Consider the following 55,757-nt stretch of genomic DNA (forward strand, 5'->3'; position numbering starts at 1 on the left):
TCCCGCCGGCCTGGATCGTCGGCACCGCCGGTCTGTCGGTGGCCAAGATCCTGGAGAACATGGAGATCGGCCACAACATCCTGCACGGCCAGTACGACTTCATGCGCGACCCGAAGATCCACTCCACCACGTGGGAGTGGGACATGGCGACGCCGGCCGAGCAGTGGCAGCACTCGCACAACGAGATCCACCACAAGTACACCAACGTGGTCGGCAAGGACAACGACCTCGGCTACGGCATCATGCGGGTCGACGAGAACCAGCGCTGGCACCCGTTCTACCTGGCCCAGCCGCTGTGGAACTTCATCAACGCGCTCTTCTTCGAGTACGGCATCGCCGCGTACGACCTGGAGCTGGGCCGCAACCTGAAGACCAAGAAGCGGCGCAGCAACCCGATCTTCCGGAAGAACCTCAAGGCGGTCGGCCGCAAGATCGGCAAGCAGGCGCTCAAGGACTACGTGATCCACCCGGCGCTGTCCGGCCCGTCGTTCCTGCACACGATGGCCGCGAACTTCACCGCCAACGTGGTCCGCAACGTGTGGAGCCACTCGGTGATCATGTGCGGGCACTTCCCGAACGGCGTGTCCACCTTCGAGCGGACCTCGATCAAGGGCGAGACCCGCGGCGAGTGGTATCTGCGGCAGATGCTCGGCTCGGCCAACATCTCCGGCAGCAAGCTGATGCACATCATGACCGGCAACCTGTCCCACCAGATCGAGCACCACCTCTTCCCGGACCTGCCGGCCAGCCGCTACGCCGAGGTCGCGGTCAAGGTGCGGGCGCTGTTCGAGAAGTACGACCTGCCCTACGTCACCGGCCCGCTGCCCAAGCAGGTCGCCTCGGCCTGGGCCAAGGTGATCCGCCTGTCGCTGCCGAACCGCAAGCCGACCCCGGACCCGGACCCGATGATCCCGCCGCGGCGCCCGGTCGCCGAGCCGGTCACGGCCTGACGTCAGTCACTCGGGGCGCGGTCCGTCGGGCCGCGCCTCCGCCGTGCGCAGGATCAGCAGCGAGAACAGCCACATCGGTAGATAACCGAGCAGCACCGCCACCGCGTAGGGGAAGTCGGAACAGGCGAAGACGGCCACGAACATCAGGGTGAGCAGCGCGCCGAGCAGGTAGGCGCCGATCGCGAACCGCAGCGGATGGCCGCCGCCGCGCCGCTGGTGCCGGATGACCAGCGCATAGGTGAACGGGATGGCGCCCGGCTGGATCAGCAGCAGGAGAACGCCCAGCACGAGGATGACGACCCCGGGTGAGACCGAGACTTCGACGTTCGGCATCACCGCACGTTACTTGCCGGTAGCGCGCCGCGCCAGAAGCCAGCGGGCGATTTTCCGGACCACCGCCGGATGGACGTGCCCGCCCCGGTAGAACATGTGGTCCAGGCCGCGCAGCACCCGGATCCGCACGTCCCGCCGGGCGCCGAGCCCGGCCCGCCAGCGCGCCAGATCGTCGGCCACGGTCACCTGACGGTCCCGGCCGCCCTGCAGGATCAGCATCGGCCGCCGGAGCGCCGCCGCGGTCCGCACCGGGTCGTAGTCGCGCAGGTCCAGCCAGTAGGACGCGGGAAAGCCGAAGGGCAGGTCCGCGGCCGGCGTCTCCGCGGTCAGCGCGTCGTCGACCACCGCCACCTGCCGGTCGACCGCGGCCAGCATCGCCGCGCTCGCCGGCCCCGGATCACGCGCGGCCAGCTGCCGCGCGACCCGCTGCGCGGATCGGTGCGTCGGCATCGCCTCGGCCGCGAGCAGGATCAGGCCGGCGATCGCGGGCTCGGCCGCGGCCACCCGCGGCGCGACCTTGCCACCCAGGCTGTGGCCGAGGAGGAAGATCCGGTCCGGGTCCACGGCTGGTCGCTGTTCCCGCAATTGGCGTACGGCGGCGAGCGCCGGGGCGACGTATTCCTCGGTGAGGGTGCGCTCGGGCGGCGGCTTGTCGAAGCGGAGCACCGCGATGCCCCGGCCGGCCAGGCCCCAGGCGAGGTCCTTGAGGGGTTTGTGGGGGCCGTCGGTGCCGTCCCGGTCCTGCTGTCCACCGCCGGGAAGCAGGATCACCGCCTGCCCCCTGCTCGTGGTGTTCGGCGTTTTGTTCGGCAGGGACAAGACTCCGGCGCTGGTCTCGCACTCGGTGAAGCGGAACGGCCTCGCGTAGCGCGGCGGCTGCCACGGGGCCCCGGCGGCCGGGGCGAGACGCAGGCCGTGCAGGCGACCGGACTCGTCGTGGGACAGGACGATCACGAAGTCGCCGGTCGGGCAGCGCACCGGGAGTCGTACCCGAAGAAGCCCTTGATCTGTCTCCTCGGCGGCGGGGTCGCCGGGCTCGGTGGGCGCGCCCGCGGTCTGCACGGTCCAGGCGACCCGGACCGTCTCCGGGGCGACCACGGCCCGCATCTCCGGAGTGAACAGCTCGGCCAGCTCGTCGAAGCGCCCGGCCCTCAGCTGGTCGTAGACGACGAGCGCTATCGTTCTCATAGTTGAGAAAGGTAGCATGGATTAGATTGATCGGGTGGAGACCGCTGAACTGCTGGCACATCCGGTCCGGCTGCGGATCGTGCACGCGCTGCGTGGCGGCCGCGAGATGACCACCGCGGAGCTGGTCGAGCGGCTGCCGGACGTGTCGAAGGCGACCGTCTACCGGCACATCGACCTGCTCGGCAACGGCGGGGTGCTGGAGGTCGCGGCCGAGCGGCGGGTGCGCGGGGCGGTCGAGCGGCGCTACCGGCTGCGGCAGGACCGGGCGTCGATCAGCGCCGCGGCGGCGGCCGGGCTGACCGCCGAGGAGCACCGGCGGGCGTTCACCATCGCGATGACGGCGCTGATCGCGGAGTTCGGCGCCTACCTGGACCGGCCCGGCTCCGACCCGGCGCGGGACCTGGTCGGCTATCGGCAGCACGCGGTCTGGCTCAGCCCCGAGGAGCTGACCGAGCTGATCAGCGAACTGCGCGCGGCCATCGTGCCCCGGCTCGCCCAGGAGCCGGCCCCGGGCCGCGCGCAGTACCTGCTCAGCCCGATCCTGTTCCCGATCGAGCCACCGCCGGCTTGAGTCCGCGAGCCGGCCGGGATCACCGGAGTGGCGAGCCCGGTGGCCGGACGGGAGCGGCCAGGCCGGCGACACCCTCGACGTGGCTCGGGCGACTGCCGAGCGGAGGCCTAAGCCGGGCAGGCCTTGCCGACCGGGACGTGGATCGTGGTGGTGCGGCCGTCGGCGCGGACCTCGACCGGGAGGCAGACCGGTGCGGTCACGTAGTAGCCGCCCGGGTAGACCTGCCAGTCGCCGGCACCGAACTTCGGGCAGGCCGGGATGTGCAGGTGGGCGGCGCGTTCCCGGTCGCCGGTGTTGCCCCACTCCACCTCGGCCCTTCCCCTGGGGACCAGCAGCTCGGCGGGGTGTCCGGTGCGGATCAGCAGGCCGGTCTTGGCGAACAGCGTCCCGTCACCGGAGTCGTTGGCCTGCAGCAACTCGGTGGAGAGCGCGACCGCGTCGAGCATCGGGGTGTACCCGGCCGGCGGGGCGGCCAGGGTGTCGATCGGCGCGGCGCAGTCCAGGCTGGGCCCGGAGAGAGCGCTCTGGCCACCCGACGCTTGAACACCAGGCGCCGGGCCGGTCGGCGCCGGGCTGCCCTGCTTCGGGTCGGGGGCGCAGGCGGTCAGCGTGAGCAGCACAACCACCATCGAGATCCGGACGAACACCGGCAACCTCCCTCGTCCCTTCCATGACACCGTCGATCGCGTCGAGGTTCCAGGCAGGACCGCCGAGGTTTGACGGCGACCCATATTCGCGAAAGTTGTTCAACTCGCGGACACTCGACGGACACTGCCAACGCCCAGGATCTTTCGCATGGTTTCCGACGTCGTCCAGGCGCTGCCCGCCGTCTCCGGATGGGTGGCGCTGCGCCGGTCGGCGATCGGCGCGGGCCTGGCGCTCGCGGCGTGCCTGCTGATCGCACTGCTCGGGCGGCCGATGGGCGCCTTCCCGGCCCCGACCGTCCTGGTCTGGGCGAGCGTCGCGCTGTACAGCGGTTTCGACCGGCACTGCCGCGTCGCCGCGGTCGCGGCCTGGGCGGCGGCGGCCCTGGTCTGGTTCGGCGTCGCCCCGCTGCTGCCCGGCGGGATCACCGGCGACGTCGTGCGCGCGGCGGCCGGCGTGCTGGCCGCCAGCCAGATGTACGCCCTGGTCACCCACGCCGGCCGCGAGCCGCAGTTCATCCCGGCCGGAGCGAGCTGGCGCCAGGACAGATAGGACCGCCCCGGGTGGGGTCAGGTCAGGTAGGACAACTCGGGCAGCTCCGCTCGGTAGGAGTCGACCAGCCGCTCGGCGACCGCGCGGTCGGCGATCAGCGGGTGGGTGGCCATGGCCTGGACCGCGGCCTCGCGGGAGCCGGTCGCGACCGCCCGCAGGACCAGGCGGTCGACGGCCTTGACCGTGCGGACCAGGTCGACCGCGTGCGCCGGCAGCGGGCCGACCGGCAGCGGCACCGCGCCCCGGGCGTCGACCCGGCAGGGCACCTCGACCACCGCGTCGTCGTCCAGGACGTCGAGGGTGCCGCGGTTGCGGACGTTGAGGATCAGGGTGGCCGGCTCGTCCCGGGCCAGGGCCCGCATCACCGCCAGCGCCACCCCCTCGTAGCCGGCCGGCCGGCCCTCGTCGTGCTCCCGCTCCCCCGCGCCGGCCAGCTCCCGGTTCTCCGCCATGTAGGTGGCCTCCCGCTCCCGCCAGGCGTCCAGCCAGGCATCGAGCGGATCCCGGGCGGCGAGCTCCCGGTAGGTGCGCTCCTGCTGCTCGCGCAAGAAGGCGCCGCGGGTCTGCGGGGCGTCGCGGACGGCCTCCAGGGTGCCCTTCGGGTCGTAGTAGTAGTGCAGGTACTCGTTCGGGATCGCACCGAGCGAGCGCAGGTCGCCGAAGAGCCGGCCCTCCTCGATGCCGGCCAGCCGGTCGTCGTCGGCGAGCAGCCCGGGCAGCAGGTCGCGGTCGCCGGCGTGCACGCCGTAGAGCCAGCCCAGGTGGTTGAGGCCGGCGTAGTGGACGCGTACCTCCGCGGGGTTGACCTGGAGCGTCCGCAGGACGCGGTCCACCAGGCCGGTCGGCGAGTCGCAGATGCCGATCACCCGGTCGCCGAGCGGGCCGGACATCGCCTCGGTGACCAGGCCGGCCGGGTTGGTGAAATTGATCAGCCAGGCGTCCGGGGCGAGGCGGGCGGCGCGCTCGGCGATGCGCAGGGACTCCGGCACCGACCGCAGGCCGTAGGCGATCCCGCCGGCCCCGACGGTCTCCTGCCCGAGCACGCCGGCGGCGAGCGCGACGTGCTCGTCGACCACCCGGCCGCGCAGCCCGCCGACCCGGATCGCGGAGAAGATGAACGCCGCCCCGGTCAGCGCCTCGTCCAGGTCGGTGGTGGTGACCACGGCGGGCGCGTCCGGCACGTCGCGGGCCAGCGCGGCCAGCACCCGGCCGATCCCGTCCAGCCGCCCGGGGTCGACGTCGTGCAACGCCACCTCGGTGATCCCGGTGTGCCGGTGGTCGGCGAGCAGCGCCTTGTAGACCAGCGGCACCCGGAAGCCGCCGCCGCCCAGAACGGTCAGTCGCATGTCAGCCCTTCATCGCTTCGTTTCCCGCGTCCTGCGCTCTCCGCAGGCCCTCCGGAACCCCGAGCTGGCCGAGGAAGACCTGCTGCAGGATCGGCGTGTAGGCGGTCCCGCCGGCCCCGACCTTCGGCCCGACCGGGGCCGGGAAGGTGGTCCCGCCGGCCGAGTCCAGGAACGGCTGCACGTCCACGCCCTGTTTCTTCCAGTAGTCGACGAAGGCCGGCTGCGCCGCGGTCACCCCGGGGAACGCGTAACCACCCTCGGCGAGCGGTCGCTGCCCCTCCGCCGAGCCGAGCCACCTGAGCACCTCGACCGTGGCGTCCCGGTGCGGCGTTTTCGCCGAGGCGACCGCGGCCACCCCGTGCACCACCCCGACCCGCCCGGCCGGGCCGGTCAGCATCGGCGCCAGCCCCCAGGCGAACCCGGCGCCCTCCTGGATGCTCTTCAAGTGGTACGGCCCGGACTGGAACAGCGCGATCTTGCCCTGGGTGAACAGCTGCAGCGTCTTGTCGCCGTTGGTGTTGGTGTCGGCGGCCGGCGGCGCCACGTGGTCCTTGTTGATCAGGTCGACCACGTACTGCACGGCCTGCTCGGTCTTCGGCTGGCCGGCGAAGGTGAACGAGTCGCCGGACTGCCAGGTGCCGCCGTTCGACCCGACGAAGTCCCAGAGGATCGCCTGCTGGTCGAAGGCCGCGTTGATGCCGAAGACGCCGGCGCCCGGGTCGGTGAGCTTGCGGGCCGCCGCGCGCAGCGTGTCCTTGGCCCCGGCCGGGTCCCAGGTGAGCGTGGCCGGGTCGACGCCGGCCCTGGCGACCAGGTCCTTGTTGTAGAAGAGCGCGATCGAGTCCCACAGCTGCGGCACGCCCCACAGCTTGCCGTTGCGGGTGTAGAGGTCGACGACCGGTGTCGTCCAGCCCGGGTCGGGGTCGACCGGCAGCAGCTGGTTGTTGTCGGCGTAGATCCCGAAGTTCGAGGTGTTGGTCCAGAAGATGTCCGCGGTGGTGCCGGCTGCGATGTCGGCCGGCAGTTTGGTCCAGTAGTCCGCCCACGGCACCAGCTGGACGGTCACCTTGACGTCCGGATGGGCTTTCTCGAAGGCGGCGAACGACTGCTCGTACGCCTTGGCCACCTGGTCGTCCCAGAGCCGGAAGGTGACCGTGGTCTTGCCGTCCTGCTCGTCGCCGCCGGCCACCGAGCAGCCGGCCAGCAGGAGCAGGGTCATCAGCAGCAGGGACAGTCGTCGCATGTGCTCACCTCATCCCGGTGATGGTGATCGATCGGACGATGTGCTTCTGGAAGATCACGAAGAGCACGAGCAGCGGCATGGTGGCGAGCGTGGTGGCGGCCATCACCAGCGTCCAGTTGCCCTGGTACTGGCTCTGCAGGCCGGCCACCGCCACGGTCAGCACCTGCCACCGCTCGCCGCTGGTGATCACCAGCGGCCAGAGGAAGTCGTTCCAGTGGGTGACCACCGTGATGATCAGCAGGGTGGCCAGGATCGGGCGGCTCAACGGCAGGATCACGTGCCGCAGCACCCGCAGGTGGCCGGCGCCGTCGATCCGGGCGGCGTCCAGCAGCTCCTGCGGGATGGCCCGGAAGAACTGGCGGAGCAGGAAGATGGCATAGGGCGAGCCGAACATCGCGGGCAGCACGATCCCCCAGAACGTGTTCCCCAGGCCGGCCTCGCTGAGCAGCACGAACCGCGGCACCAGGACCGCCACGATCGGCACCATCAGGGTGGCCAGGTAGACCCAGAAGAGCGCGTCCCGGCCCGGGAAGTCGAGCCGGGCGAACGCGTACGCCGCGAGCACCGAGCAGGTCAGCTGCCCGAGCACGACCACCAGCACCACCTGCAGGGTGATCACCAGTGGCGGGACCAGGGTGTGCCCGCCGACCACCAGCTCCGCGTAGTTCGCCCCGGTCACCGGGTCGGGCGGGGCCAGCGGCGGCTGCTGGGCGAACTGCCGCGGCGTCTTCACCGACGTCTGCACGCTCATCAGGTAGGGCGCGAGGATCACCAGCGCGCCCAGTCCCAGCGCGAGATAGGTCAGCACGGCTCGCCGCACGGTCCTCACCCCATCTCCTCCGTGGTACGCCGGCGGAAATACGTCTGCTGCGCCAGGGTCACCGTGATCAACAGCAGGAACAGCAGCACGGACATGGCCGCCGCCCGCCCCATCCGGAAGTCGACGAACGCCTCCCGGTAGATCGCGTAGGCCACCACCTCGGTGCGCCCGGCCGGCCCGCCCCGGGTCATCGCGTAGACCGTGTCGAACACCTGGAAGCTGCTGATCACGCCGGTCACCAGGACGAAGAACATGGTCGGCCGGAGCAGCGGCAGGGTGATCCGGCGGAACCCCTGCCACGGGCCGGCGCCGTCGATCCGGGCGGCCTCGGAGTACTGCGGCGGGATGCCGGCCAGACCGGCCAGGAAGAACAGCGCCACATAGCCCACATTGGTCCAGACGGTGACCGCGGCGACCGACGGCAGCGCCAGGACCGGGCTGGTCAGCCACTCGACCCGGTGGCCGAGCAGCTGGTTGACCGCACCGTCGGACGGGTCGAGCAGCCAGCGCCAGACCACGCCGAGAGCGAGCGGGGCGCTGATCCAGGGCAGCACCAGCACCGCGCGGAACACCGTGGAGCCGGGCAGCCGCTGGTCGAGCAGCACCGCGGCGGCCAGGCCGAGCGCGGTCTGCACCGGGATGACCAGCAGCACGAAGAAGGCGGTGACGGCCAGCGAGCGGCCGAAGGCCGGGTCGGTGAGGATCGACCGGTAATTGTCCAGGGCGGTCCAGTGCGCCGGGCTGACCAGGTCCCACCGGAACAGGCTGATCCCGGCCACCACCGCGACCGGCAGCAGCAGGAAGCCGCCGACCCCGACCAGGCTGGGCGCCAGGAAGGCATAACCCACCGCGGTGTCGCGCCGGTGCCCGGCCGTCATTGCTCGGCGAGCGCGTCGGACAGCTGGGCGATCGTCGCGGTGGCCCGGTGCACCGCGTTGCGCCGGCCGGGTGGGATCACCTCGGGCAGGAACCCGAACCGCCGGGCCAGCTGGCCCTCGCTGGACTCCGGGTGGCGCCGCTCGGCGGCCCGCAGGGTGGCCTGCCACCAGTCGGCGATGTCGCCCCAGCCGGGCGCCGACAGCGACCCGCCGAAGTGCTGGACGGAGAGCGCGGCCACCAGGTTGGCGAAGGCCACCCGGTCGGCGAGCGGCCAGCCGCCGAGCGTGCCGGCGATGAACCCGGCGGTGAAGACGTCACCGGCGCCGGTCGGGTCGAGCGCCTCCACCGGCACGCCCGGCACGGTCGCCACCTCGCCGGTCGCCGAGTCGACGGCCAGCGCGCCGTCCCCGCCGTCGGTCACCACCACGATCGGGACCAGGCCGGCCAGCTTGTCGAGGGCGGCGGCCGGCGTGCCCGTGCGGGTGTAGCGCATCGCCTCGACCGCGTTGGGCAGGAAGGCGTGGCAGTCGGGCAGCACCGCGAGGGCGTCGACATCCCACTGGTCGGTCTCGTCCCAGCCGACATCGGCGAAGATCAGGGTCCCGTTGCGCCCGGCCCGGGACACCCAGCCGGTGCCCGAACCGCCCAGGCTCACCGCCGCCGCGCGCGCCGCGGGCAATCCGTTGACCAGGCCCTGGTCGTCGGTGGGCAGCGGATGCCCATGGGTGATCATGCTGCGGTCCCGGTCGTAGGCGACCGAGACGGTGACCGGCGAGTGCCAGTCGTCCAGGCGGCGGGACGCGGAGAGGTCGATTCCCTCCTGCCGGCTGAGCACCTGATGACAGAATTCGCCGTAGGCGTCCGTGCTCAGCGCGGTGCCGAGCCCGGTGCGCAGGCCGAGCCGGCTGGCCGCCACCGCCAGGTTGGCCACGCCGCCCGGGCAGGAGCCCATCCCGGAGGCACGCACCTCGGCACCGGGCCCGGGCAGCTCCCGCAACCCGGTGAAGATGACATCGAGGAACACCACCCCGGGGACGAAGAGATCGAGCTGGCGTGCCATCAGCCGATCTTACCCCCGCATCGATAGGTCAAGTGGTGATTGATCACTGGCTGCGACGCAGGTCTCCATGGGCCGCACGCAGCGTGTCCACGTGGCGGTCGGTGCCGTGCGGGTGCAACTGGTCGAGCAGCTGCCACGCCTCGTCCAAGGCGTGGGACAACTCGCGGATCCGCCCGGCGTGCTGCCGGCGCACGTCCTCCCGCACCTTCTCGATCCGGCGCAGCCAGCCGGCCCGGGCCTCGGCGCTGACCTCGGCGGCCGGTCGTGGCGGGTCGGGTGGCGGCTCCAGCACGTCGCGGGCCGGGACGATGGCGGCGATCGGGCGGCCACCGTCGGCCACCACGGTCACCTGGCCGGTCAGGCCGGTGAGCCGGACCAGCTGCTGGAAGCGCAGGCGGGTCTCGGCGACGGACAACTCGATGCGGCGACGGATCGGCATGGCTGGTTCTCCCATGCCGCGATGATGCGCGCGGGGTATGACAAAAACTCAGCGAGTGACGGTCTCGCGGTAGGGCTCGGGCACGGCGGCGGCCCGCCGGATGTCGTAACCGGGCTCCAGCGTGCCGAGCAGCCGATCACACACGGTGGTGTAGAAGCCCAGGTTGTAGCGGGGATCGGCGTGGTGTCCGACGTGCATGGTGGGCGTGGCGATCCATCGGAAGAGCAGATTTCCGCGTACGGCCGGCGGCAACGGCTCGACACCGAGGTGGCCGAGGATCCCGAAGATCAGGTTCAGTGCCGTGTACGCCGCGAGGGCCGCGATCGAGAACGGGTGGACGGCGAGGACCACCAGCCACATCGCCCCGAACCCGATCGCCTCCAGCGGGTGCAGCGCGAACAGCGTGATCGGCCGGGCGTCGGCGAAGACGTGGTGCAGCCGGTGCACCCACGGGAACAGCACCCGCACGTGGACGGTGGCGTGCCCGGCGTACATCAGCACGTCCATCACCATGATCAGCACCAGGAGCTCGGCGACCGCGGCGAAGCCCAGGCCGGTGCGCAGCACGATGACATCGGACTTCCACAGCCACCACCCGGCCACGGTGATCGCCGTGTTGATCAGCGTGGTGCTGCCGACCAGCGCGAGCTCCAGCCGGCTCACCGGCCCCGGGTCCGGGGTGAGCCGCTGGGCGCCGGGCAGCCGCAGCGCCCCGTGTCCGAGCAGCGCGCCCAGTCCGACCAGGACGATGTTCTCCGCCAGCGCCAGCAGCGCGAACCAGCCCGCCCCCAGCGTCTCCAGAAACTGCAGCATGCCGCATCTTGCTGCGCTTCCGGCCACCGGCACAAGGCCGGCGTGCGCCACCCCGGCGCTAGCGCCTGCTTCGGAGTCCGACCGGGGCTGCGGCGTGGCCAGGAGCGCGCCTGGCAGCGTCCCCGGATCACCCACATACAACCCCGGTATGCGGGCGATCCGGGGCCGTTGCCAGCCACCCTCCTGACCTCGCCTCGCACTCGGCCGGACTCCGAAACAGGCGCTCTAGGAGTCGCCGAGCCGGGGGATCACCGTGCGGACCGCGACCGGGGCGCCCGGGGCGCCGCCCGCCCGGGAACGGTACTCCGGCACGCCCACGCAGGTGAACAGCAGCGTCGCCAGGTCGTCGGCTTCGCCGAGGAGGGCCGGCACCTCCGAGTCCAGGAAGGTCATCCCGGACGCGCTCGCACCCAGCGCGTACGCCGCCAGGTGCAGCCGGCCCTCGACCAGCCCGGCGGCCAGCTGGGCGTCGCGGTAGCCGCGGTCGTCCAGGCCGGCGAGCGGGACGGCCGCGATCACCACGTACGCCGCGTCGGCGGCCAGCCCCTGGTCCAGGCAGATCCGCAGCAGCTCGCCGCGCAGCTCCGCGGCCTGCCGCGGTTTCTCCAGGTCCGGCCAGCGGTACACCCCCGGCGTCATCCCGTCGACGCCGTGCACGGCGACCCAGTGCGGCACCGGCACCCCGCGCAGCGCCGCGGCCAGCGGCCACCGCAACGACTCCGGCGGCAGCGTCCGGCTCCGGTCCATCCGCCGCTGCGAGCCCCGGCGGCGGACCACCTCGTCGAGCGTGGCGGACGGCGGCGCGTCGGCCAGCGCCGGGGCGGCCGGCCACGGCGCGCCCAGCGTGTCCCGCTCGCCGGCCCGCTGCGCCGCGGTGCACAGCGGGAACTCGACCGGCGGCAGCTCGCCGCGCAGCGCCGGACCGGCCGGGCCGATGGCCGGCTCGCCGTCGCCGAGCGAGAGCAGGGCGAGCGGGTACTCGTGCACGCCGTCCGCGCCGACCAGCTCGCGCACCGTCGCGTCCGGGAACAGCGACCGCAGCCGCGGCGCGAGGCCGGCGCTGTCGGCCGCGGCGGTCAGCTGGGCCAGCAGCGTGCCGCCGTCCCAGTAGAGGTGCCGCCAGCCGCGCTCGGCGTAGCGCCAGCCGGTCCGCCACGGCACCCCGGTGACGACCAGGGTGGTCACCGTGCCCGCGGCGGCCGGGCCGATCCGGGCCAGGGCGTGCCGCAGCGGGTCGTACCAGTACACCGCGTCGGGGACGCCGGGCACGCCGCGGGCGCTGACGTAGACCTCGAGCGGGAACCGGGCCCCGGCCGACCCGGCGGCCCGGAACAGGACCGGCCGCCCGTTGCGCTCGGCGGTCCGCACCACCCCGGCGCCGAGGAAGAGCACCCGGCCCAGCTGCGCCGCGTCCAGTGGCCGGGCCGGCGCCCGCGCACCGGCCAGCACGGCGGTCGCGGCCACCCCGGGGTCGGGCAGCTCGCGCGGCAGGTCCAGCACCTCGATCGGGTCCGGGTACGCCTTCATCGGTGGCGGCAGCGTCGCCGGATCGTTCGGGACCAGGTCGTGGCGCACCCGCGGGTCGTCCACCGGCACGTCCCACTCGCGGTCCGGCACGTACGACGTGAGCCGGTGCAGCAGCCCGGCACCCTTGTCGAGATCCATCACATCACCCCACGACTCAGCGCCGGAACCGGAGCAACGCCTCCATCGCCTCGTCCGCGCTGTCGCTGAGCACGGCGAGGTCCACATCGGTGTAGATCCGGCGCCGGGTGTCCACCACGCAGTGCGCCCCGAGCATGATCCCATCCGGCGCGACCAGGGGCACCCCCAGGTAGCTGCGCAGACCGCTGGTGGCCAGGAACGGGTTGGCCGCGTGCGCCGGGTCGTCGCTGAAGTCGGCCACGCAGTACGGCTCGCCGTTCAGCACGGTGCGGCTGCACACCGCCCACTCGGCGGGTGCGCCCTGTGCGGCCGCGACCCAGTCGGCCACCCCGTACGCCCCGACGATCTGCTGCGCGTCGGCGCCCAGCACGGACACCAGCGACACCGGGGTCTCCAGGAGTTTCGCGCTGCGCTTGGCCACCTCGTCGAGCGCCGCTCGCAGGGTCGGGTGGACCAGGTCGTACCGGGCCAGCTCGGAGAGGCGGGCGGGCTCGGCGAGGCGGTCGTACAGACCAGTTCTCATGGGGCCTCCGGAGGGGAAGTCGGGACGGACCACGACCAGGATGACGGATTCCGGCCAGGGAGAAAGGGACGAACCTGTCGGCTAGTGGCGGAAACCTCCGACCGGCGCGGTGGCGGTGCGGGCCACCTCGCCGAGCCGGGACCGGGTGATCGCGTCCGCGACCACGATCGCCGCCATGCTCTTGAGGCTCGCGCTGCGATCCGCCCAGAACCGTTTCATACCCACAGAGTCGGCACCCGGGCGGAGCTGCTGAGAGCCGGTCAGCGCCGGGCTGCGGAGCCCCGCTCCGGCGTACCGGAAAGAGGGTCTTCGATCTTGTCGGGTCAGCCCGCCAGCAACCGGGCGCGGTCCGGGCCAGGCGCGATGTCCGAGACGCCTCCGGAACGTCGGCCGGGCGACAGCCTGCCCAGAAGCAAGTAAACAGCCGTTTACCAGCTGGGTCGCTTCCTCCGCGACATGTGGGTCACCTCCGGGGTGATCCGGAGCCGGCGCAGGAACGGGGCGAACGGGTCGCCGAAGCTCTGCGCCGCCGTGTTCAGCAGCAGCGCCGCGGCCACCATGCCGACCGCCGGGGTGCCGATCAGCAGGGCCAGCACCGAGGCGACCAGGCCGCCCCAGACCATCACCCGCAACCCGACGTCGACGACCGGGATGCCGCTCGGCCGGTGCCGGGTCCAGATCGGCAGGAAGGAGCAGGTCAACGCGATCGCCACGGCGCCGAGCACGGCGGCGGCGGTCAGGAAGGCCTGCGGCCAGTGGTAGTGCCGGCCGAGCGCGTAACCACCGGAAAGCACGCAGCCCAGCCACACCTTGGCGAGCGCCCAGCGCCCGAAGCGGACCAGCGGATCGTCGAAGTCGTCGGCCACCCGCATCATCCTAGGGGGCTTTCATGATCGAAAAACCTGCTCGAACGCGCCGCGGGTGGCGCCGCCCCGGTCCAGGATCGCGAAGACCACCCGGTCGAACCACGGGCTGACCGCGAGCGCGCCGGCGAAGACCCGGGCCACCTCGCCCGGATCGTTGCCGAAGACGCCGCAGCCCCAGGCGCCGAGCACCAGCTCGCGGTGGCCGTGCGCGGCAGCGACCCGGAGCACCCGCGCGGCCCTGCGGGCCAGCGCGCCGCTGATCGCGGGCAGGGATTCCGGTTGGTTGCGGCTGATCGCGGACCGGTTCGGGGCCGCCGACACCAGGAACGAGACGGGGTACGCCGTGGGCAGCAGCCGGCCCTTGTCGTCGCGGAACACCGGAACCGCCGGCGCGTAGATCACCCGGTCGGTGTAGAGCAGCGAACGTTCCGCCCGGTGGTGCTCGTAGAACTCGCCGGCCGCCAGCAGGCACGGGTAGAGCGCGGAGCTGCGGGCCAGGCTCTCCTCCTGGGCCTGGGCGCCGTTCAGGAAGCCGCCACCCGGGTTGCGCGCCGAGGCGAAGTTGAGGCAGGCCGGGTTCCCGCCGAGGCGGCGCGCCGCCCCGAGGGTGGACTCGGCGGTCACCTCGATCACCGGCGGACCGGCCGCCGGGGTGGGCTCCGGCAGGTCGTCGGCGGGCAGGTGCAGCCGGGTGCCGGCAACCGCCCGGGCGACCTGCCCGGCGATCTCCACCGGCCCGTCCGGCCCGGGATAAGAACCCCGCTCGGCGATCTCGACGGCTTCCCGGCCCAACGCCCGCAACCTGGCACTCATGCCGCCGATCATGCGCGACGCGGTCCGCCGCGCGCGAACGCTTTGGCTCGCCGCCCGACTTCCGGCTCCGAGCCGAAGTCACCGCGGATCCAGGCCCTGGTGTCATCGCGGCACTGGCGTGCAGACTTGGGACCCATGCCGGTACTTGATCCCCCCGAATTGACGGCGACGGGTAGCCCGCTGCCCTCAGTTCGCGCTCTCGTCGAAGAGCGCATCATCTTCAACTACCGCCTGCCCGCCGACCACCTGGAACGCCTGCTCCCGGTTGCCTGGCTGACCCCCCAACTCGTCAACGGCGACGCGGTCGCCTCGGTGTGCGTGTTGCGGCTCAGCAAGGTCACGGCCGGTCCGGTCCCCTCCCTGTTCGGCGTCCGAAGCGTCAGTGCGGCGCGGCGCTACGGAGTTCTCGATCAGAGGTCAGGCGGCCGCCCCGCCGTCTTCGTCACCGAGCGCACGACCAACTCGGCTCTCGGCTCCCTCTTCACCGGGGCCGGGTTCTCGGCCCAGCACGAGCATCTGTCCGCGACCATCAGCAGAGACGACGAGTCGTTCGTGGTCGCCTTGGGGAACGACCACTTCAACGGTCGAGCCGTCCCGGCTCAACGATGGTCGTCGTCGCTGTTCCCCACGCCCGGGGACTTCTCGGCCTTCTTGGCCGGGGGGATCCGGAGCTACGGAACGTCCCGGTACGAAGGGCAGCTCACCGTCCTCGACCTGCGCAAAGAGGACAACGGCTATGAACCGCTGGCCGCTCGTGAGGTCCGTGGATCCCTGGTGCAGCCCTGGCTGGACGCCGGAGCCGTTCTGGACAGTGTCGCCCGCACAACGAACGCGACATACCGCTGGACCTACCACGGGCTCACTCGCCGGCCCTGAACCGGGTCTGGCATGTCGGAGGTGACGACACCCAGCTGCCTACCGGCGAAGATCTGGCCTTTGTCGCCGGGAGGGCGGGGCAGCCGATGGTCCAGTGTTCTAGCCTTCGGTCGATGACTGACACACCTGCTGGCGACGTTCGTGACCGGGCTTGGGCCAGACTGACCGCAACCGCCAACCTCGACCGGCGAGTAGCCCTCTGCTGGTTGTTCGGGCTGGGACTCAACCGCTCAGCGCCTGAAGACGTGCTGCTTGACCTGTTGGATCTCGGCGAAACCGGCCTTCTTCACCGGGATGACCTTCCTGCCGGGGTCATGGATGCCGCAGTAGTCCACGACGCCGCGCGGGTGCGCGCCGGCGCTGCAGAATCCGGCCGCCTTTCAGCTACGCAGTGGGACAGGCTCCTCACCACCACGCCAGATCCGCGACAGCGAGAAAAGTTCGCGGAGCTGGCGGCGGAGCAACTGGCCGCTCAGCAACGCTCCCGCGGGGGCCGTGGCGTCGGCGATGCTCCGCACCCTGACGCCACACCACCCCGGACGCCGCAGGAAATCGCGGCGGCGGCGGCCGAAGTCCCCGACATCGACCCGGCCGACGTCACGACCGCGCTGTGGTGGGTCGGCGCCCTCCACGAGAACGCCGAGGCCATGCGCCAGCTGGCCGCCTCGCCGAAACTGCTGGTCCGGCGAAGCGTCGCACGAGCACCTCGCCTGCCCACCGACGTAGTGGCGACGCTCGCCCGTGACCAGGACCGCATCGTGCGACTCTTCCTCGCCGAGTCATGCGACGACGCTCCGCCGGCGATGCTCCTGGAGGTGGCTGCCTGGTGGGAAGGAAGCCCGTCCTTTCCCGGCCGACCGCACACCCATCCCAACTTCCCCCGGGACGGGCTGCTGCGCTATGCGGCCGATCCCAACCCCCGGATGCGGATCCTCGCCCTCGCCGACCCGGCCTCCACCAGCGCACTCGCCGAACAGCTCAGCCACGACCCCGACCCGATCGTGCGCAGAGCCGCCAGCGAGGACCACCGACTCTCGCCACCATCGCTGCGCAGGCTCGCTGCCGACACCGATCAACGCGTCCGCCTGCGAGCCTGGCTCAACCCCTCGATATCGGCGGAAACCCTGGTGACACTCCTGCTTGACACGCGCAGTGCGAAACATGCCGCCCGCAATCCCGGCATCCCGATCCCCGTCATGCGCCATATGGTCACCGTCGCGAGGCTCCCCTCCCCAGCACCATCCATGTGACTACCCGAGGATGACTACGACGGTGCGCGATGGCTGCATTCATCGACGGGTGCCACGGCCGGGCGAGCTTGCGCTAGCTTGAGGCGATGTCGCAAGATCCCAGACTCCAACGAGCAGCTGAGCTTTACCACGCGGCCACCTTCAACGGCGATCCTGACGCGGTACCAGCCGCGACCGAGCAGTTGGACAGCCTCGAAGCCGACCTGGCACTGGCGCGGGGTCGGGTTCTGCACGCGGCGTTCCTCCGCGACCGCCGGGAGGACCCGCGTGAGTTGGTCGCCTTCAACCGGGCCGCCGAGCTGTACGCCGCGCTCGGCGACGACCACGCGCTGGCCGAGGCGGAGTTCTGGCTGGGTTGTTTCCACCAGGTCGTGCGCGAGGACGGGGATGCGGCGCACCCGCACCTGCAGCGCTCTGCGGCCCTGGCCCGGGCGACCGACAATCGGCTGACCCTGTCCTACGCGGTGCGGCACCTGGGCTTCGCGGCGGGCCTGGCCGGGGATCACGCCACGGCGCGCCTCCTGCTGGAGGAGTCGGTAGCGCTCCGCCGAGAGCTCGATTTCCCGGCGGGGGTAGCGGCCGGGCTGGTGGCGCTGGCGGACCTGGCCTACCGGGACGGTCGTCCAGACGAAGCCGAGCGACTGCTCGACGAGGCGACGGCAGTCGCGACGGAGTGTGGGGCCATCGGGGTGCTCGGCTGGGCCGACAACACCCGCGAGGAACACACCCGGCCATAACGATCGGTCCTCGAGCAATCCGAAGCGGCGCCCGAAGAACATCACATGGACCTTCAGAAAGTAGCCGGCGATCCCGCAGACCTGCACCTTCCCTACTCGCTAGCCTCGCGCTCCTCTCGGCAGACCCGGTACTCAGCGGGTCCGTCTCCGAACCGGCCGCTGTGATCGAGCGTCACGCGGCGCCGGGGGCAGCTGCCGCCTCGGCATGAGGCTGCGGCCCGCGGCCGGCGGCAGTACGTCGCACCGCCGCGGCCGGCGGGATCCCGTGGTTCGGGTCGCGGTCGCGGCCGGCTGGGCGGTGCGGCGGGGTCGCGGACCCGCACGACACGCGCAGCGGCCGGGAGCGGGCCGGGCATCGCGGGCCGACTGCCACGGGGCTGCTGGTCGTACAAGTAGAAGATCCGTAAGGGTGTGGGCGGCATCGCGGCAGCGGGGATGGTTGGTCATCGGCCGAACCGGCCGCCGATCCCCGCGAGCGCGAGCGCGGCCGCGACCACCGGCGGGCGCCGCGCCTCACTCCGGAAGAAGCACGTCGCGGACTTCGATCACGCGGGTGGCCGGTGCGGCGTCGCCGAGGCCGGCACGCAGGGCCAGCCGATCGGGATCGGTCATGAAGCTGTCGTAGCCGGCCCGATTCCGGAACCGGATCAGATGCACCTCGGCGGCGCCGGTGGTGGCCCGGGTGCGGCGTTCCAGGGTGCCGCCGTGGCGGGGCAGCAGCGCGAGGACCGCGTCCTCGTAACGCGTGCCCGCCTCGGCGTGCCCGTCGGCCATCTCGACGATCGCGGCGAGCAGCAGTCCGTCATCGGTCATCTCGGCAGTATCCCCATCGGATGAGAGGTCCCGGGTGCTGCCTCCCCCATACGGAGGCAGCACCCGGGACCCTCGGGAGGACCGTCCGGGGGCATCTTCCGGACGGTCCCGTCTCTATCCGGCCAGCCGGAAGCGTTCCGCGTGCACCTGCCGGGACGGGACGCGCAGCCGGCGCAGGCTGGCCAGCACGGACGTGGTCATCGCGTCCGGGCCGCAGACGTAGACGTCGCGGGCGGTGATGTCCGGGACCAGGGCGAGCAGCCGCTCCGGGGCGAACGGCTGGTAGCCGGTCCCGGTGCGCCCGGTCAGCAGGTGCAGCCGTGCCCGGCGGACGTCGGCCAGGTTGCGCAGCTCGCCGAGGAGCACCGCGTCCTCCACGGCACGTACCCGGTAGAGCACCACCACATGCCCGGTCAGGTCCGGATCCTCGAGCAGCGCCCGAATCGGGGTGACGCCGATGCCGCCGGCGATCAGCACGGTCGCGCCCCGGGTCCGGTGCGCCGCGGTGAACGCCCCGTACGGGCCCTCGGCGTACACCTTGGACCCGATCGGCAGGTCCCGCAGGCCGGCGCTGGTCGCCCCGACGCCCTTCGCGGTGAGCCGCAGCGACCGGCTGTTCGGCGCGGCCGACAGCGAGAACGGGTTGACCTGCCACCACCGGTTCTGGCCGGGGAACCGCCAGAGGAAGAACTGCCCGGCGCGGGCCGGCAGCCGGTCCAGGTCACGGCCGGTGACGTGCACCGACACGGTGTCGTCCGACTCGGCGACGATCGCGGCCACCCGCAGCCGGTGCCGGGAGTTGCGGATCAGCGGGACCACCAGACGGCCGGCCAGCAGGGCGCCGATCGCGAACGCCCACAGCCCCCACCAGTACGCCTGGGTGAGCACGTTGACCTTGAACGCGGTCCCCTCGTAGACCTGGTGCAGCACGCCGAGCAGGACCACGACGTAGAGCAGGAAGTGGATGGCGTGCCAGGTCTCGTAGGACAGCCGGCGCCGGGCCACCCGGATGGACAGCGCCACGATCACCAGGAGCAGGCCGGCGGCGATCATGCCGAGCAGCACCGGCGGCTGTTTCGCCAGGGTGACCGCCACGTCGAGGACCGGGACGCCGTCCTGCCGGGCGAAACCGAGCAGCACGAACGCCGGGTGCGCGGCGGCCAGCCAGAAGATCGCCATGCCGGTCCAGCGGTGCCAGGAGGTGAGACGGTCCATGCCGTACGCCCGGTCGACCATCGGCAGCCGGGCGACCAGCAGCAGCTGGAACGCCATGGCCAGGGCCAGGTAGAGGCCGAGCAGGCGGCCGATCGTACCGAAGAGGTCGCCTGCCGGTCCGGCGGCGGCGAACATCACCTGGACCGCGGCGAGGTTGAGCACTAGGAAGGCGACGATCGCGACGCGCGCGACGCGGATCGATCGGCGGAAGGTGAGAACTCGAGGCTGCGTCATGGTGGTCATCCCGGTCTCCCTCTGCTGGGAGCTGTCTCTTGCCGGGGTGTACCGCACCCGTCCCGGACCGGTTCATGATTCTTTCCGGGATCCTGTGCAGAGATCGCAGCCGGATTCGAACCGGCGTGAACCGCTTTGCAGGCGGCCTCCTGACCACTCGGACATGCGATCGTGCTCGCCTTGAAGAGAGCCTTGCGGCGCCCTTGAAGGCGATCGTGCGGGCGGCAGGATTCGAACCTGCTCAGCGAAGCACCCGGTTTACAGCCGGGCCCGACTCTCCAGCGTCGGCGCGCCCGCGTGGCGTGAGCTGCCACGCTGTGCCCTCGGCGCGATTCGAACGCGCACCACCGGCGTCCTCAACGCCGGGCCTCTGCCAGTTGGGCTACGAGGGCTCGTTTCGTGCACAGAAAACAAAAACCGCCATTCCCGTACGCGGGAACGGCGGCGCGAAGCTCGCGAGCGGTCTCAGCCGCGCCACCGGTCCGGGGCGAGATAAAGGCAGGTGCACAGCATGATCGGGTCTCCTCGGGAGCTCGGAACTGCGTCCAACCTATGTGGCCCGCCCCGGACCGGCAACGCGTTTAATCAGGCTGCCGGAACCGGCAGGACGTGCAGGTGGCCGCCTTCGGTCACCGCGTACAGCCGGCTACCGTCCGGCGACCACGCCAGGGCGCCGGGCACCAGGGTGTCGCCCGACCCGCCCACCTCGAACTGGGTGACCAGGGTTCCGTCCAGGTTGAACACGAAGACATCCGGGCCGAACGGGGCGTCGGCGCCGGCCGCTACCCGCGTACCGTCCCGCGCGGCCTCGACGGCGTTCGGGTACGACCCGGTTTCGTACGCCGTCCCGGTCTTGGCCATGTTCTCGACCGGGTACGACTGCACCTGGGACGGCGCCCCACTCGCCGAGAACGCGGTGCTCCCGGCCGGGTCGAGCGCCACGTCGCGCCCGTTCGATCCGGAGTCGTCCGAGGTGGTGGCGCTGATCCGGGTCAGCTTGCCGTCGGCGCCGATGGCGTAGGCGATGTCGACCGAGGGGCTGAGGCGCTGGTTGCCCGCGAGCAGCACCCTGGGGTTGCGCGTGGCCGACGCGAGCAGTGGCGGATAGTAGAAGAAGGCGTCGGCGAGCCCCTTGGTCACCAGGGTCGGTCCGCGCAGGAGGTCGATCCGGCCGATGTTGCCGTCCCCGTTCTCGCAGCCGTAGCCGAACCAGACATACCGGCCGGTGTAGGCGAGCGACGACGGGCAGCTGCCCTCGCCGATGTCGTAGGTGGCCGTGCGCCGCAGCGAGCGGGTGTCGAACGCGGCGATCTTCCCGGCCGGCGGCAGGGTCACGTAGAGGGTCCGGCGGTCGGTGCTGAGCTGCAGCCTGGTGGGTCCGTCCAGGCCGTCGACGGTGCCGATGACCGCGCCGGCCGCGTCGGTCACGACGATCTGCTTGGACTCGCTGCCGCCGCTCACGAAGACCCGGTCCCCGGTGCTGACCACGTCGGACGGGTTGGTGAACGGCAGGACGGTGACGGCCGGCTCCGGCGCGGCCACCGCCGCGGCGGGCCTGAGCGCGGCCCCGGCGAGCAGCGCCAGGGACGCGATGAGCAGGGATAACTTCTTCGAATGACGCATTTCCACTCCCCCGTGGACGATGGACGGTCATGACGCGGGACGCCCCCGCTTCATGATCGATTTCTATCTATGGTAGAAGCCGCGCGCGACCGGGCTTTCTAGACTGAGCATTCTGGAATTGCTAGGGTGGCGGCGTGGGACGGAACAAGGAGTTCGACGTCGCCGACGCGCTCGACCGGGCGATGCGGCTCTTCTGGCAGCGGGGCTATGCGGCGACCTCGATGGCCGATCTGGTGGCCGCGACCGGGGTGGCCCGGGCCGGGCTCTACGCCACCTTCGGCGGCAAGCACGAGCTCTACCTGAAGGCTCTCGACGCGTACGCGACGGCGCGCGACCCGGCCGTCGTCGCCCGGCTGGCCGGCCCCGGCCCGGCGCTGCCCGCGGTGTTCGCCCTGATCAACGACTATGCGAGCGCGGACGAGGGCCGCACCGGCTGCTTCGTGGTGAACTCGGCGATCGAGCGGCTGCCCGCCGACGCCGCGGCCGCGCTCACCGTGGAGGCCAGCTGGTCGGCCCTGGAGGCGGCGCTCACCTCGGCGTTCAGCCGCGCCCGATCGGCCGGGGAGCTGCGCGCCTCGACCGACCCGGCCGCCCTGGCCAGGATGGTGCTGGTGCTGCTCCAGGGCCTGCGCGTGGTCGGGAAGGGGCGGCCGGGCAGCGGCCGGGCGACCGACGCCGCCGCGCAGGCGATCGCGCTGATCACGTCACTTTCTTGACCGGACGTTCTGAAATTGTGGAGGATGACATGGGGGATCGCTTCACCGGCCGGGTCGCGCTGGTCACCGGCGGCGGGTCCGGGATCGGGCGGCACACCGCGCGGGCGCTGGCCGCGGAGGGCGCGACCGTGGTGGTCGCCGGGCGCGACAAGGACGCGCTGGCCGAGACCGGCGGCGTCCCGGTCGTCGCCGACGTGACCGTGGAGTCCGAGGTCGAGGCGCTGCTGGCCACCGTCGCCGATCGATTCGGCCGGCTGGACGTCGCGGTCAACAACGCCGGCGTCTTCGGCGGCGGGATGCCGCTGGCCGAGATGCCGTCCGCCGAGTGGGACCGGCTGGTCGCCACCAACCTGACCGGCGTCTACCTGACGATGAAGCACGAGATCACGCTGATGCGCGGCACCGGCGGGACGATCGTGAACGTGGCGTCGAACATCGGCGCGCACGGGCGCCGGCCGGGGCTCGGCGCCTACGCCGCCACCAAGGCCGCGGTGAGCGTGCTGACCCGGAACACGGCCCTGGAGTACATCGGCGCCGGCATCCGGATCAACGCGGTCAGCCCGGGGCCGGCCGACACCGCGATGTCGCTGTGGCCCGGCGAGACCCCGGACGACCGGGCCGCCCGGCTGGCGTCGGCGCTGCCGATCGGCCGGGTGGGCAGCCTCGACGAGATCACCGGCGCGATCCTGTGGCTGGCCTCCGACGATTCGGCCTTCACGGTCGGTCACGACCTGGTCGTCGACGGAGGCGCCACTGCGTAGAGGCTGCTACTTCGGGGCGTTCAGGCTGTCCAGGGCCTTCTCCGCGCCGCGGCTCAGCGGGACCGGCGCGGTCTTGCGGGCGGTGTCCAGGCTGATCCCCTTCGCCGCGGCGTTGGCCTGCTCCAGCTGCGGCTTGCGGTCGAACAGGGTCTTGGTCAGCACGCAGGCCACGTTCGGGTCGAGGTCGTCGCGGACCAGCAGGTAGTTCGGCACGATGATGGTCTTCACGTCGGCCGGGAGCTGGTAGGCGGTGGCCGGGATGGTGCCCTCCTGGTACACCTCGTTGATCTTCTGCATCGCCGGCAGCAGCGGGGTGATGTCGAGGAACTCGACCTGATCCTTCGCGGACGTCAGCAGGTCGGTGATGCCCGGGGTGGGCAGCCCGCCGGACCAGAACAGCGCGTCGATCGTGCCGTCCTTCATCCCGTCGACGGTCTTGGTCAGGTCGAGCTTCTGGGCGCTGATGTCCGTGGCCGGGTCGAGGCCGGCCGCCTTCAGCACCCGGTTGGCGATCACCTCGGTGCCGGACTTCGGCGAGCCGGTGGAGACCCGCTTCCCCTTCATCCCGGCCACGTCCTTGATCCCGGCGCCCTTGCGGACGATCACCTGGGTGTAGTTGGTGTGGATCCGGGAGAGCGCCGCGACCGGCTGCTTCGAGGTGAAGCTGCCGGTCCCGTTGACCGCGTCGGCAGCGGTGTCGGCCAGCGAGAACGCGACCGCGTAGGTGCCCGCGACCAGCTGCTGGATGTTCTGCACCGAGGCGCCGGTCTCGGCGGCGGTGGCCTGCACCTTGCCACCGGCCGCGTTGATCTGCTCGGCGTAGGCGTTGCCGAGCGCGAAGTAGACCCCGGTGGCGTTGCCGGTCGCGATGCCGATCCGGGTGTCCTTGCCGACCTCGCAGGTGACCTCGCCGCCGGTGTCGGTGGCGGCGGTGTCCTGCCGGCCACCGCAGGCGGTGGTGGCCAGGGCCAGGCCGGTGACGGTCGCGGCAATCAGAATGCGTCTCATGCTTCTCCTTGCGGGAAAGGGGTGCGTGCGGCGACATTGCTTGCGGTCCGCTGTTCCTCTTGCTGATCCTTTTCGGTACGTCCTCCGCCGGAGCCCCGCCCCCGCCCCCGGCTCAGCCCGGCGAGCAGCGCGGCCAGCACCAGCGCGCCCAGCCCGATCGCCACCGACACCGGGGCCAGGTAGAGCAGGAACAGCCCGGCCAGCGCACCGAGCACCCGGCTCGGCACCCCGGCCCGGCCGATCCCCGGCACCCAGCCACCGGTGGCGACAGCCAGCCCGAGCACCGCCAGCGCGGCCACCACGCTGGTCCACAGCACCCCGGTCACCGGCCCGCGGGCCAGCAGGTACTCCCCGCGCTCGGTGAGCACGAAGGCGATCGGCGCGAGGAAGGCGGGCAGCGCGTACTTCAGCGCCTGCCACATGGTCGGCATGGTCCGCCCGCCGGTGATCGCGCTCGCGCCCACCGCCGCCAGGGCGGTCGGCGGGGTCACCTCGGACAGCACCGAGTAGTAGAAGACGAACATGGCCGCCGCCGGGGCGCCCACGCCGAGCCCGAGCAGCGCCGGCCCGATGATCACCCAGCCGATGATGAAGCTGGCGGTGACCGGCACCGCGAGGCCGAGCACGGCGAGCGCCACGGCGGCCAGCAGCACGGTCAGCGCGAGCACCGCGGTCGGGTTGTCGGTGACCGCCCGGGCGCCGCTGACCAGCAGCGAGGCCAGCTGCGCGCCGAGCCCGGTCTTGGTGGTGATCGCGGTGATCACCCCGGCGGCGGCGCAGACCGCGACCACCGGGAGCACGCCGCGCACGCCGGCCGCGAGCGCCTGGAACAGCCGGGCCGGGGTGAGCCGGGCGCCCCGGTCCAGGAAGGACAGCGCGACCGCGAGCAGCGTCGCGTAGACCACCGCCCGGGTGGCGCTCTCGCCGAGGGCGAGCAGCACGACGATCAGGATCAGCGAGGAGAAGTGGTAGCCCAGCCGGGTCAGCAGCCGCCAGGCGCTGGTCGGGGGCATGTCGACGGCGCGGACCCCGAACCGGCGGACGTCGATCTCCACGGCGAGCAGGATCCCGAGGTAGTAGAGCAGGGTCGGGATCATCGCCCAGCCGAGCACGGTCAGGTAGGACACGTCGAGGTACTCGGCGACGATGAACGCGGCGGCGCCCAGCGTCGGCGGCGACAGGATGGCGCCCACCCCGGCCGCGGCCAGCATGCCACCGGCCTGCTCGGGCGGGTATCCGGCGCGGCGCAGCATCGGCCAGGTGACCGCGCCGACGCTGACCGCGGTCGCGGTGCCGGAACCGGAGACGGTGCCGAGCAGGAACCCGGCGGCGACCGCGGTGCGCCCGGCCGCGCTGCGTGACCGGCGGAAGGCGGCCACCGACAGGTCCACGAAGAACCGGCTGGCCCCGGAGAGGTCGAGCACCGCGCCGTAGATGGTGAACAGCACGATGTACGTCGCGGCCACGTCCAGCGGCGTGCCGTAGAACCCGCTCCCCGAGTTGTACAGCGCGTCGACGATCTGCGCGAAGTCCAGCCCGGCGTGCGCGATCGGCCAGGTCTGCGGCAACAGCCCGCCGTAGTAGCCGTAGAGCAGGAAGACGCCGCAGACGATCGGCAGGGCCAGCCCGGTGGTCCGCCGCGCCGCCTCGATCACCAGCACCAGCAGGACCGCGCCGAAGGCCACGTCGATCGGTTCGAGCAGCGCCTGCCGGTCGAGGAAGCCGTCGTAGCCGCCGCCGAACGGGTTCAGCGGATAGAGGCAGACGATCAGCGCCAGCCCGGACAGGATCCAGTCCAGCCAGGTCGGCCGCTCCCCGCCGCGCAGGCGCGCCTTGTAGACCAGGAAGACCAGCGGCAGGGTCAGCGCCAGGAAGATGATCAGGTAGAACTGGCTGCCCTGGGCCAGCGGCCGGAACACCTGCCAGAGGGTGAACACCCCGGTCCCGGCGGCCACCACGGACACCAGCGCCCCGACGCGTCCGCGCAGCTCACGGGCCGGCCGCTCCTCCTCGTCGTAGTGCACCGCCGGTGGATCCCCGCCGCCCAGAGATCGATCATCACCCATGCCCGGACCCTACTACGCCCACGCCCCTCCCACGGTCCCGCTACTCCGAAGGTGGGCGCGGCCGGATGTGGCACTGCGATCTCGCACACCATGTACGTAGACTTGTACGTGCGGAGGTACAACATGAAGGTTATGACGATCAGTGAGGTGCGGCGGAACTTCGCCGCCGTGGTGGACGCGGTGATCGACGACGCCGAGGAAGCGGTCATCCCGCGGGGTGGCGGGCGCGCGGTGGTCATCGTCTCGCTGGACGAGTGGAACTCGATGAAGGAGACCCTGCACCTGCTCGATACGCCCGGCCGCGCCCGCCGCCTGCTGGAGAGCATCGCCCAGGCCGACGCCGGCCTGGTCACCGACCGCGAGCTGATCGATCCCGCCACGCTCGCCCCCGAGACGAACGGCGAGCCCAAGGCCGTGGCGTGAGACTCAGCGTCAAGTTCACCCCGCACGCCTGGGACGACTACACCGCCTGGCGCGACCCGAAAGTCATCCGCCGGATCAATCGGCTGATCGCCGACATCCAGCGTGATCCGGACGGCTCCGGGCTGGGCAAGCCGGAATACCTGCGCGGCGCGCTGTCCGGCTGGCTCTCCCGCCGCATCGACGACGAGCACCGCCTTGTCTACCGGGTGCGCGGCGACGTGCTGGAGATCGCGGCCTGCGCCGGCCACTACGACGACAAGTAGCGGTCTCGGCCGGGGCGCATGGGTGACCCTGCTGGTCAAGTGAGGGTGGCCGCTGTCAGCGGGCGGGGATTTCTTCCAAGAGGAAGATCTCGCTGCCGCGATGTCCGCTTGCACTCTCGCGGATCCTTTTCTTGTACGACTGGGAGCCCTGTGCGAGCCGGCCCGCGAGGCCGCGGCCCGCGCACGGCCGTGGCGCGTGTCGTGCGGGTCCGCCGAGGAACCGCGAGGCTGTAGCCCGCGCCGGCCGCGACGCGACCCACGGGTGCGGCCCGACTGGAGCCGGTGCACAGCGGACCCGCACGACACGCGCGGCGGTCGTGAGCGGCCGCAGCCTCGCGGGCCGGCTGCCACAGAGCTGCGGGTCGTACAAGAGGAAGATCCGCAAGGAATCGGGCGGTGTCGCGGCAGCGGGGATGGTTCGAGGCACCCGCAGGCAAGAAGGGTCAGCGGGAGACTTCGAAGCGGCGGACGGCTCCGGTGAGTTCGTCGGCCATGCCGGCCAGGTGCTGGGCGGCGGTGCGGGAGCTGGTGACGCCGGCGGTGGTGTCCGCGGCGGCCTGGGCGACCTCGGAGATGTTGCGGGCGATGTCCTCGGCGCCGGTGGCGGCCTCGGCGACCGAGCGGCTGATCTCCGCGGTGGTCGCGGTCTGCTCCTCGACCGCGGAGGCGATCGTGGTCTGGTAATCGCTGATCCGGACGATCACCTCGGAGATCCGTTCGATGGCGGCGACCGCGCTGTCGGTGTCCGACTGGATCATCTCGACCCGCTGGCCGATCGTCTCGGTGGCCTTCGCGGTCTCCTGGGCCAGCTCCTTCACCTCGCCGGCCACCACCGCGAAGCCCTTGCCCATGTCACCGGCCCGGGCCGCCTCGATGGTCGCGTTCAGGGCGAGCAGGTTGGTCTGCTCGGCGATGCTGGTGATCAGCTTGACCACGTTGCCGATCTCGGCCGACGACTCGCCGAGCTTGCCGACGATGGTGCTGGTCTCGCTCGCCACCGAGACCGCCTCGCCGGCCACCCCGGCGGCGTCCGAGGCGTTGGTGGCGATCTCCCGGATCGACACGCCCATCTCCTCGGCGGCCGCGCTGAGCGTGCTGACCAGCCGGGCCACGTCCTCGGCGGCCTGCTGCGCGGCCGCGGCCCGCCCGGAGGCGGTGGTCGCGCCGGAGGACAGGTGGTCGTTGACCGCGTTCAGGTTGCGGGAGCTCTCCAGGACGGTCGCCGCGCTCCCGTTGATCGTGGTGACCGCTTCCCGCATGCTGGCCGTCGCCAGGTTCAGCGCGTCGGCCATCTGCCCCACCTCGTCGCGGCTGCGCACCCCGGAGTCCCGGGTCAGGTCGCCGGCCGCGACGGCCTTGAGCACCGCGGTGACCCGGCGCACCGGACCGACCACCGCGCGCACCACGAGCAGCGCGATCCCGAGGCCGAGCAGCAGCCCGAGCACGCCGATCACCCACACCTGCGTGGTGACCGTGGCCTTGGCGTCGCTGACCTCTTGTTTCGCCTGGACCGCCGAGTCGGCGTGCGCCTTCTCCAGGGTCTGGAACGCTTCGTCGATCTCGGCGTACAGGCCGGTGCCCTGGTTCCAGCTGTCCCAGAAGTCCTGGAGCCGTCCGTCCAGCGCGGCCGGCATCATCTTGCCGGTCCGCAGCTCGTTGAACTTGTCGAAGTTCGCCTTGAGCGCGGTCGCGGTCTTCTGGTCGGCGGTCAGCGGCAGGTACTTCGCCCAGATCTCGTCGACGTGCGCGGTCCGCTCCGTCATCTCGGTGTCTTCCTTGGCCCGGTACTCGGCGTCCGACATGTAGTAGTTGAGCGCGAGCATCCGGACCCGGAGCACCTCCTCGTGCACCGCGGCGAGGTGTTCGATCGGGACCACGCCGTGGCCGTAGACGGCGTTCGCCTTCTCGTCGACCAGCCGGAGGCCGCCGACCGCGATCAGGATGACGGCGGCGCAGGCCACCGCGACCGACACCACCGAGGTCAGCATCTTGACCGGGAGGGGCAGGTCCGCCAGCCGCTGTTTAACCGAGCGAGACGAGTTCACACCTGATGATCGGCACCCGGCCATCCGGACTTAGCCGGATGGCCGGGCAGAAACGTCAGCCGACGTCGCGAAGCCGGGCGGCGATCCGTTCCGGGGTGGTGTCGCTGATCCAGGACGCCATCGCCGATTCCACGCCGGCCAGGTACTTCAGCTTGCCGGGTGCCCGGAGCACGCTGAACACCTGCAGGTGCAGGCGGAACAGGTCGCGGCCCTGGCGGACCGGCGCCTGGTGCACGCCGGCGATGTAGGGCAGCGGCTCCGGCCCGGGGAAGTACCGGTCGAGCCGGCCGAGCACGTCGAGGTAGGTCCGGGCCAGGTCGTCGCGTTCCGGCCCGGTCAGCGCGGGCAGGTCGGCGACGTCTTGCGGACCCGGTGCTCGCGCTCCGGCTCGCCGGTGACGCCGCGCCCGACCACCCGGATCGCGTCGATGGCGAGCAGCTGGGAGCCGGCCGCGACCAGCCGGTCCCGGGCCGGCGACGGCACCGAGACCGGGGACACGGTGGCCAGCGGCAGCAGGTGCAGGGTCAGCCCGGCGCCGGCCCGGTAGCCGGCGTCGACCAGGCTGACCTGCCACGTCGAGCCGTCCCAGAACCGGTCGGTGACGGTGACCCCGTCGACCCGCAGCTCGCCGACGTCGCCGGCCCAGTCGATCCGCAGCAGCGCGTCGTGCTCCGGGTCGGCCGCCCAGTCCGGCAGGTGCAACTGGTACACCGCGGCGTGCTCGTCGAACGCCGCCGGGCTCGGGGCGGACGCGCGGCCGTCGTGCTTGCCGTACTCGGCGGGCACGTCGGTGGCCGGGCGCACCTCGGTGGTGGCCACGTCGACGGCGACCGGGGCGTGCGCCGGGGCCACCGGCAGGTCGGTGAAGGTCCGCGCGGCCGGGTCGTACCCGCGTACCGAAGCAGTCGCGACGGTCTTGACCAGGATCCGGCCGGACGCGTCCCACTGCAGCTCGTCGTCGCTGAGCAGGACCCGGCGGCCGGCCGCCTCGCAGACCCAGAGCGAACCCGCGGTCGACGCCGGCAGGACGAGCACGTCGAGGGTGCCGGTCGCGGTCGCGAACCGGACCGGCTCCAGACCGGGGGTGATCGCGCGCTCCTCGCCGGCCACCGACAGCGACGGCGGGATGCCGGCCTCGGCGAGCAGCACCAGGGTCGGCACGGCGCCGGGCAGCAGGGTGAGCGCGGAGGCGGTGGCCCAGTCCACCCGGACGCCGCCGGCGGTCAGGCCGACCGGCCAGCGGGCCAGGGTGCCGGCCGGGATGTCCACCGGCTGGGACGGGAACACCACCTCGGCGTCGTCCAGCGTCACCCGGAAGCGGGCGCCGCGGTAGGTGTCCAGCGGGACGTGCGGCTGGTGCCAGGCGATGAAGACGAATCCGCTGGTCCCGTCGCTGCGCAGCGCCCAGCGCAGGGTGGTGCTGTCCTCGACGCCGTCCGGCCGCACGTCGGGCAGGCTGGACGGCATCTCGGCGAGCCGGTCGCCGAAGGCGGCCAGGAAGCTGTGCTGGCGGCGCAGCTCGGCGTGACTGCCGGCGAGCGCGCCGGCCTCCCCGATCGGGGCGTGGAAGTCGTAGCCGAGGCGGGGCAGGTCGTTCGGGTAACCGGTGGCGTGCGACTCCTGGAGGCCACCGGGGACGTCCGGGTTGGTGCCGCCGGCGTACATGTAGTAGCCCTGCCAGGCCGACCCGTTGCCGATCTTGCAGTGCGCGATGGTGGCCACGTCGAGCGCGCTGGGCCGCGGCCGGCGGTGGTACGCGGTCGCCATCCCGCCGGCGAGTTCGCAGGTGGCGGGCGGGAAGAGGTCGGACGGGACACGCGGGCCACCCTTGGCCGCCTCGATGTTCTGCGCCCGGCGCACGTCGGCCCCGATGCCCGGGTCGTCCCAGACGTGCGAGAAGAAGTAGTGGTCCCGGAAGTTCGGCGCCCAGGGCGCGTCCGAGTCGACCCAGAAGCCGTCGCCGTACCCGCCGTAGAGCGGGAGCACCTCCGCCTCGGGCAGCTCGGCGCTGTCCCAGGCGGTGGCGGTCCAGAGCGGGGCGGTCATGCCGGCCGCCCGGGACATCCGCTTGAGCGTGCGCAGGTGCTCCGGCTGGGTGTAGAGCTCGTTCTCCAGCTGGATCCCGAGCACCTTGTCCAGCTGGCCGCCGAGCTGCCCGCCGATCGCGGCGAACCACTCCTCGACCATGCTCAGGTAGCCCGGGTCGTCGGTGCGGTGCCGGACCGGGGCCCGCTGCACCCAGTCCGGGAAGCCGCCGTTGCGGCTCTCCGCGTGCACCCACGGGCCGATCCGCAGCACCACGTCCAGGCCGGTCCCGGCGGCCAGGTCGACGAAGGCGGCCACGTCCAGGTTGCCGTCGAAGCGGTACTGCCCGGGGGCCGGCGAGTGGTGCAGCCAGAACAGGTAGCTGGCCACCACGGTGACGCCGCCGGCCTTCATCTGGCGCAGGCGCTCCGCCCAGCGGTGCCGCGGGACCCGGCTGTAGTGCAGCTCGCCGGAGACCGGGACGACCGGCGAACCGTTCTTGATCAGGTACCGGTTGGTCAGTGACAGGCCGGCCCGGGCGTCCTCGTCGTTGCTCATCCGCGGGCGGCGCAGCGGCGTCGCCCACGGGTGGTGGTGGACGGAGAGTGGCTCCGTTTCAGTGGGCACGAGAACCCCTCTTTCGGTTGGGACTGTAACCGGTCACAGCCCGGCGAGACCGAACGATACACAGGATCAACGGCTTGAAGGCAAGGGCTTGACACATCGACGTAACAGCAGCACTGTAACCGGTCACAGGCATTGACCCGGGCCCCCGGCCGGCATGCCCATCAAGGAGGATCAATGAAGAAGACCCTTGCGCCGCTCCTGGCAACTCTGACCGCCGCCGCCCTGCTCACCACCTCAGCGTGCAGCAACTCCGACGACAGCAAGTCCGATTCGAGCAGCACGGCCGGCGCCGGGAAGGTCGCGCTGACCTACTGGAGCTGGGCGCCGAACATGGACAAGGTGGTCGAGGGCTGGAACTCGACGCACCCGGACATCCAGGTCACCGTCAACAAGCAGGACGGCGGCGACCCGGCGGTCACCAAGCTGCTGACCGCGATCAAGGCCGGCAGCGGCGCGCCGGACGTGATGCAGGCCGAGTACCAGAAGATCCCCACCCTGGTCTCCGCCGACGCCCTGGCCGACATCGCCAAGGAGGCCGGCTCGCTCAAGGACAAGTTCCCGGCCGCCGCCTGGAACAGCGTGACCCTGGGCTCCGAGGCGGTCTACGGCGTGCCGCAGGACGCCGGCCCGCTGATGTTCTTCTACCGCTCCGACGTCTTCGAGAAGAACGGCCTGCAGGCGCCCAAGACCTGGGACGACTACGCCGCCGCGGCCGAGAAGATCCACAAGGCGAACCCGAAGCAGTACCTGGGTACCTTCTCGGCGACCGACGCGGGCCTGTTCACCGGTCTCGCCCAGCAGGCCGGCGCGTCCTGGTGGGGCGTGAACGGCGACTCCTGGACCGTGAACATCAACGACGCGGCGACCCAGAAGGTGGCCGCGTACTGGGGTGGCCTGGTGGAGAAGGGGACCATCGACAACAAGCCGATGTACACCCCGGAGTGGAACGCCGCGCTCAACGACGGCACCCAGGTCGGCTGGGTCTCCGCGGTCTGGGCGCCGGGCGTGCTGGAGGGCAGCGCCAAGGACACCAAGGGCAAGTGGAAGGCCGCCCCGATGCCGCAGTGGGACGCGGCCAGCCCGGCGACCGGCAACTGGGGCGGCTCGGCGACCAGCGTCACCAGCCAGAGCAAGCACCCGAAGGAGGCCGCCGAGTTCATCGCCTGGCTGAACAGCGACCCGGCGGCGCTCAAGCTGCTGGCCGGCACGGCCAACGTCTACCCGGCCGCCACCGACGCGGCCGGCGTGCTGACCACGCCGCCGGCGTTCTTCGCCGGCCAGGCCGACTTCTACACGATCGCGGCCGAGGCCGGGAGGCAGGCCAAGCCGTTCACCTACGGCCCGAACGTCAACGTCGCGTACAGCGCGTTCAACGACGCGTTCGGCAAGGCCGCCGAGTCGAAGAAGGCCGCCGCGTTCACCGAGTCGCTGGTGACCATGCAGAAGGCGACCGTCGACGACATGAAGAACAACGGGTTCACCGTCGCCGGATGACGTGCTCCGGGCGGGACGTCCCGCGTCCCGCCCGGGCCCTGGAAGGAAGGTACCGGCGATGACACTGACCGCCACCCGACCCAGCACCACCGCACCGCCGGTGTCCCGGAAGCCCGCGTCGTCCCGGCGCGCCCGCGTCCCGTACGCCTTCCTCGCCCCCGGCCTCGTGCTGTTCACGCTCTTCCTGGCCGCCCCGATCGTCTACGCCGGCTATCTGAGCCTGCGCAAGGTGAAGGTCAGCGGCCTCGGCCTGGGCTCCAAGTCGCGCACCGAGGTGTGGGCCGGGCTGAGCAACTACGCCCGGTCGATGACCGACCCGGACTGGCTGCCCAGCGTCTACCGGATCCTCGGTTACGGCCTCGTCGTGGTCCCGGTCATGCTCGGCCTCGCGCTGCTGATGGCCCTGCTGCTGGACGCCGGCCGGACCCGGCCCGCGATCAGCGGCTTCGCCCGGCTCTCGATCTTCTTGCCGTACGCGGTGCCGGCCGTGGTCGCCTCGCTCCTCTGGGGTTTCCTCTACCTGCCCAAGGTCAGTCCGTTCGGCTACGCCCTGGACCGGTTCGGGATCTCCGCGCCCGAGCTGCTCTCCTCGTCCTGGGTGCTCTACGCGGTGGCCAACGTGGCGATCTGGGGCGGCACCGGCTTCAACATGATCGTCATCTACACCGCGCTGAAGGCCGTCCCGACCAGCCTGTACGAGTCGGCCCGGATCGACGGCGCCTCGGAGCTGTCGATCGCCTGGCGGATCAAGATCCCGATCGTGATGCCGTCGCTGATCATGACGTTCGTCTTCTCGATGATCGCGACGCTGCAGGTGTTCGCCGAGCCGATGACGCTCAAGCCGCTGAGCAACACGATCTCGTTCACCTGGACCCCGCTGATGAAGGTCTACCGGGACGCCTTCGTCCGCAACGACGTCTACTCCGCGGCCGCCACCTCGGTGGTCATCGCGGTCGCCACGTTCATCCTGTCCTTCGGCTTCCTGAAGCTCGTCGGGCGTCGCGCGTTCCACCAGGAAGAGTCATGAGGAACTCCAAGCTGGCCACCACGCTGTTGCTGCTGGGTGCGGCGTACTGCCTGCTCCCGGTGGTCTGGGTGCTGATCGCCGCCAGCAAGAGCTCGTCCGAGCTGTTCTCCACGTTCACGCTCGCCCCGAGCACCCACCTGGCCGGCAACCTGGCCGACCTGAGCGGCTACCGGGACGGGCTGTACTGGCGCTGGATGGCCAACACCGCCCTGTACGCCGGGCTGGGCGCCGCCGTCTCCACCTTCATCTCGGCGATGAGCGGGTACGCGCTGGCCAAGTTCGACTTCCCGGGCAAGGGCTTCGTGTTCAACGTGATCCTGGCCGGCGTCCTGGTGCCCGGGGTCATCCTGGCCATCCCGCAGTACCTGCTGCTGGCCCGGATCGGGCTGACGAACACCTACTGGGCGGTGCTGCTGCCCAGCTTCATCAGCCCCTACGGCATCTACCTGGCCCGGATCTTCGCGGCCGCCGCGGTGCCCGGCGAGATCCTGGAGGCCTCCCGGATCGACGGGGCGAGCGACTGGCGCACCTTCCTGCGGGTGGTGATGCCGATGATGAGAACCGGTCTGGTCACCGTCTTCCTGTTCCAGTTCGTGGCGATCTGGAACAACTACATGCTGCCGTTCATCATGCTCGGCAACGACAAGCTCTACCCGCTCACGGTGGGCCTGAGCAGCCTGCTCAACCAGGGCGCCAGCCAGCCCTCGATGTACACCACGGTGGTGACCGGCGCGCTCGTCTCGCTCGTCCCGCTGATCGCGCTCTTCTTCACGCTCCAGCGGTACTGGCAGGTCGACCTGGCCGCCGGTGGCGTCAAAGCCTGATCGAGGACGGTCACGACTATGATCCCGAACGTGTCGCGCAAACGACCGACGATCCGTGATGTGGCCCGCGAGGCCGGCGTCTCGTACGCCACCGTCTCGCGGGTGCTGAACGGGCGCGACTGGGTGAGCCCGGAGGCCGTGCGCGCGGTCCAGGACGCCATCGCCCGGACCGGTTACACCACCAACCAGCACGCCCGGTCCCTGGCGACCGGCCGGTCGGGGTCGATCGCGTTCCTGCTCACCGAGCCGCAGCACCTGCTCTTCGAGGACCCGAACTTCTCGGTGCTGCTGCGCGGCGTGGCCCAGGCGCTCTCCGACCGGGAGCTGACCCTGATCCTGATGATCGCGTCCACCCCCGAGGAACGCACCCGGACCATCGCGTTCCTCAACGGCGGGCACGTCGACGGCGTCCTGCTGGTCTCCCCCCACTCCGGCGACCCGCTGCTCAAGCAGCTGGTGCAGGCCCAGGTGCCGATCGTGGCCTGCGGCCGGGTGCTCGGGCTGGAAGAGATGATCAGCTCGGTGTCGGCCGACGACCGGGCCGGGGCACGCACCGCGACCGAGCACCTGATCGCGGCCGGCTGCCGGCGGATCGCCACCATCACCGGGCCGCTGGACACCTCCGGCGGCGTCGACCGGCTGGCCGGGTACACCGACGCGCTGATGGCCCACGGCCTGCCGGTCGACCAGGACCTGATCGTGCACGGCGACTGGACCCGGGAGAGCGGGGCGGCCGGCATCCGGGCGCTGCTCGACCGGGCGCCGGACGTGGACGCGGTGTTCGCCGCGTCCGACGCGATGGCCGCGGCCACCCTGCCGGTGCTCCGGGACGCCGGGCGCGGCGTGCCGGGCGACGTGCGGGTGCTCGGGTTCGACGACTCCGGGCTGGCGGCCACCACCGAGCCACCGCTGAGCACGGTGCGCCAGCCGCTGGAACGCATCAGCGAGGAGATGGTCCGGCTCCTCGTGGACGTGATCAACGGGCGTACCCCGCTCTCCATCACCGTGCCCACCGGCCTGGTCCTGCGCAGCTCCTCCCCCGCCTGATCCCCGCTTTCAGATAGGCCCTGCCGGGCCCCCCATGGGGGCCGATCTTGGTTCCCCCCTTAGACCGAGATCGGCCCTCGCCATGGATTCTCGTCCCTTTTGTCCACAAAGGAGCGCCATGAAGATCCCCGCAGTGCTCGCCGCCGCTCTCCTGCTCGTCCCGGCGGCGCCCGCCCAGGCGCACCCGCGCCCGTCCCTGTCCATGCTGGGCGCGGACGTCTCCACCCTCCCCCGCGCGCTCGACCTCGGCGCCCGGTTCTCCGACGCCCGCGGCCACCGCGCCAACCCCTACGAGATCCTCAAGAAGGCCGGAGTCAACTACGTCCGGCTACGCGTCTGGAACAACCCGACCAGCGGCTACAACAACAAGGCCGAGGTCGTCGCGCAGGCCCGCGAGGCGAAGCGGCACGGCCTCAAGGTGCTGATCGACTTCCACTACTCGGACACCTGGGCCGACCCGGGCAAGCAGTTCATCCCGAAGTCGTGGGCCGGGCACGACCTGGCCCAGCTGCGGCAGGACGTCTACGACTACACCTACGACGTGTGCTCGGCGATCCGGCCGGACAGCGTGCAGATCGGCAACGAGATCAACACCGGCATGCTGTGGCCGGTCGGGCAGGTCACGAACAGCGACTTCAGTCCGCTGGCCACGCTGCTCAAGGCCGGGTACGACGCGACCAAGGCGTGCTCGCCGCGCACCCAGGTCATGATCCACACCGCGAACGCCGGGAGCCTCGGCGCGGCGCGGTGGTTCTACGACGGGATCGCGGCGCAGGGCGTGCGGTGGGACATCACCGCGCTCAGCTACTACTGCATGTGGCACGGCGACCTGGCCAACCTGAGGACCGTCCTCACCGACGTCCAGCAGCGCTACGGCAAGCCGGCGGTGATCGCCGAGACCGCGTATCCGTACACCACGGAGAACTACGACCACCTGGAGAACATCATCACGTCGGCGGCGCCGTGCGACGGGATCGCCGCCACGCCGCAGGGGCAGGCCACCGAGTTCGCGCAGGTACAGGACGCCGCCCGGGAGGCCGGGGCGCTCGGCGTCTTCTACTGGGAGCCGGCCTGGACCGCGGTCGACGGGAACGGGTGGGACACCGAGGACATCGAGAACTCGGGCAACGCCTGGGAGAACATGGCGACCTTCGACGACGGCGGGCGGATCAACCCGTACGTCACGTGGCGCCGTTGATCCTGACCCTGATCTTGATCGCTTGACGATCGAGCCGGCGTCGCCACCGGCGCCGGAATCTCCTCCCCCCGACAGGAGAACCATGCGAACATCCCTGCGCGCCGTCGTCGGCGCCGCGCTCGCCGCGGTCACGATGGTGGCCCTCACCCCCGCGCCCGCCTCCGCCGCCTCCCTCACCATGCTCGGCGCCGACGTGTCGTCGCTGCAGCGCACGCTCGACCTGGGCGGCAAGTACTACACGGCGGCCGGCGCCCAGGCCGACCCCTACGACATCCTCAAGGGAGCCGGCGCCAACTACATGCGGCTGCGGGTCTGGAACAACCCGGCCAGCGGCTACAACAACAAGGCGAAGGTGCTGCAGCAGGCCAAGGCGATCAAGGCCAAGGGGCTCAAGCTGCTGGTCGACTTCCACTACTCGGACACCTGGGCGGACCCCGGGAAGCAGTACCCGCCGGCCGCCTGGAGCTCGCACACCCTCGCGCAGTTGCAGACCGACGTCTACAACTACACCTACGACGTGTGCACCGCGCTCAAGTCGCAGGGCACCACCCCGGACAGCGTGCAGATCGGCAACGAGATCAACGTCGGCATGCTGTGGCCGGTCGGCAAGGTGACGAACAGCAACTTCGCACCGCTGGCCAGCCTCCTCAAGTCCGGATATAACGCGACAAAAGCGTGTAACAGCGGCACGCAGGTGATGATCCACACGGCGGACGCGGACAGTGACGCCAACGCCCGCTGGTTCTACGACGGCATCAAGGCGCAGGGTGTCACCTGGGACATCACCGCGCTGTCCTACTACTGCATGTGGCACGGCACGCTGGCGAACCTCTACAACGTGATCGCGGACGTGAAGTCCCGGTACGGCAAGCCGGTCGTGGTGGTGGAGACGGCGTACATGTACACCACCGCCAACGCCGACGGCCAGACGAACTCCATCCCCGGCACCACCACCTGCGACGGCCAGCCCGCCACCAAGGCCGGCCAGGGCACCGAGTTCACCTGGATCCAGAACACCGCGCGCAACGCCGGCGCGATCGGCGTCTTCTACTGGGAGCCGACCTGGTACGCCATCACCGGCAACGGCTGGGACCCGGCCAACATCAACGGCACCGGCGACGGCTGGGACAACATGGCCACCTTCGACGCCACCGGCAAGTTCAACAGCTACGTCAAGTGGACCGCCTGAGCACCCATCCCCGATGAGGTCCGGCCCGGCGTCCCCCCACGCCGGGCCGGACCGGTTCCCCAGCGGGACCGAGGCAGGTCCTTCACTGCCGACCCCTTTTCGGTACGACCGGAAGGCCCTGGCCATCGTCGCGGCGTCAGCCCCTGCCCGCCTCACCCAAGCCCTCTTCCACCACTGTCCGTGCGAGTCGCAGCTCTCGCGGTCCCCGGCCTCGTGGTTCCCGCCTGACGGTTTGTGCCCCTCTCGCGGTTCCCTGCTCTGACAGTCCCCGCCCTGACGGTCCCCGTCCTCGCGGTCCCCGCCTGAGGGTCCGTGCCCCTCTCGCGGTTCCCTGGCCTGATGGTTCCCGCCCTTCCCCGGCCCCCGCCCTCGCGGTCCCCGCCTGACGGTCCGGGCCCCTCCCGCCGCTTCCTGCCCTGATGGTCCCCGCCCTCCCAGGGGGAGCCGCCCGAAGACAGTGTGGCGCGGAAGCGAGATCCGGCGGGGATGAGCTGTGGACGACGCGCTGATGTGGACAACGCGCTCGACCGGGCGGGTGCGGGCCGCCGCCTGTGCGTGTGGCTCAGCCGAGGCGGCCTCGCGCCCGCCAGGTGGCTATCGGGTGGCGGACGGGAAGGGACGAGCAGACGCGGACGCGGCAGTCGAGGGCAACGGGCCTGCGGCCTTGGCAGCGGGACCCGGGACTGCGGACTTGGCAGCGGGACCCGGGGCCACAGAGGTGGCAGCGGGGCCCGGGGCCGCTGAGGTGACGGCGGGACCTGGGGCTACTGAGGTGGCGGCGGGACCCGGGGCCGCGGACAGGTCGGGTGCGACGGTCGTCGGGGCGGGGCCCGGCTCCGGGACGTCCGAGTCGGACGTCGGGGTCGGGAACGGGGACGGGGAGCGGAACGGGTTCGCTCGCGGGCAGTGTGGGTAGCCGCGCTGCCAGCTGGTCCACGACTCGCCGGTGTCCGGGTCGGTGCAGGACTGGCCGCCGAGCTGGAGCGGGGTGCCGTTCTGGTCGTAGAGCTGGGCGTCCTCGACCAAGTGGCCCTGCGAGTCGTAGACGAAGACGTCCCGGATGTTGTCGTACTGGCTGTTGCCGCTGTAGGCCGGGTCGAAGGACGGGGTGAACCGGGTGCTGCTGTCCGCGCCGACGAAACCGGCCAGCGAGATCAGGATCAGCAGAGCGGTTCCCGACCACAGCGCGTACCGGGGCCACGGCTTGTCGGGCAGCTCCCGGCGGCCGAGCCAGATCGAGGCGACCACGCAGGCGGCGAGCAGCAACAGGGCCATCACGTCGCTGCCGCCGATCCGGGGCAGCAGGCCGACCGGGGTGGGGCCGCTGTCGAGCAGGTGGGCGAGCACCATCGCGACCAGGTAGCCGCGGAGGACCCACCAGGCGGGGCGGAGCAGGGTCAGGAAGTGGCTGGCTCGCTCGTACCCCAAGATCGGGCCGACCTTGGCATCCGCGGTCCGCAGCAGCGGCAGGAACCGGTCGCGCAGCTCCTCGGGGGTGACCCAGGGCGACTGCGGCTTGTCCGCGCCGGGCAGGCCGGCGGCGGCGAGCAGCTCGGCGGCGTAGGCGGACGGGGGGCCCAGCCGCGCGGTCAGCGTGCCGGCGCCCTCGGCGAGGACCTCGGCCAGATGCTCCGGGAGGTCGTCGAGCAGCTCCTCGCGGGTGGCCTCGGGCAGGCCGCCGAGCGCCAGGCGCACCTCGGCCACGTACCCGGTGATCTCGTCCTCTGCGATGTCCTTCACGCGGTCCCCCGCTCGCGAGTCAAATCGTCCATGATCGATGCGAATGCGCGCCAGCCCTTGCCGTTGCGGTCGAGCTCCGCCCGGCCGGCGGCGTTGAGCGCGTAGTACTTGCGGTGCGGCCCCTCGTCGCTGGGGACCACGTAGGTGTTCAGGAAGCCGTTGGCATAGAGCCGGCGCAGCGTGCCGTACACCGAGGCGTCGCCGACCTCCTGCAGACCGGCGGCGCGCAGCCGGCGCACGATGTCGTAGCCGTAGCCGTCCTCGTCACGCAGGACGGCGAGCACGGCCAGATCCAGCACGCCCTTGAGGAGCTGGGTCGTATCCACGCACCGCACAGTACTGTGCACTGCGAAGTACCGTCAACGCCGCCATACCGACGCGGCCGTTTTCCGGAGGCGGCAGGCGCCTAACGGTCGTCGGCTGGCCTCCATGGGTGCCTCAAGGCTGTCGACACACCCATGGAAGCCAGCCGACGACCGCGCCCCGCGCAAGCGGCCGGGCGCAGGGCCGAGAACGACGGACAGGCGGCGTGGCAAGAGGAACGGCGGCGCGGGAAGAGGACCGCCGTCGCGGGAGAAGGAACGGCGGCGCGGGAAGGGGAAACAGGCGGCACGGGAGAAGGAACGGCGGCGCGGGAAGGGGAACGGGCGGCACGGAAAGGGAACGGGCGGCGCGGAAAGGGAACGGGCGGCGCGGAAAGGGAACGGGCGGCGCGGAAAGGGAACGGGCGGCACGGAAAGGGAACGGGCGGCACGGAAAGGGAACGGCGGCGCGGAAAGGGAACGGGCGGCGCGGAAAGGGAACGGGCGGCGCGGAAAGGGAACGGGCGGCGCGGAAAGGGAACGGGCGGCACGGAAAGGGAACGGGCGGCACGGAAAGGGAACGGCGGCGCGGAAAGGGAACGGGCGGCGCCGCGAGTGCGGCGCCGCCCGGGATGATTCGGCGAAGGGTCAGACGGAGGCGGGCTGGGTGTCGGCGCGGCGAGCGGCGGCGGCCTTGCGCTCCAGAGCGGCCCCCTCCACGTCCAGCTCCGGGAGCCAGCGCAGCCAACGCGGCAGCCACCAGGCGGAGCGGCCCAGCAGGGCCATCGCCGCCGGGACGGCGATCATGCGGACCACGAAGGCGTCGAAGGCGATGCCGACGGCCAGGGCGAAGGCGATCGGCTTGACCGTGTCGTTGCCCTCCGGGACGAACGCGGCGAAGACCGCGAACATGATGGTCGCGGCGGCGACCACGACCGGGGCGGCCTGGCGGAAACCGGTGACGATGGCGTCCCGCGGGGCGGCGCCGTGGGCGTGCGCCTCGTGCATCCGGGAGACCAGGAAGACCTGGTAGTCCATGGCCAGGCCGAACAGGATGCCGACGATGATGATCGGCGCGAGGCTGATGATCGGGCCGGTCGAGCCGGCGTTGACCAGGTCGGCCAGCCAGCCCCACTGGAAGACCGCGACCGTGGCGCCGAACGCCGCGCCGATCGTGAGCAGGAAGCCGAGCACCCCGACGACCGGCACCAGCAGTGAGCGGAAGACCAGCACCAGCAGCACGAACGCCAGGCCGACGACGAGCGCCAGGTAGACCGGCAGGGCGTCGTTGAGTTTCTGGGAGACGTCGATGCTGATCGCGGTCTGGCCGGTGACGTACACGGTGGCGCCGTCACCGTCGGCGACCGTGTCCCGGATCGAGTGCACCAGGTCGACGGTCTTCTGGTCCTCCGCGCCGGAGGCCGGGATCACCGTGATCAGCGCGGCGGTCTGCTTCTGGTCCGGCCGGGGCGGCTGGGCCAGGGCGACGTCCGGCAGCGCGGCGATCTGCTTCTGCACGGTGGCCGCGTACGACACCGCGTCGGGGCCGTCGACCAGGATCAGCAGCGGGGCGGAGACGCCCGGCCCGAACCGCTGGTCGATGATCGCGTCGGCCTTGGCCTGGGTGCTGCCCTCCGGCGAGCGCTGCGCCAGGGTGGTCTGCATCTTGACGAACGGCAGCGCGATCACGGCGAGCGCGAGCACCGCCAGGACCAGGGAGATCACCCGCTGGTGGGTGACCATGTGCGCCCAGCCGCGGATGAAGCCGCGCCCCTCGGCGACGGTCTCCCCGGTCGGCGCCGCGTCCCGGAGCTTGCGGGGCAGCGCCTTGCGGCCGATGAACCCGAGGATCGCCGGGACCAGGGTGATCGCGACGAGCACGGCGACCACGATGGTGGCCGAGGCGGCCAGGCCCATCTCGGTGAGGAACGGGATGCCGACCACGGAGAGGCCGGCCAGGGCGATCACCACGGTCAGGCCGGCGGTCACCACGGCCGAGCCGGCGGTGCCCACCGCGTACGCCGCGGCGGACTCGACGTCCTTGCCGGCGCGCAGCTCGTGCCGGAACCGGGTGACGATGAACAGCGCGTAGTCGATGCCGACCGCCAGGCCGAGCATCACCGCCAGGATCGGGGTGGTCGACTGGAGCTGGACGAAGCCGGACAGCGTGGTGATGCCGGCGACGCCGATGCCGACCCCGATGATCGCGGTCAGCAGGTTCATCCCGGCGGCGATCAGCGAGCCGTAGCTCAGCGCCAGCACGATCAGCGCGACCAGCACACCGATGCCCTCGGAGGCGCCGCCGATGTCGGCCGCGTTGCTCAGCGCCTCACCGCGCGCCTCGACGGTCACGCCCCCCTGGCCGGCCTTCGCCAGCGCGTCGGTGATGGCGGCGCGCTGCTCGTCGGTCACCTCGGACGGCTGCACGCCGTAGGTGACCGTGCTGAGCGCGGTGCTCAGGTCGCGGGACACGGCCGGCGCCTGCTTGTCGAACGGGTCGCTGACCACCACCACGCCGGGCAGCTTGCCGAACCCGGCCACCGCCTGGGCGACCTGGCCGGCCACCGCCGGGTCGGTGATCTTCTGCCCGGCCGGCGCCTGGAAGACCACCTGCACGTTCGCCCCGGCCGACGCGTCGCCGAAGCGCTGCTTCATCAGGTCGAGCGCGGTGGTCGACTCCTGACCCGGGATCCGGAAGGTGTTGACCGTCTCGCCGGACAACTTGACCGCGCCGAAGGCCACGGCCAGCAGGGCGAGCAGCCAGGCGACGGTGACGATGATGCGATGCCGGACGGCCCCGAGGCCCAGGCGGTGCAACAGCGTTGCCATGAGGAGGTTCCCTTGTTCAGTGGGTGGGGGGATGCCCGAGCGCGTCGTAGGCGACGTCGACGAGCGTGGTGACCGCGTCCGGGATGACACAGTCGCGCAGGGCGACGCTGGCGACCGCGAGGGCGCCGAGCGCGCCGGTGACCCGGATCGCCCGCTCCGGGTGGGTCAGCTGCCCGGTGCCGAAGGCCGCCCCGGTGAACGGCTGGTCGCCGAAGGCCGCGGCCACCTCGTCGCCGATCATCTGCAGCGCCGCGCCGAACTCGCTCTCCGGCTCGGCCAGCAGGCAGGACAGCATCAGCGCGACCACGCCGGGCTGGCCGAGGGCCAGACGCGCCATGCCGTCGATCACCGACCGGTCGCGGTCCGGGCCCGGCGGCAGCGGCTCGGCGATCGCCGCGACCTCGCGGATCTGCCCCACGCAGCGCTCGATGACCGCCTCCTGCAGCGCCTCCTTGGTCGGGAAGCGGTGCAGCAGGCCGGTCTTGGAGTAGCCCACCGCGTCGGCGATGCGCTGCACCGACGTCTCCCGGAAGCCGTGCCGGGCGAAGAGGCCGGCGGCGGCGTCGAGGATCTCGTCGTCGATCTGCTGTTTGGTGGGACGGGGCATAGGACCACCGTAGACCGTAATGGACCAGACTGGTCCGTCGGGGACCGTGTCAGTCCCCACACGCTGTTCCGGCTTATCCGGCAGAAGCCGCGAAACACCTTCTACGGTACGGGCCGTCGACGCCCGTGTGACCGAAAATCATCGGCACCCGACCCGCCGAGCTGCAGCGGCGGCTGGACCGGCCGGACGTGTTCCTGGCCACGCTCTTCCCCGACGCGCGGCGGCTGCTGGACCGGCACTATCCGCACCTGACCAGCTCCTGAATCGATCCGGAACGGCACCCGGCGGGCCCGGCCGGCTGCCGATCATCCGGTTATGACTCTCCCTCGCTGGGTGGAGCCGCTGCTGCGCGGCCGCTGGGTGGCCGCGACGCTGCTCGCCGCCGTGTTCGCGGTGGTGCTGCCGGCCGCACCGGTGGACACGGCGGAGTTCGCCGCCGCCGGGCAGCGGATCCTGGACGGGCATCTGGACGGCGTCTACGACTCCGGGTGGAATCAGGCCGGGCCGTTGCAGCTGCTGCTCAGCCGGGTGTTGATGCTCGGCGGCGCGGGCGACACGCCGGCCCTGCCGGTGCGGATGGCGGTGAACGTCGCCCTGGTGCTCGGGTCGATGGCGCTGTGCCGCCGGTTCGGCGCCGCCGCCGGGCTGCGCGCGGCACTGCGCGAGTCGGCGGCCGGGGTGCTCGGCCTGCTCTGGTTCCTGGTGCCGGTGCCGTGGTGGGGACACCCGATCGAGCTGGCCATCCCGGCGCTGTGGGCGTACGCAAGCTTCCTGCAGGGTCGCGGGCGGACCGGAACCGCCGCCGCTCTCCTGGGCGCCTCGGTCGCGATCGCCCCCTGGGCGGTCCTGGGTTTCCCCTGCCTGCTGGCGGCGAGCGGGCTCGGCCGGGCGCTGCGGACCTGGATCCTCGCCGGGCTCGCCGGGGCGGCCGGCTATCTGCCGTTCGTGGTGGCCGGGCACTTCGGGATGTTCCGGCACGTCTGGAAGGTCGATCCGGACAGCCTGGTGCACCTGCTCTTCCCCGATCTGGCCACGGTCAGCTGGCCGTTGCGGCTGGTGCAGGCGGTCGTGGTGGCCGGTGGCTGCGCGGCGGTGGCCTGGCGGTTCCGGGACCAGCCGGTGGTCTACGCGGCGGCGCCGGCGGCGGCCCTGCTGATCCGGATGTTCGTCGACCCGGTGACCCTGCGGTACTACTGGGGGCCGGTGGCGGTGGCCATCACCCTTCTGTTCGCCCTGGTCGGCGCGGCCGAGCGGCCGTGGCGCCAGCTGCTCGCGCTGCTGCCGGGCTACCTGGCGGTCTGCGCCGGGCTGGCGGGCAAGCAGGTGACCGGCGCGGCGGCCTGCCTGGTCGTGCTCCTCGCGGTGCTGCTGGCGGGGGTCCGGCGACCGGCTGGAACCGGCGTGGTTGAGTGGGCGGATGTCAGCAGATCTGGTGCTCACCAACGGTCCCGTCTTCACCGCTGACCCACTGCGCGGACCGGCCGGCACGGTGCTGGTCCGGGACGGCCGGATCGTCGCGGTCGGCGCCGACGAGGTCCGCGACCGGGCCCGGCCGGGCGCCGAGACGATCGATCTGGCCGGGCGGCTGCTGCTGCCCGGCTTCCAGGACGCGCACGTGCACGCCGTGATGGGCGGGGTCGAGCTCGGCCAGTGCGACCTGACCGGCGCCCCCGACCTGGAGGATTATCTGCGCCGGGTCCGCGACTACGCGGACGCCCACCCGGAGCTGCCGTGGATCAGCGGCGGCGGCTGGGCGATGGAGGTGTTCCCCGGCGGTGTCCCCGGCCGGGAACTGCTCGACCGGGTGGTCCCGGACCGCCCGGTCTACCTGATCAACCGGGACCACCACGGCGCGTGGGTGAACAGCCGCGCCCTGGAGCTGGCCGGCATCGACGCGGGCACCCCGGACCCGGCCGACGGGCGGATCGACCGGCGGCCGGACGGCGTCCCGGCCGGCGGCCTGCAGGAGGGCGCCATGCAGCTGGTGGCCCGGCTGCTGCCCGAGGTCACCCGGGCCGAGCGGCTGGCCGGGCTGCTGCGCGCCCAGGCGCTGCTGCACTCGCTCGGCGTCACCGCCTGGCAGGACGCCATGCTCTGCGCGACCAACGGCTATCCGGACGTCTCCGACGCCTACCTGGAGGCGGCGAGCACCGGGCAGCTCACCGCCACGGTCGTCGGCGCGCTGTGGTGGGACCGGGAGCGCGGCGCCGAGCAGATCCCGGAGCTGCTCGCCAAGCGGGACAAGCACACCGTCGGCCGGCTGCGCAGCGACAGCGTGAAGCTGATGCTGGACGGGGTGGCGGAGAACTTCACCGCGGCGATGACCCGGCCGTACCGGGACTCGTGCGGCTGCGCGACCACGAACGCCGGGCTGTCGTTCATCGACCCGGCGGCGCTCCGGGCCTACGTGACCGAGCTGGACGCGCACGGCTTCCAGGCGCACTTCCACGCGCTCGGCGACCGGGCGGTCCGGGAGGCGCTCGACGCGGTCGAGGCGGCCCGGCGGGCCAACGGGTTCCGGGACACCCGGCCGCACCTGGCCCACCTGCAGGTGGTGCACCCGGACGACGTGCCGCGGTTCCGGGCGCTCGGCGCGACCGCGAACCTGCAGGCGTACTGGGCCTCGCACGAGCCGCAGATGGACGAGCTGACCATCCCGTTCCTGGAGCCGGCGCTGGCCGCGCGGCAGTACCCGTTCGGCGACCTGCTGCGCGCCGGGGTGCACCTGGCGGCCGGCAGCGACTGGCCGGTGACCACGCCGGATCCGCTGCAGGGCATCCACGTCGCGGTGAACCGGGCGCACCACGGCAGCAACCATCCGGCGTTCCTGCCCGGGCAGGAGCTGGACCTGGCGACCGCGCTGACCGCGTACACCGCCGGGTCGGCCTTCGTGAACCGGCTCGACGACACCGGCAGCATCCGGCCCGGCTTCCGCGCCGACCTGGTGGTGCTGGACCGCGACCCGTTCCGCGCCCCGCCCGCCGAGATCGGCGACACCGCGGTGGCGATGACGCTGGTGGACGGCGAGGTCGTCTACTCGGCGTGAGCCGGCGCGGGTCGTACCGGACAGCGCGCCGGTCCGGACCGATCGTGGTCCGGACCGGTGCGGGAGTCAGTCCTCGTCGTCGATCTCGTGGTGACCGTGCCGCGGGGCGGCCTCGATCTCCTCGGCGACCGGCTCCTCGTCGATCACCTCGGCGGTGACCTGCGGCGCGTCCGCCCAGAGGGCGCGCAGCTGACCCTGCATGAACTGGGTGAGCCGGCCGCGGTACTCCCGGTCGAAGTTCTCCAGCGCCTCGATCTGCTGCTGCAGCGCCTCGCGCTTGGCGCCCAGGCTGCCGACCACGTCGTCGTAGCGCTGCTGGGCCTGCAGCTTCAGCTGCTCGGCGCCGTGCAGCGCGTCCGCGCCGATGGTCTCGGCCCGCTGCCGGGCGTCGGCCACGATCTTGTCGGCGGCGCGGCGGGCCTCCTCGGCGCGGGACTGCGCCTCACGGGCCATCTGCTCGGCGGCGGCGCGCGCCTCGGTGAGCACCCGGTCGGCCTCCTGGCGCACGTTGCTGGCGTGCGCCTGGGCGTCCCGGGCGATCTGCTCGGCGGCCGCCAGCGCGTCGGTGCGGATCTTGTCCGCGTGGTGCTGAGCGCTCGCGACGTGCTCCTCCGCGGTGCGCTGGGCCAGGGCCAGCACCTGCAGGGCCTGGTTGGGCAGGCCGGGGCTGGGCAGTCCGGGGTTGGGCAGGCCGGGGTTGGGCGCGATCACCTTGTGCTCCGAGGTCTCACCGTCGGTCCCATTGAGCAGCACTTCGACACGTTCCTTATCTGATGGTCAGTGTTTCCCACGCACCGGTCCTGCTGGTGCCGCTCCGCGAAAACCACCCGGAGCACCATGGCCGCCGAGGGGTTGTCAGCCATGATCGGCGGGATGCTACCAAGCATCGCGAGGGTCGGAGAAGACCCAGCGGACGGGGATTTGCCTGATTGATGGCTTATGCACGTTTTCTGGCCATTAGTCTCATAAGAATTCCGTCCCGATGCCCCTCAAGGACCGCCATGCGACGTCGCTCCGCGCTGCTCAGCCTGCTCACCACCGCTTCCCTGCTGGCCACCGCGCCGATGGCGGCGCACGCCATGACCCCGTCCGACCTGGCCTACTGGCCGATGAACGAGTCGCCGGGCGCCCGCTGGATGACCGACATCAGCGGAAACGGACTGGACGGGCAGATCGGCCGGGAGGTCGGCACCGGCTCCACGCTGAACGGCGCCACCGGCTACCGCTTCGACCGGCTGGAACCGGACACTCCGCCGGCCCACCCGGGCCATCTGGTCGTGGTTCCGGCCGCTTCGGCACTGAACCCCGGCGACCGGGACTTCGCCGTGACGCTGCGGCTGCGCACCCTCAACCACTTCGGCAACATCATCCAGAAGGGCCAGGCCACGACCGGTGGCGGCAGCTTCAAGCTGGAGATCCCGAACGGCCGGGTGACCTGCTCGTTCCGCGGCGACCGGGGCATGCTCAAGGCGATCGCGCCGTTCGCCATCAACGACGGGGCCTGGCACGAGGTGACCTGCGTGCGGGTCAGCACCGGGGTGGCGCTGGCCATCGACGGGCGGCGGGTGGCCGGCCGGCAGGGCTGGACTGGCACGATCCGCAACAACTGGCCATTGACGATCGGCGGCAAGCTGGACTGCGACCAGCGCACGGTGGGCTGCGACTACTTCGCCGGCGACCTGGACTACGCAAAGATCCAAACCGCCTGAAACCGATTTTTCGTACGATCTGCGCCCACGCTCGCCGTCCCCCCGCTTCGCCAGCACGGCCTGAGGGCCGGCCCGGGATCGGACCGGCCCCTGCCGTGCGGGGGGTGGCGCTCAGCGGCCGAAGCCGCGGGCCAGCCGGTGGTACGCCTGGTTCCAGCGCACCTCCTTGGTGAACTGCCGGGTCGTCGTGGCGTCGTCGATCAGCAGCAGCTCGGTGCCGATCATGTCGGCCAGGTCGGCGAGCTCCTCCGCACCGACCGCCGAGGACAGCACCGTGTGGTGCGGCCCGCCCGCGGTCAGCCAGCACTCGGCCGACGTGGACAGCGACGGCGCCGGCTTCCAGACCGCCCGGGCGACCGGCAGCTTGGGCAGCGGCGCGGTCGGCGGGACCACCTCGATCTCGTTGGCCACCAGGCGGAACCGCTCCCCCAGGTCGGCCAGGCCGAGCACGATCGCCTTGCCGGGGGCGGCGTCGAAGACCAGCCGGACCGGGTCCTCGCGGCCGCCGATGCCGAGCGGGTGGATCTCCAGCTTCGGCGTGCCGGCCGCGATCGACGGGCAGACCTCGAGCATGTGGGCGCCGAGGATGACCTCGTTGCCCGGCGTGAGGTCGTAGGTGTAGTCCTCCATGAACGAGGTGCCGCCGCCCGGGACCATCGCCTTGAGCGTGTGCACCAGCACCGAGGTCTTCCAGTCGCCCTCGCCGCCGAAGCCGTAGCCGTCCGCCATCAGCCGCTGCACGGCCAGGCCGGGCAGCTGCTTGAGGCCGCCGAGGTCCTCGAAGTTGCTGGTGAAGGCCTTGAATCCGCCCTCGGTGAGGAACTGCCGGAGCCCCAGCTCGATCCGGGCCCCGTAGCGCAGCGACTCGGCCCGGTCGTCCAGCAGCGGCGCCGCGATCTCGTAGAGGTCGGCGTACTCCGCGACCAGCTTGTCGATCGCCGCGTCCTCGACCTGGTCGACCACCGCGACCAGGTCGTTGACCCCGTACGTGTTGACCGAGACGCCGAACTTGAGCTGCGCCTCGACCTTGTCCCCCTCGGTCACCGCGACGTCGCGCATGTTGTCGCCGAACCGGGCCAGCTTCAGGTGACGCATCGCCGAGTAGCCGCGCGCCGCCCGCACCCAGGTGGCGATCCGGGCGACCACGGCCGGGTTGCTGACGTGCCCGGCCACCGTCTTGCGCGGCACGCCGAGCCGGGTCTCGATGAACCCGAACTCCCGGTCGCCGTGCGCGGCCTGGTTCAGGTTCATGAAGTCCATGTCGATCTCGGACCAGGGCAGCGCCACGTTGTGCTGGGTGTGCAGGTGCAGCAGCGGGGCGCGCAGCGCGTCCAGGCCGGCGATCCACATCTTGGCCGGCGAGAACGTGTGCATCCAGGTGATCACGCCGAGCACGCCGGGCGTGGACGAGGCCCGCCGGCAGACGTCCAGGATCTGCTCCGCGCTGGTCAGCACCGGCTGCCAGATCACCTCGGCGTCCAGGCTCCGGTCGAGCTGGGCGGCGATCTCCCGGGACTGCGAGGCGACCTGCTCCAGGGTCTCCGGTCCGTAGAGCCCCTGACTGCCGGTCAGGAACCAGATTTCCCCGTTGCTCATCGTGCCCTCCGTGTAACGAGTCGCTGCAGAACAATGAAGCCGAAGAGCAGGATGCCGACCACGATCCGGGTCCACGCCGAGTTCAGGTCACCCTGGAAGTTGATGATCGTGGAGATCAGGCCGAAGACCATCACGCCGAGCAGGGTGCCGAAGACGTACCCGGAGCCGCCGGTGAGCAGCACGCCACCGATCACGCAGGCGGCGATCGCGTCCAGCTCGGTGCCGGCGCCCTGCAGCGCGTGGCCCGAGGTGGAGTTGATCGTGAAGAGCACGCCGCCGAGCGCCGCGCAGAAGCCGCTGATCGTGTAGACCAGCACCCGGGTGCGGGCCACCGGCAGACCCATCAGCAGCGCCGAGTCGGCGCTGCCGCCGATCGCGTAGACGTTGCGGCCGAACCGGGTCCAGGCCAGCACCGCGGCAGCGATCAGCACGACCACCAGCGCCACCACCGCGATCAGGGTGGTCTTCACCCCGTCGAAGAGCGGGATCCGCAGGTCGGAGAGCGTCACCCAGAGCTTGTCCCGGATCGGGATGGACTCCTGGTTGATGTAGAGCGCCAGGCCGCGGGCCAGGAACAGCCCGGCCAGCGTGGCGATGAACGGCTCCACCTTGAAGTACTGGATGACCGCGCCCATGCCGCTGCCCAGCAGCGCGCCGAGCACCAGCACCAGCGGCAGGACCAGCAGCGGCGGCCAGCCGCCCTGCAGCAGCGTCGCGGTGAGCGTGGTGGTCAGCGAGATGACCGCGCCGACCGACAGGTCGATGCCCCCGGTGAGGATCACGAAGGTCATCCCGATCGCGACCACCAGCAGCACCGCGTTGTCGCGGAACAGGTTGACCACGACCCGGGGGTCGTCGAAGTGCGCGAGGTTCGCCAGCCCGCCGACGTACATGGCGAGCAGCAGGACCAGCGTGGCGAGGATCGGGATGTACTTGGCGTTCGGCCGGTAGACCCGGCGGCGCGGATTGACCGGCGCGTTCTGCGCGACCTCCGGCGTCGCGTCGATCGTGGTCTTCATGCTCTCACTCATGCCGTCACCTCGGCTCGGACGGCGGGACGCGACTTGAACCGCCCGAACACCTTCTCGCGGAAGACGGGCGACTGGGACAGGCAGAGCGCCACCACGATGACCGCCTTGAACAGCAGGGTGGCCTTGGGCGGCACGCCGACACCGACCACGGTGACGGTCAGGGTCTGGATCAGCAGCGCGCCGATCACCGTGCCGATGATCGAGAACCGGCCGCCGATCAGCGCGGTGCCGCCGATCACCACGGCCAGGATGGCGTCCAGCTCGATCAGGTCGCCGGCGTGGATGCTGTCCGCGCTCTTGATGTCGGCGGAGACGATCAGGCCGGCCAGACCGGCGAAGGCGCCGGACACGACGTACACCATCATGGTGATCCGGCGGGCCCGGATGCCGGCCAGGCGGCTGGCCGCCGGGCTGCCGCCGACCGACTCCAGCAGCAGGCCCAGGGCGGTCCGCCGGGTCAGCACCGCGGTCAGCGCGACCGCGGCCATGGCGATCAGGAAGGCCACCGGCAGGGTCAGGAAGAAGCCGGTGGCGATGCTCGCGTACGGGTTGGACTGCACGTTGATGATCTGCCCGTCGGTGATCAGCTGGGCCAGACCGCGGCCGGCCACCATCAGGATCAGCGTGGCGATGATCGGCTGGATGCCGACCACCGCGACCAGGGTGCCGTTCCAGAGGCCGAGCAGCGCCGAGACACCGATCGCGACGGCCACGATGAGCAGCACCGCGCCGATCGCGTTCTGGTCGCTCAGGTCCTTGATCAGCAGACAGGCCACCGCACCGGAGATCGCCATCACCGAGCCGACCGACAGGTCGATGCCGCCGGTCGAGATGACCAGGGTCATGCCGAGCGCGACCAGCATCAGCGGAGCGCTGCCGCGGAGGATGTCGATCAGCGTCCCGAACAGGTGCCCGTCGTGGATGGTGAGGAACTGGTGCGACGTGAACACGTTGACGATCAGCATCGCCACCAGGATGGCGATCGGCCAGAACAGCCGGTTCTTCAGGATGGTCATGAGGTTGCTCCGCTGGCGATGGTCTGCATGATGCGGTCGGCGTCGACCTCGGCGGTGTTCTCCAGCTCCTCGACCAGCCGCCGGTCCCGCAGGACCGCGATCTTGTGGCTGAGCCGGAGCACCTCCTCCAGCTCGGCGCTGACGAAGAGCACCGCCATGCCGCCGTCGGACAGCTCGGCGACCAGTTTCTGGATCTCCGCCTTGGCGCCGACGTCGATCCCCCGGGTCGGCTCGTCGATGATCAGCAGCCGCGGCTCGGTGATCAGCCAGCGGGCCAGCAGCACCTTCTGCTGGTTGCCGCCGGACAGGTTGCGGACCGGGCGCTCCGGGTCGGCCGGCCGGATCTGCAGCGCCTTGATGTACTTGTCGACGATCTCGTCCTGCTTGCGGCGCGGGATCGGCCGGGTCCAGCCGCGCGACGCCTGCAACGCCAGGATGATGTTCTCGCGGACGCTGAGGTCGCCGATGATGCCCTCGGTGCGGCGGTTCTCCGAGGAGAAGGCGATCCCCCGCTTCATCGCCACCTGCGGGTCGCGCAGCGTGACCGGCTTGCCGTCCACGCTGAACTCGCCCTGGTCGGGCTTGTCCGCGCCGAAGAGCAGCCGGGCCAGCTCGGTGCGGCCGGAGCCGAGCAGGCCGGCCAGGCCGACCACCTCGCCCTCGTGGATGGTCAGGTCGAACGGGGCGATCGCGCCCGTCCGGCCGACCCCCTTGGCCTGCAGGATCGGCTGGGCGTTGGCGGACTTGGCCCGGGACCGCCGGGCCTCGTCCTCCAGGCCCTCCAGCGTCGCCAGCGCCTTGCCGATCATCTTCTCGACCAGCTGCACCTGGGGCAGTTCGGCGGTCCGGTACTCACCGATCAGCTGGCCGTTGCGCAGCACGGTGAGCCGGTCGGAGATCTCGTAGATCTGGTCGAGGAAGTGCGAGACGAACAGGATCGCCACGCCCTCGGCCTTGAGCCGGCGCATCACCCGGAACAGCTGCTCGACCTCGGAGGCGTCCAGGCTGGAGGTCGGCTCGTCGAGGATCAGCACCCGGGCCTCGATGTCGACCGCCCGGGCGATCGCCACCATCTGCTGGATGGCCAGCGAGTACGTGCTCAGCGGCGCGGACACGTCCAGGTCCAGGTCGAGCCGCTTCAGCAGCTCGGTGGCCCGGCGGCGCATCTGGCCCCAGCGGATCTTGCCGAAGGTCCGCGGCTCCCGGCCGATGAAGATGTTCTCCGCGACGGTGAGGTTGGTGCAGAGGTTGACCTCTTGGTAGACCGTGCTGATCCCGGCCTTCTGTGCGGCCAGCGGCCCGGTGATCCGGACCTCCTCGCCGGCCAGCTTGATGTCGCCGCCGTCGATCTCGTAGACGCCGGTGAGCACCTTGATCAGGGTGGACTTGCCGGCGCCGTTCTCGCCCATCAGGGCGTGCACCTCGCCGGGGAACAAACGGAAGTCGACGCCGTCCAGGGCGACGACGCCGGGGAAGACCTTGCGGATGCCGGCCATCTCGAGGACCGGTTTTGTGGTGGGTTCACCCATCGTGCGCTCCGTTCCGCGCGGTGCGGTCCACCCCGAGTGCCCGGGGTGGACCGCACCTGCCGTGAATCAGTACTTGCGGTCCGGGAGGGCGGCCTTGGCCTGCTCCTGGGTGAAGGTGGTCTCCTGGGTGAGGACCCGCTGCGGGACCTCCTCCTTGTTCTTGACCTTCTTGGCCAGGTCCATCAGCTGCGGGCCGAGGAGCGGGCTGCACTCCACGATGAAGTTGATCTTGCCCTCGGAGAGCGCCGTCATGCCGTCCTTGACCGCGTCCACCGTGATGATCTGGATGTCCTTGCCGGGCACCTTGCCGGCCGCCGTGATCGCCTCGATCGCGCCGAGACCCATGTCGTCATTGTGCGCGTAGAGAACGTCGATGTCCGGGGTGGACTGCAGGATGCTCTGCATCACCGTCTTGCCCTCGGCCCGGGTGAAGTTGCCGGACTGGGACTTGACGATCTTGATGTTCGGGTTCGCCTTGATCGCCTCGGCGAAGCCCTTCTGCCGGTCGATCGCCGGCGCCGAGCCGACGGTGCCCTGCAGCTCGACGACGTTGACCGGCGCGGTCTTGCCCTCGTTCTGCTTGACCAGCCAGTCGCCGGCCTCCTTGCCCTCCTTGATGAAGTCCGAGCCGAGGAAGGTCTTGTAGAGCGACTTGTCCTGCGAGTCGACCGCGCGGTCGGTCAGGATCACCGGGATGCCGGCGTCCTTCGCGTCCTTGAGCACCGAGTCCCAGCCGGAGGTGACCACCGGCGAGAAGGCGATGACGTCGACCTTCTGCGTGATGAAGCCGCGGATCGCCTCGATCTGCTTCTCCTGCTTGCCCTGGGCGTCCGAGAACTTGAGCTCGATGCCCTCCTGCGCGGCGGACTCCTGGATCGACTTGGTGTTGGCGGTACGCCAGCCACTCTCCGCGCCGACCTGGGAGAAGCCCATGACCAGCTTGCCGTCGCTCGCGGAACCCGAGCTGGCAGCGTCGTCGCTCTTGTCACCACAACCGGCGAGTGCCGACACGGCCAGCAGGCCCGTCAGCGTCGCCGCCATCAACTTCACGCGCACCGTTACCTCCATAACTGTTACCGTTAACAAACAAGCCAGCACACGGCAGCACGTACCGAGACTGGGAAGATTGCCGAAGAGCTGCGACCACGGTCACAGCTTGCGTTTCGTGAGTGTTACCGTTCTCAACGTGCGCGTCAAGAGATCAGGTTCGCTGTTTCAGACAGATTGCAAGAACGGCATTATCACTCGCAGCCATCGACCGGTCACCTGGTAGACACGTCCAATGCCGACCTCGGACCCGGCGCCGGACCTGGAACCGGCTGCCCAGCTGCCCTCACCCGCCCTCCGGCCGCGATCCGGCAAGGAGCGGGGAAGCGTCATGCGCGACGTGGCGAAACTGGCCGGCGTGTCCCATCAGACCGTCTCCCGGGTGATCAACGATCATCCCAACGTTCGGGCGGAGACCCGGGAACGCGTGCTCGCCGCGATGCGCTCGCTCAACTACCGGCGCAACCTGGCGGCCCGCACCCTGGCCACCCGGGAGTCCCGCACCCTCGGCATCATCGGCTTCGAGACCACGCTCTTCGGGCCGGAGTCGATGCTCTACGGCATCGAGAGCGCCGCGCGCGCCGCCGGATACCTGGTCAGCGTCGCGACCGTGCGCGAGCTGGCGCACCGCCCAGTCCTCGAAGCGGTCGACCGGCTCGCCCAGCACGACGTCGACGGGATCATCGCGATCGCCCCGAAACCCGCCGTCACCACGGCGCTCACCCACGCGCCGACCGGTCTGGCGTGCGTCGCGGTGGGCGGCGCCGGTTCCGGCTCCGACCCCTTTCCCACGGTACGGGTGGACAACGCGGCCGGGGCTCGCCTCGCCACCCAGCATCTGCTCGACCTGGGCCACGCCACCGTGCACCACGCGGCCGGGCCGCCCGACTGGCCGGAGGCGCAGGCCCGGGTGGACGGCTGGCGGGCGACGCTCTACGCGGCCGGCGCGGTGGTCCCGCCGGTGACACCGGGCTGGTGGGACGCCGCCGCCGGCTACGAGCAGGGGCGCCGGCTGGCCGCCGACCCGTCGGTGACCGCGGTGTTCTGCGCCAACGACCGGATCGCGCTGGGGGTGCTGCGGGCGCTGCACGAGGCCGGGCGGCGGGTGCCGGAGGACGTCAGCGTGGTCGGCTTCGAC

The 55,757-nt window shown here is 71.5% G+C and carries 53 protein-coding genes and 3 tRNA genes (2 of these 56 only partly in view); 20 read left to right on the forward strand and 36 right to left on the reverse strand.

The window, feature by feature from the left end:
- Positions 1–950: the 3' portion of a fatty acid desaturase family protein gene (locus BJY16_RS40420; RefSeq protein ID WP_185044802.1), read on the forward strand. It extends 205 nt beyond the left edge of the window; only the last 950 of its 1,155 coding nucleotides appear in the window; the start codon falls outside the window, past its left edge; it ends in the stop codon at positions 948–950.
- Positions 951–956: 6 nt separating this feature from the next.
- Here BJY16_RS40420 and BJY16_RS40425 read toward each other — a convergent pair whose 3' ends face one another.
- Together BJY16_RS40425 and BJY16_RS40430 are read right to left on the reverse strand one after the other, a co-directional pair.
- The gene (locus BJY16_RS40425; RefSeq protein ID WP_185044803.1) at positions 957–1,283 is read right to left on the reverse strand and encodes a hypothetical protein; all 327 of its coding nucleotides are present in this window, start codon (positions 1,281–1,283) and stop codon (positions 957–959) included.
- A 9-nt stretch (positions 1,284–1,292) separates the two neighbouring features.
- Positions 1,293–2,471, reverse strand: coding sequence for an alpha/beta hydrolase (locus tag BJY16_RS40430; protein ID WP_185044804.1), 1,179 nt, complete (start codon positions 2,469–2,471; stop codon positions 1,293–1,295).
- A gap of 34 nt (positions 2,472–2,505) precedes the next feature.
- Between BJY16_RS40430 and BJY16_RS40435 the strand changes: the two genes are divergently transcribed.
- Complete coding sequence (locus BJY16_RS40435) at positions 2,506–3,042, forward strand: helix-turn-helix domain-containing protein (protein WP_185044805.1); 537 nt, start codon at positions 2,506–2,508, stop codon at positions 3,040–3,042.
- A gap of 107 nt (positions 3,043–3,149) precedes the next feature.
- Here BJY16_RS40435 and BJY16_RS40440 read toward each other — a convergent pair whose 3' ends face one another.
- Positions 3,150–3,689 (reverse strand): hypothetical protein, encoded by a 540-nt coding sequence (locus BJY16_RS40440; RefSeq protein ID WP_185044806.1) that lies wholly within the window; start codon positions 3,687–3,689, stop codon positions 3,150–3,152.
- Between the two features lie 148 nt (positions 3,690–3,837).
- On the opposite strand from BJY16_RS40440, the gene BJY16_RS40445 reads away from it, so the two are divergent.
- Complete coding sequence (locus BJY16_RS40445; protein ID WP_185044807.1) at positions 3,838–4,239, forward strand: hypothetical protein; 402 nt, start codon at positions 3,838–3,840, stop codon at positions 4,237–4,239.
- 17 nt (positions 4,240–4,256) lie between these two features.
- Here the strand turns inward: BJY16_RS40445 and BJY16_RS40450 are convergent, their stop codons facing one another.
- From BJY16_RS40450 to BJY16_RS40505, 12 genes are all read right to left on the reverse strand, one after another.
- Positions 4,257–5,585, reverse strand: a complete 1,329-nt coding sequence (locus BJY16_RS40450) for a 6-phospho-beta-glucosidase (RefSeq protein ID WP_185044808.1) — start codon at positions 5,583–5,585, stop codon at positions 4,257–4,259.
- Position 5,586: 1 nt separating this feature from the next.
- Positions 5,587–6,828: an ABC transporter substrate-binding protein gene (locus tag BJY16_RS40455; protein WP_185044809.1), complete on the reverse strand. Its 1,242-nt coding sequence runs from the start codon at positions 6,826–6,828 to the stop codon at positions 5,587–5,589.
- A 4-nt stretch (positions 6,829–6,832) separates the two neighbouring features.
- The gene (locus BJY16_RS40460) at positions 6,833–7,657 is read right to left on the reverse strand and encodes a carbohydrate ABC transporter permease (RefSeq protein ID WP_239176595.1); all 825 of its coding nucleotides are present in this window, start codon (positions 7,655–7,657) and stop codon (positions 6,833–6,835) included.
- Positions 7,654–8,526, reverse strand: a complete 873-nt coding sequence (locus tag BJY16_RS40465) for a carbohydrate ABC transporter permease (protein WP_185044810.1) — start codon at positions 8,524–8,526, stop codon at positions 7,654–7,656. The genes BJY16_RS40460 and BJY16_RS40465 overlap by 4 nt, the downstream gene beginning before the upstream one ends.
- On the reverse strand, positions 8,523–9,587 hold the full coding sequence (locus BJY16_RS40470; RefSeq protein ID WP_185044811.1) for a carbohydrate kinase family protein: 1,065 nt from the start codon (positions 9,585–9,587) through the stop codon (positions 8,523–8,525). Before BJY16_RS40470 ends, BJY16_RS40465 begins: the two co-directional genes overlap by 4 nt.
- 43 nt (positions 9,588–9,630) lie before the next feature.
- Entirely contained in the window at positions 9,631–10,041 is a 411-nt protein-coding gene (locus tag BJY16_RS40475) for a hypothetical protein (RefSeq protein ID WP_185044812.1), read from the reverse strand.
- Between the two features lie 33 nt (positions 10,042–10,074).
- Positions 10,075–10,839: a sterol desaturase family protein gene (locus BJY16_RS40480; RefSeq protein WP_185044813.1), complete on the reverse strand. Its 765-nt coding sequence runs from the start codon at positions 10,837–10,839 to the stop codon at positions 10,075–10,077.
- A 225-nt stretch (positions 10,840–11,064) separates the two neighbouring features.
- Complete coding sequence (locus BJY16_RS40485; RefSeq protein WP_185044814.1) at positions 11,065–12,504, reverse strand: nitroreductase family protein; 1,440 nt, start codon at positions 12,502–12,504, stop codon at positions 11,065–11,067.
- A 16-nt stretch (positions 12,505–12,520) separates the two neighbouring features.
- Positions 12,521–13,027 carry a GAF domain-containing protein gene (locus BJY16_RS40490; RefSeq protein ID WP_185044815.1) on the reverse strand — a complete coding sequence of 169 codons (507 nt, stop codon included), beginning with the start codon at positions 13,025–13,027 and terminating at the stop codon, positions 12,521–12,523.
- Between the two features lie 81 nt (positions 13,028–13,108).
- The gene (locus BJY16_RS40495) at positions 13,109–13,246 is read right to left on the reverse strand and encodes a hypothetical protein (RefSeq protein WP_185044816.1); all 138 of its coding nucleotides are present in this window, start codon (positions 13,244–13,246) and stop codon (positions 13,109–13,111) included.
- A gap of 209 nt (positions 13,247–13,455) precedes the next feature.
- On the reverse strand, positions 13,456–13,893 hold the full coding sequence (locus BJY16_RS40500; RefSeq protein ID WP_185044817.1) for a hypothetical protein: 438 nt from the start codon (positions 13,891–13,893) through the stop codon (positions 13,456–13,458).
- Positions 13,894–13,914: 21 nt separating this feature from the next.
- Positions 13,915–14,706, reverse strand: coding sequence for a TIGR02452 family protein (locus tag BJY16_RS40505; RefSeq protein WP_185044818.1), 792 nt, complete (start codon positions 14,704–14,706; stop codon positions 13,915–13,917).
- A 135-nt stretch (positions 14,707–14,841) separates the two neighbouring features.
- On the opposite strand from BJY16_RS40505, the gene BJY16_RS40510 reads away from it, so the two are divergent.
- The 3 genes from BJY16_RS40510 to BJY16_RS40520 all read left to right on the forward strand — a co-directional run bounded on the left by BJY16_RS40510 (position 14,842) and on the right by BJY16_RS40520 (position 17,569).
- Positions 14,842–15,582 (forward strand): DUF2071 domain-containing protein, encoded by a 741-nt coding sequence (locus BJY16_RS40510; protein ID WP_185044819.1) that lies wholly within the window; start codon positions 14,842–14,844, stop codon positions 15,580–15,582.
- A 113-nt stretch (positions 15,583–15,695) separates the two neighbouring features.
- Positions 15,696–16,832, forward strand: coding sequence for a hypothetical protein (locus BJY16_RS40515; RefSeq protein WP_185044820.1), 1,137 nt, complete (start codon positions 15,696–15,698; stop codon positions 16,830–16,832).
- A gap of 86 nt (positions 16,833–16,918) precedes the next feature.
- Entirely contained in the window at positions 16,919–17,569 is a 651-nt protein-coding gene (locus BJY16_RS40520; protein ID WP_185044821.1) for a tetratricopeptide repeat protein, read from the forward strand.
- Between the two features lie 513 nt (positions 17,570–18,082).
- Here the strand turns inward: BJY16_RS40520 and BJY16_RS40525 are convergent.
- The 6 genes from BJY16_RS40525 to BJY16_RS40550 all read right to left on the reverse strand — a co-directional run bounded on the left by BJY16_RS40525 (position 18,083) and on the right by BJY16_RS40550 (position 21,454).
- A complete protein-coding gene (locus BJY16_RS40525) occupies positions 18,083–18,382 on the reverse strand; it encodes a hypothetical protein (protein ID WP_185044822.1) in 300 nt (99 codons plus the stop codon).
- Positions 18,383–18,496: 114 nt separating this feature from the next.
- Positions 18,497–19,840 carry a ferredoxin reductase family protein gene (locus BJY16_RS40530; RefSeq protein ID WP_185044823.1) on the reverse strand — a complete coding sequence of 448 codons (1,344 nt, stop codon included), beginning with the start codon at positions 19,838–19,840 and terminating at the stop codon, positions 18,497–18,499.
- Positions 19,841–19,931: 91 nt separating this feature from the next.
- Positions 19,932–20,002: transfer RNA gene (locus BJY16_RS40535), tRNA-Cys, on the reverse strand.
- A gap of 45 nt (positions 20,003–20,047) precedes the next feature.
- A tRNA-Tyr gene (locus BJY16_RS40540) sits at positions 20,048–20,128 on the reverse strand.
- Positions 20,129–20,149: 21 nt separating this feature from the next.
- Positions 20,150–20,223 (reverse strand) — tRNA-Leu (locus tag BJY16_RS40545).
- Between the two features lie 193 nt (positions 20,224–20,416).
- Complete coding sequence (locus BJY16_RS40550; protein ID WP_185044824.1) at positions 20,417–21,454, reverse strand: lactonase family protein; 1,038 nt, start codon at positions 21,452–21,454, stop codon at positions 20,417–20,419.
- 134 nt (positions 21,455–21,588) lie between these two features.
- Here BJY16_RS40550 and BJY16_RS40555 point away from each other — a divergent pair, with 134 nt between their 5' ends.
- Together BJY16_RS40555 and BJY16_RS40560 are read left to right on the forward strand one after the other, a co-directional pair.
- Positions 21,589–22,170, forward strand: a complete 582-nt coding sequence (locus tag BJY16_RS40555; protein ID WP_185044825.1) for a TetR/AcrR family transcriptional regulator — start codon at positions 21,589–21,591, stop codon at positions 22,168–22,170.
- Between the two features lie 29 nt (positions 22,171–22,199).
- A complete protein-coding gene (locus BJY16_RS40560; RefSeq protein ID WP_185044826.1) occupies positions 22,200–22,931 on the forward strand; it encodes an SDR family NAD(P)-dependent oxidoreductase in 732 nt (243 codons plus the stop codon).
- Positions 22,932–22,937: 6 nt separating this feature from the next.
- On the opposite strand, the gene BJY16_RS40565 is transcribed toward BJY16_RS40560, so the two are convergent.
- Entirely contained in the window at positions 22,938–23,939 is a 1,002-nt protein-coding gene (locus BJY16_RS40565) for a TAXI family TRAP transporter solute-binding subunit (RefSeq protein ID WP_185044827.1), read from the reverse strand.
- The gene (locus BJY16_RS40570; RefSeq protein WP_185044828.1) at positions 23,936–26,005 is read right to left on the reverse strand and encodes a TRAP transporter permease; all 2,070 of its coding nucleotides are present in this window, start codon (positions 26,003–26,005) and stop codon (positions 23,936–23,938) included. The genes BJY16_RS40565 and BJY16_RS40570 overlap by 4 nt, the downstream gene beginning before the upstream one ends.
- 132 nt (positions 26,006–26,137) lie before the next feature.
- Here BJY16_RS40570 and BJY16_RS40575 point away from each other — a divergent pair, with 132 nt between their 5' ends.
- Both BJY16_RS40575 and BJY16_RS40580 read left to right on the forward strand, forming a co-directional pair.
- Positions 26,138–26,428: a type II toxin-antitoxin system Phd/YefM family antitoxin gene (locus BJY16_RS40575; protein WP_203758797.1), complete on the forward strand. Its 291-nt coding sequence runs from the start codon at positions 26,138–26,140 to the stop codon at positions 26,426–26,428.
- Entirely contained in the window at positions 26,425–26,691 is a 267-nt protein-coding gene (locus BJY16_RS40580; RefSeq protein WP_185044830.1) for a Txe/YoeB family addiction module toxin, read from the forward strand. Before BJY16_RS40575 ends, BJY16_RS40580 begins: the two co-directional genes overlap by 4 nt.
- 443 nt (positions 26,692–27,134) lie before the next feature.
- Here BJY16_RS40580 and BJY16_RS40585 read toward each other — a convergent pair whose 3' ends face one another.
- From BJY16_RS40585 to BJY16_RS40595, 3 genes are read right to left on the reverse strand one after another with little or no spacing between them, the layout of a single operon-like run.
- Complete coding sequence (locus BJY16_RS40585) at positions 27,135–28,760, reverse strand: methyl-accepting chemotaxis protein (RefSeq protein WP_185044831.1); 1,626 nt, start codon at positions 28,758–28,760, stop codon at positions 27,135–27,137.
- Positions 28,761–28,791: 31 nt separating this feature from the next.
- Positions 28,792–29,031 carry an HIT family protein gene (locus BJY16_RS40590; protein ID WP_203758798.1) on the reverse strand — a complete coding sequence of 80 codons (240 nt, stop codon included), beginning with the start codon at positions 29,029–29,031 and terminating at the stop codon, positions 28,792–28,794.
- A gap of 41 nt (positions 29,032–29,072) precedes the next feature.
- Complete coding sequence (locus tag BJY16_RS40595) at positions 29,073–31,388, reverse strand: beta-galactosidase (protein ID WP_203758799.1); 2,316 nt, start codon at positions 31,386–31,388, stop codon at positions 29,073–29,075.
- Positions 31,389–31,562: 174 nt separating this feature from the next.
- Between BJY16_RS40595 and BJY16_RS40600 the strand changes: the two genes are divergently transcribed.
- The 6 genes from BJY16_RS40600 (at position 31,563) to BJY16_RS40625 (ending at position 38,167) form a co-directional block, all read left to right on the forward strand.
- Positions 31,563–32,882, forward strand: a complete 1,320-nt coding sequence (locus tag BJY16_RS40600; RefSeq protein ID WP_185044832.1) for an ABC transporter substrate-binding protein — start codon at positions 31,563–31,565, stop codon at positions 32,880–32,882.
- Between the two features lie 58 nt (positions 32,883–32,940).
- On the forward strand, positions 32,941–33,909 hold the full coding sequence (locus tag BJY16_RS40605; RefSeq protein ID WP_185044833.1) for a carbohydrate ABC transporter permease: 969 nt from the start codon (positions 32,941–32,943) through the stop codon (positions 33,907–33,909).
- Positions 33,906–34,733, forward strand: a complete 828-nt coding sequence (locus BJY16_RS40610) for a carbohydrate ABC transporter permease (RefSeq protein ID WP_185044834.1) — start codon at positions 33,906–33,908, stop codon at positions 34,731–34,733. The genes BJY16_RS40605 and BJY16_RS40610 overlap by 4 nt, the downstream gene beginning before the upstream one ends.
- A gap of 30 nt (positions 34,734–34,763) precedes the next feature.
- A complete protein-coding gene (locus BJY16_RS40615; RefSeq protein WP_239176599.1) occupies positions 34,764–35,780 on the forward strand; it encodes a LacI family DNA-binding transcriptional regulator in 1,017 nt (338 codons plus the stop codon).
- A 118-nt stretch (positions 35,781–35,898) separates the two neighbouring features.
- Positions 35,899–36,978, forward strand: a complete 1,080-nt coding sequence (locus BJY16_RS40620) for a glycoside hydrolase family 53 protein (protein WP_185044836.1) — start codon at positions 35,899–35,901, stop codon at positions 36,976–36,978.
- Between the two features lie 82 nt (positions 36,979–37,060).
- Positions 37,061–38,167 carry a glycoside hydrolase family 53 protein gene (locus tag BJY16_RS40625; RefSeq protein WP_185044837.1) on the forward strand — a complete coding sequence of 369 codons (1,107 nt, stop codon included), beginning with the start codon at positions 37,061–37,063 and terminating at the stop codon, positions 38,165–38,167.
- Positions 38,168–38,761: 594 nt separating this feature from the next.
- Here BJY16_RS40625 and BJY16_RS40630 read toward each other — a convergent pair.
- From BJY16_RS40630 to BJY16_RS40645, 4 genes are all read right to left on the reverse strand, one after another.
- A complete protein-coding gene (locus tag BJY16_RS40630; protein WP_185044838.1) occupies positions 38,762–39,907 on the reverse strand; it encodes an HAAS signaling domain-containing protein in 1,146 nt (381 codons plus the stop codon).
- Entirely contained in the window at positions 39,904–40,233 is a 330-nt protein-coding gene (locus tag BJY16_RS40635; protein ID WP_185044839.1) for a PadR family transcriptional regulator, read from the reverse strand. The genes BJY16_RS40630 and BJY16_RS40635 overlap by 4 nt, the downstream gene beginning before the upstream one ends.
- A gap of 624 nt (positions 40,234–40,857) precedes the next feature.
- Positions 40,858–43,038, reverse strand: coding sequence for an MMPL family transporter (locus BJY16_RS40640; protein ID WP_185044840.1), 2,181 nt, complete (start codon positions 43,036–43,038; stop codon positions 40,858–40,860).
- Positions 43,039–43,054: 16 nt separating this feature from the next.
- On the reverse strand, positions 43,055–43,645 hold the full coding sequence (locus BJY16_RS40645) for a TetR/AcrR family transcriptional regulator (RefSeq protein ID WP_185044841.1): 591 nt from the start codon (positions 43,643–43,645) through the stop codon (positions 43,055–43,057).
- A 315-nt stretch (positions 43,646–43,960) separates the two neighbouring features.
- On the opposite strand from BJY16_RS40645, the gene BJY16_RS40650 reads away from it, so the two are divergent.
- Together BJY16_RS40650 and BJY16_RS40655 are read left to right on the forward strand one after the other, a co-directional pair.
- Complete coding sequence (locus BJY16_RS40650) at positions 43,961–45,109, forward strand: hypothetical protein (RefSeq protein ID WP_185044842.1); 1,149 nt, start codon at positions 43,961–43,963, stop codon at positions 45,107–45,109.
- Positions 45,063–46,691 (forward strand): amidohydrolase, encoded by a 1,629-nt coding sequence (locus BJY16_RS40655; RefSeq protein WP_185044843.1) that lies wholly within the window; start codon positions 45,063–45,065, stop codon positions 46,689–46,691. The genes BJY16_RS40650 and BJY16_RS40655 overlap by 47 nt, the downstream gene beginning before the upstream one ends.
- Positions 46,692–46,757: 66 nt before the next feature.
- Here the strand turns inward: BJY16_RS40655 and BJY16_RS40660 are convergent, their stop codons facing one another.
- Entirely contained in the window at positions 46,758–47,444 is a 687-nt protein-coding gene (locus tag BJY16_RS40660; RefSeq protein WP_185044844.1) for a hypothetical protein, read from the reverse strand.
- Between the two features lie 248 nt (positions 47,445–47,692).
- Here BJY16_RS40660 and BJY16_RS40665 point away from each other — a divergent pair, with 248 nt between their 5' ends.
- Positions 47,693–48,400 carry a laminin G domain-containing protein gene (locus BJY16_RS40665; RefSeq protein WP_185044845.1) on the forward strand — a complete coding sequence of 236 codons (708 nt, stop codon included), beginning with the start codon at positions 47,693–47,695 and terminating at the stop codon, positions 48,398–48,400.
- Between the two features lie 111 nt (positions 48,401–48,511).
- Here BJY16_RS40665 and araA read toward each other — a convergent pair whose 3' ends face one another.
- The 5 genes from araA to BJY16_RS40690 form a co-directional block, all read right to left on the reverse strand.
- A complete protein-coding gene (gene araA, locus BJY16_RS40670) occupies positions 48,512–49,996 on the reverse strand; it encodes an L-arabinose isomerase (RefSeq protein WP_185044846.1) in 1,485 nt (494 codons plus the stop codon).
- A complete protein-coding gene (gene yjfF, locus BJY16_RS40675) occupies positions 49,993–51,015 on the reverse strand; it encodes a galactofuranose ABC transporter, permease protein YjfF (protein ID WP_185046906.1) in 1,023 nt (340 codons plus the stop codon). The genes araA and yjfF overlap by 4 nt, the downstream gene beginning before the upstream one ends.
- Positions 51,016–51,023: 8 nt before the next feature.
- Positions 51,024–52,043, reverse strand: coding sequence for an ABC transporter permease (locus tag BJY16_RS40680; protein ID WP_185044847.1), 1,020 nt, complete (start codon positions 52,041–52,043; stop codon positions 51,024–51,026).
- Entirely contained in the window at positions 52,040–53,572 is a 1,533-nt protein-coding gene (locus tag BJY16_RS40685; RefSeq protein WP_185044848.1) for a sugar ABC transporter ATP-binding protein, read from the reverse strand. The genes BJY16_RS40680 and BJY16_RS40685 overlap by 4 nt, the downstream gene beginning before the upstream one ends.
- Positions 53,573–53,638: 66 nt before the next feature.
- Entirely contained in the window at positions 53,639–54,613 is a 975-nt protein-coding gene (locus BJY16_RS40690) for an ABC transporter substrate-binding protein (protein ID WP_260419222.1), read from the reverse strand.
- A gap of 337 nt (positions 54,614–54,950) precedes the next feature.
- Here BJY16_RS40690 and BJY16_RS40695 point away from each other — a divergent pair, with 337 nt between their 5' ends.
- Positions 54,951–55,757 carry the 5' portion of a LacI family DNA-binding transcriptional regulator gene (locus BJY16_RS40695; protein WP_185046907.1) on the forward strand. Its footprint extends 237 nt past the window's final position, so the window shows 807 of its 1,044 coding nt (coding positions 1–807); its start codon is at positions 54,951–54,953; its stop codon lies beyond the right edge, outside the window.

The organism is Actinoplanes octamycinicus, assembly GCF_014205225.1.
GTDB classification, from domain to species: domain Bacteria; phylum Actinomycetota; class Actinomycetes; order Mycobacteriales; family Micromonosporaceae; genus Actinoplanes; species Actinoplanes octamycinicus.

What these genes read in the sequence shown, in the direction of transcription:
- BJY16_RS40425 (WP_185044803.1), bottom strand. Translation starts at nt 1,283, where the DNA reads ATGCCGAACGTCGAAGTCTCGGTCTCACCCGGGGTCGTCATCCTCGTG.
- BJY16_RS40430 (WP_185044804.1), bottom strand. Translation starts at nt 2,471, where the DNA reads ATGAGAACGATAGCGCTCGTCGTCTACGACCAGCTGAGGGCCGGGCGC.
- BJY16_RS40445 (WP_185044807.1), top strand. Translation starts at nt 3,838, where the DNA reads ATGGTTTCCGACGTCGTCCAGGCGCTGCCCGCCGTCTCCGGATGGGTG.
- BJY16_RS40450 (WP_185044808.1), bottom strand. Translation starts at nt 5,585, where the DNA reads ATGCGACTGACCGTTCTGGGCGGCGGCGGCTTCCGGGTGCCGCTGGTC.
- BJY16_RS40455 (WP_185044809.1), bottom strand. Translation starts at nt 6,828, where the DNA reads ATGCGACGACTGTCCCTGCTGCTGATGACCCTGCTCCTGCTGGCCGGC.
- BJY16_RS40465 (WP_185044810.1), bottom strand. Translation starts at nt 8,526, where the DNA reads ATGACGGCCGGGCACCGGCGCGACACCGCGGTGGGTTATGCCTTCCTG.
- BJY16_RS40470 (WP_185044811.1), bottom strand. Translation starts at nt 9,587, where the DNA reads ATGGCACGCCAGCTCGATCTCTTCGTCCCCGGGGTGGTGTTCCTCGAT.
- BJY16_RS40475 (WP_185044812.1), bottom strand. Translation starts at nt 10,041, where the DNA reads ATGGGAGAACCAGCCATGCCGATCCGTCGCCGCATCGAGTTGTCCGTC.
- BJY16_RS40480 (WP_185044813.1), bottom strand. Translation starts at nt 10,839, where the DNA reads ATGCTGCAGTTTCTGGAGACGCTGGGGGCGGGCTGGTTCGCGCTGCTG.
- BJY16_RS40485 (WP_185044814.1), bottom strand. Translation starts at nt 12,504, where the DNA reads ATGGATCTCGACAAGGGTGCCGGGCTGCTGCACCGGCTCACGTCGTAC.
- BJY16_RS40490 (WP_185044815.1), bottom strand. Translation starts at nt 13,027, where the DNA reads ATGAGAACTGGTCTGTACGACCGCCTCGCCGAGCCCGCCCGCCTCTCC.
- BJY16_RS40495 (WP_185044816.1), bottom strand. Translation starts at nt 13,246, where the DNA reads ATGAAACGGTTCTGGGCGGATCGCAGCGCGAGCCTCAAGAGCATGGCG.
- BJY16_RS40505 (WP_185044818.1), bottom strand. Translation starts at nt 14,706, where the DNA reads ATGAGTGCCAGGTTGCGGGCGTTGGGCCGGGAAGCCGTCGAGATCGCC.
- BJY16_RS40510 (WP_185044819.1), top strand. Translation starts at nt 14,842, where the DNA reads ATGCCGGTACTTGATCCCCCCGAATTGACGGCGACGGGTAGCCCGCTG.
- BJY16_RS40515 (WP_185044820.1), top strand. Translation starts at nt 15,696, where the DNA reads ATGACTGACACACCTGCTGGCGACGTTCGTGACCGGGCTTGGGCCAGA.
- BJY16_RS40520 (WP_185044821.1), top strand. Translation starts at nt 16,919, where the DNA reads ATGTCGCAAGATCCCAGACTCCAACGAGCAGCTGAGCTTTACCACGCG.
- BJY16_RS40525 (WP_185044822.1), bottom strand. Translation starts at nt 18,382, where the DNA reads ATGACCGATGACGGACTGCTGCTCGCCGCGATCGTCGAGATGGCCGAC.
- BJY16_RS40530 (WP_185044823.1), bottom strand. Translation starts at nt 19,840, where the DNA reads ATGACCACCATGACGCAGCCTCGAGTTCTCACCTTCCGCCGATCGATC.
- BJY16_RS40550 (WP_185044824.1), bottom strand. Translation starts at nt 21,454, where the DNA reads ATGCGTCATTCGAAGAAGTTATCCCTGCTCATCGCGTCCCTGGCGCTG.
- BJY16_RS40560 (WP_185044826.1), top strand. Translation starts at nt 22,200, where the DNA reads ATGGGGGATCGCTTCACCGGCCGGGTCGCGCTGGTCACCGGCGGCGGG.
- BJY16_RS40565 (WP_185044827.1), bottom strand. Translation starts at nt 23,939, where the DNA reads ATGAGACGCATTCTGATTGCCGCGACCGTCACCGGCCTGGCCCTGGCC.
- BJY16_RS40570 (WP_185044828.1), bottom strand. Translation starts at nt 26,005, where the DNA reads ATGGGTGATGATCGATCTCTGGGCGGCGGGGATCCACCGGCGGTGCAC.
- BJY16_RS40575 (WP_203758797.1), top strand. Translation starts at nt 26,138, where the DNA reads ATGACGATCAGTGAGGTGCGGCGGAACTTCGCCGCCGTGGTGGACGCG.
- BJY16_RS40585 (WP_185044831.1), bottom strand. Translation starts at nt 28,760, where the DNA reads ATGGCCGGGTGCCGATCATCAGGTGTGAACTCGTCTCGCTCGGTTAAA.
- BJY16_RS40600 (WP_185044832.1), top strand. Translation starts at nt 31,563, where the DNA reads ATGAAGAAGACCCTTGCGCCGCTCCTGGCAACTCTGACCGCCGCCGCC.
- BJY16_RS40605 (WP_185044833.1), top strand. Translation starts at nt 32,941, where the DNA reads ATGACACTGACCGCCACCCGACCCAGCACCACCGCACCGCCGGTGTCC.
- BJY16_RS40610 (WP_185044834.1), top strand. Translation starts at nt 33,906, where the DNA reads ATGAGGAACTCCAAGCTGGCCACCACGCTGTTGCTGCTGGGTGCGGCG.
- BJY16_RS40620 (WP_185044836.1), top strand. Translation starts at nt 35,899, where the DNA reads ATGAAGATCCCCGCAGTGCTCGCCGCCGCTCTCCTGCTCGTCCCGGCG.
- BJY16_RS40625 (WP_185044837.1), top strand. Translation starts at nt 37,061, where the DNA reads ATGCGAACATCCCTGCGCGCCGTCGTCGGCGCCGCGCTCGCCGCGGTC.
- BJY16_RS40640 (WP_185044840.1), bottom strand. Translation starts at nt 43,038, where the DNA reads ATGGCAACGCTGTTGCACCGCCTGGGCCTCGGGGCCGTCCGGCATCGC.
- BJY16_RS40645 (WP_185044841.1), bottom strand. Translation starts at nt 43,645, where the DNA reads ATGCCCCGTCCCACCAAACAGCAGATCGACGACGAGATCCTCGACGCC.
- BJY16_RS40650 (WP_185044842.1), top strand. Translation starts at nt 43,961, where the DNA reads ATGACTCTCCCTCGCTGGGTGGAGCCGCTGCTGCGCGGCCGCTGGGTG.
- BJY16_RS40655 (WP_185044843.1), top strand. Translation starts at nt 45,063, where the DNA reads ATGTCAGCAGATCTGGTGCTCACCAACGGTCCCGTCTTCACCGCTGAC.
- BJY16_RS40665 (WP_185044845.1), top strand. Translation starts at nt 47,693, where the DNA reads ATGCGACGTCGCTCCGCGCTGCTCAGCCTGCTCACCACCGCTTCCCTG.
- araA (WP_185044846.1), bottom strand. Translation starts at nt 49,996, where the DNA reads ATGAGCAACGGGGAAATCTGGTTCCTGACCGGCAGTCAGGGGCTCTAC.
- yjfF (WP_185046906.1), bottom strand. Translation starts at nt 51,015, where the DNA reads ATGAAGACCACGATCGACGCGACGCCGGAGGTCGCGCAGAACGCGCCG.
- BJY16_RS40680 (WP_185044847.1), bottom strand. Translation starts at nt 52,043, where the DNA reads ATGACCATCCTGAAGAACCGGCTGTTCTGGCCGATCGCCATCCTGGTG.
- BJY16_RS40685 (WP_185044848.1), bottom strand. Translation starts at nt 53,572, where the DNA reads ATGGGTGAACCCACCACAAAACCGGTCCTCGAGATGGCCGGCATCCGC.
- BJY16_RS40690 (WP_260419222.1), bottom strand. Translation starts at nt 54,613, where the DNA reads ATGGCGGCGACGCTGACGGGCCTGCTGGCCGTGTCGGCACTCGCCGGT.